General features: G+C 61.1%; 50 protein-coding genes and 1 pseudogene (2 of these 51 cut by a window edge). 28 read left to right on the top strand and 23 right to left on the bottom strand.

The genetic code is table 11. The annotated features are described in order from the left end of the window. The 3 genes from RLW41_RS22080 to RLW41_RS22070 all read right to left on the bottom strand — a co-directional run. On the bottom strand, positions 1-485 hold the 5' portion of the coding sequence (locus tag RLW41_RS22080; protein WP_414462891.1) for a cytochrome P460 family protein. 100 nt of this gene lie to the left of the window's left edge; only the first 485 of its 585 coding nucleotides appear in the window; its start codon is at positions 483-485; the stop codon falls past the left edge of the window. A 162-nt stretch (positions 486-647) separates the two neighbouring features. After that, positions 648-959: a YciI-like protein gene (locus RLW41_RS22075; RefSeq protein WP_414462890.1), complete on the bottom strand. Its 312-nt coding sequence runs from the start codon at positions 957-959 to the stop codon at positions 648-650. Positions 960-1,014: 55 nt separating this feature from the next. After that, positions 1,015-3,186 (bottom strand): S9 family peptidase, encoded by a 2,172-nt coding sequence (locus tag RLW41_RS22070; RefSeq protein ID WP_414462889.1) that lies wholly within the window; start codon positions 3,184-3,186, stop codon positions 1,015-1,017. Positions 3,187-3,535: 349 nt separating this feature from the next. Here RLW41_RS22070 and RLW41_RS22065 point away from each other — a divergent pair, with 349 nt between their 5' ends. The 3 genes from RLW41_RS22065 (at position 3,536) to RLW41_RS22055 (ending at position 5,512) form a co-directional block, all read left to right on the top strand. Beyond that, positions 3,536-3,943 (top strand): MucR family transcriptional regulator, encoded by a 408-nt coding sequence (locus RLW41_RS22065; RefSeq protein ID WP_024275924.1) that lies wholly within the window; start codon positions 3,536-3,538, stop codon positions 3,941-3,943. Between the two features lie 571 nt (positions 3,944-4,514). After that, complete coding sequence (locus tag RLW41_RS22060) at positions 4,515-4,952, top strand: helix-turn-helix domain-containing protein (RefSeq protein ID WP_414462888.1); 438 nt, start codon at positions 4,515-4,517, stop codon at positions 4,950-4,952. Continuing rightward, entirely contained in the window at positions 4,943-5,512 is a 570-nt protein-coding gene (locus RLW41_RS22055) for a DUF6456 domain-containing protein (RefSeq protein WP_414462887.1), read from the top strand. Before RLW41_RS22060 ends, RLW41_RS22055 begins: the two co-directional genes overlap by 10 nt. 239 nt (positions 5,513-5,751) lie before the next feature. On the opposite strand, the gene RLW41_RS22050 is transcribed toward RLW41_RS22055, so the two are convergent. Then, entirely contained in the window at positions 5,752-6,264 is a 513-nt protein-coding gene (locus RLW41_RS22050) for a YcgN family cysteine cluster protein (protein ID WP_409560136.1), read from the bottom strand. A gap of 215 nt (positions 6,265-6,479) precedes the next feature. On the opposite strand from RLW41_RS22050, the gene RLW41_RS22045 reads away from it, so the two are divergent. Genes RLW41_RS22045 through RLW41_RS22035 form a run of 3 tightly spaced genes read left to right on the top strand, consistent with a single transcriptional unit; the run spans position 6,480 to position 10,042 of the window. After that, on the top strand, positions 6,480-8,801 hold the full coding sequence (locus RLW41_RS22045; RefSeq protein ID WP_409560135.1) for a transglycosylase domain-containing protein: 2,322 nt from the start codon (positions 6,480-6,482) through the stop codon (positions 8,799-8,801). Between the two features lie 30 nt (positions 8,802-8,831). After that, positions 8,832-9,488 (top strand): DUF1214 domain-containing protein, encoded by a 657-nt coding sequence (locus tag RLW41_RS22040; protein ID WP_409560134.1) that lies wholly within the window; start codon positions 8,832-8,834, stop codon positions 9,486-9,488. Further along, the gene (locus RLW41_RS22035; RefSeq protein ID WP_414462886.1) at positions 9,485-10,042 is read left to right on the top strand and encodes a hypothetical protein; all 558 of its coding nucleotides are present in this window, start codon (positions 9,485-9,487) and stop codon (positions 10,040-10,042) included. Before RLW41_RS22040 ends, RLW41_RS22035 begins: the two co-directional genes overlap by 4 nt. Before the next feature lie 232 nt (positions 10,043-10,274). On the opposite strand, the gene RLW41_RS22030 is transcribed toward RLW41_RS22035, so the two are convergent. The 3 genes from RLW41_RS22030 to RLW41_RS22020 form a co-directional block, all read right to left on the bottom strand. Then, positions 10,275-10,481, bottom strand: a complete 207-nt coding sequence (locus RLW41_RS22030; RefSeq protein ID WP_409560132.1) for a hypothetical protein — start codon at positions 10,479-10,481, stop codon at positions 10,275-10,277. A gap of 214 nt (positions 10,482-10,695) precedes the next feature. Next, entirely contained in the window at positions 10,696-11,040 is a 345-nt protein-coding gene (locus RLW41_RS22025; protein WP_013948021.1) for a DUF1491 family protein, read from the bottom strand. A 33-nt stretch (positions 11,041-11,073) separates the two neighbouring features. Next, positions 11,074-11,805 (bottom strand): peptidoglycan-binding protein, encoded by a 732-nt coding sequence (locus tag RLW41_RS22020; protein WP_409560131.1) that lies wholly within the window; start codon positions 11,803-11,805, stop codon positions 11,074-11,076. A 257-nt stretch (positions 11,806-12,062) separates the two neighbouring features. Here RLW41_RS22020 and RLW41_RS22015 point away from each other — a divergent pair, with 257 nt between their 5' ends. From RLW41_RS22015 to RLW41_RS21915, 21 genes and pseudogenes are all read left to right on the top strand, one after another. Next, positions 12,063-12,455 carry a DUF5330 domain-containing protein gene (locus RLW41_RS22015; protein WP_414462885.1) on the top strand — a complete coding sequence of 131 codons (393 nt, stop codon included), beginning with the start codon at positions 12,063-12,065 and terminating at the stop codon, positions 12,453-12,455. A 120-nt stretch (positions 12,456-12,575) separates the two neighbouring features. Continuing rightward, positions 12,576-13,007: a SufE family protein gene (locus RLW41_RS22010; RefSeq protein ID WP_414462884.1), complete on the top strand. Its 432-nt coding sequence runs from the start codon at positions 12,576-12,578 to the stop codon at positions 13,005-13,007. A gap of 254 nt (positions 13,008-13,261) precedes the next feature. Next, a complete protein-coding gene (locus RLW41_RS22005; RefSeq protein WP_414462883.1) occupies positions 13,262-13,834 on the top strand; it encodes a hypothetical protein in 573 nt (190 codons plus the stop codon). Continuing rightward, the gene (locus tag RLW41_RS22000; RefSeq protein WP_414462882.1) at positions 13,752-15,182 is read left to right on the top strand and encodes a DNA-packaging protein; all 1,431 of its coding nucleotides are present in this window, start codon (positions 13,752-13,754) and stop codon (positions 15,180-15,182) included. The genes RLW41_RS22005 and RLW41_RS22000 overlap by 83 nt, the downstream gene beginning before the upstream one ends. 623 nt (positions 15,183-15,805) lie before the next feature. Further along, positions 15,806-19,042, top strand: a pseudogene (locus RLW41_RS21995) (baseplate multidomain protein megatron); the annotation flags it as partial. 153 nt (positions 19,043-19,195) lie between these two features. Then, positions 19,196-20,509 carry a TIGR02594 family protein gene (locus RLW41_RS21990; protein WP_414462881.1) on the top strand — a complete coding sequence of 438 codons (1,314 nt, stop codon included), beginning with the start codon at positions 19,196-19,198 and terminating at the stop codon, positions 20,507-20,509. A 90-nt stretch (positions 20,510-20,599) separates the two neighbouring features. Continuing rightward, the gene (locus RLW41_RS21985) at positions 20,600-20,890 is read left to right on the top strand and encodes a hypothetical protein (RefSeq protein WP_409560108.1); all 291 of its coding nucleotides are present in this window, start codon (positions 20,600-20,602) and stop codon (positions 20,888-20,890) included. Positions 20,891-20,971: 81 nt separating this feature from the next. Next, entirely contained in the window at positions 20,972-21,643 is a 672-nt protein-coding gene (locus RLW41_RS21980) for a response regulator transcription factor (RefSeq protein WP_013947991.1), read from the top strand. Beyond that, a complete protein-coding gene (locus RLW41_RS21975; RefSeq protein ID WP_414462880.1) occupies positions 21,633-23,012 on the top strand; it encodes a sensor histidine kinase in 1,380 nt (459 codons plus the stop codon). Before RLW41_RS21980 ends, RLW41_RS21975 begins: the two co-directional genes overlap by 11 nt. A gap of 160 nt (positions 23,013-23,172) precedes the next feature. Next, positions 23,173-23,664 (top strand): RT0821/Lpp0805 family surface protein, encoded by a 492-nt coding sequence (locus RLW41_RS21970; RefSeq protein ID WP_414462879.1) that lies wholly within the window; start codon positions 23,173-23,175, stop codon positions 23,662-23,664. Positions 23,665-23,801: 137 nt separating this feature from the next. After that, entirely contained in the window at positions 23,802-24,974 is a 1,173-nt protein-coding gene (ccmI, locus tag RLW41_RS21965; protein WP_414462878.1) for a c-type cytochrome biogenesis protein CcmI, read from the top strand. 29 nt (positions 24,975-25,003) lie between these two features. Continuing rightward, complete coding sequence (gene ccmE, locus RLW41_RS21960) at positions 25,004-25,474, top strand: cytochrome c maturation protein CcmE (RefSeq protein ID WP_013947987.1); 471 nt, start codon at positions 25,004-25,006, stop codon at positions 25,472-25,474. A gap of 12 nt (positions 25,475-25,486) precedes the next feature. Then, positions 25,487-27,466, top strand: coding sequence for a heme lyase CcmF/NrfE family subunit (locus tag RLW41_RS21955; RefSeq protein ID WP_414462877.1), 1,980 nt, complete (start codon positions 25,487-25,489; stop codon positions 27,464-27,466). Next, on the top strand, positions 27,466-27,945 hold the full coding sequence (locus RLW41_RS21950; protein WP_414462876.1) for a cytochrome c-type biogenesis protein: 480 nt from the start codon (positions 27,466-27,468) through the stop codon (positions 27,943-27,945). Before RLW41_RS21955 ends, RLW41_RS21950 begins: the two co-directional genes overlap by 1 nt. 129 nt (positions 27,946-28,074) lie before the next feature. Next, positions 28,075-29,661: a Do family serine endopeptidase gene (locus RLW41_RS21945; protein WP_409560102.1), complete on the top strand. Its 1,587-nt coding sequence runs from the start codon at positions 28,075-28,077 to the stop codon at positions 29,659-29,661. A 119-nt stretch (positions 29,662-29,780) separates the two neighbouring features. Continuing rightward, positions 29,781-30,461 carry a response regulator transcription factor gene (locus tag RLW41_RS21940; protein ID WP_414462875.1) on the top strand — a complete coding sequence of 227 codons (681 nt, stop codon included), beginning with the start codon at positions 29,781-29,783 and terminating at the stop codon, positions 30,459-30,461. Next, positions 30,445-31,890, top strand: coding sequence for an ATP-binding protein (locus RLW41_RS21935; protein ID WP_414462874.1), 1,446 nt, complete (start codon positions 30,445-30,447; stop codon positions 31,888-31,890). Before RLW41_RS21940 ends, RLW41_RS21935 begins: the two co-directional genes overlap by 17 nt. 4 nt (positions 31,891-31,894) lie before the next feature. Next, positions 31,895-34,852 carry a bifunctional [glutamine synthetase] adenylyltransferase/[glutamine synthetase]-adenylyl-L-tyrosine phosphorylase gene (locus RLW41_RS21930; protein ID WP_414462873.1) on the top strand — a complete coding sequence of 986 codons (2,958 nt, stop codon included), beginning with the start codon at positions 31,895-31,897 and terminating at the stop codon, positions 34,850-34,852. A gap of 135 nt (positions 34,853-34,987) precedes the next feature. Further along, positions 34,988-35,605, top strand: a complete 618-nt coding sequence (locus RLW41_RS21925) for a sigma-70 family RNA polymerase sigma factor (RefSeq protein WP_414462872.1) — start codon at positions 34,988-34,990, stop codon at positions 35,603-35,605. Between the two features lie 20 nt (positions 35,606-35,625). Beyond that, positions 35,626-36,138, top strand: a complete 513-nt coding sequence (locus RLW41_RS21920; protein WP_414462871.1) for a hypothetical protein — start codon at positions 35,626-35,628, stop codon at positions 36,136-36,138. Next, a complete protein-coding gene (locus RLW41_RS21915) occupies positions 36,135-36,650 on the top strand; it encodes a periplasmic heavy metal sensor (protein WP_409560097.1) in 516 nt (171 codons plus the stop codon). Before RLW41_RS21920 ends, RLW41_RS21915 begins: the two co-directional genes overlap by 4 nt. Positions 36,651-36,693: 43 nt before the next feature. Here RLW41_RS21915 and RLW41_RS21910 read toward each other — a convergent pair whose 3' ends face one another. The 6 genes from RLW41_RS21910 to RLW41_RS21885 form a co-directional block, all read right to left on the bottom strand. Next, entirely contained in the window at positions 36,694-37,740 is a 1,047-nt protein-coding gene (locus tag RLW41_RS21910; protein ID WP_414462870.1) for a sensor histidine kinase, read from the bottom strand. 204 nt (positions 37,741-37,944) lie between these two features. Beyond that, a complete protein-coding gene (gene pepN / locus RLW41_RS21905) occupies positions 37,945-40,602 on the bottom strand; it encodes an aminopeptidase N (protein ID WP_414462869.1) in 2,658 nt (885 codons plus the stop codon). A 76-nt stretch (positions 40,603-40,678) separates the two neighbouring features. Continuing rightward, positions 40,679-41,848, bottom strand: coding sequence for a carboxynorspermidine decarboxylase (gene nspC, locus RLW41_RS21900; RefSeq protein ID WP_414462868.1), 1,170 nt, complete (start codon positions 41,846-41,848; stop codon positions 40,679-40,681). Positions 41,849-41,881: 33 nt separating this feature from the next. Next, on the bottom strand, positions 41,882-42,319 hold the full coding sequence (locus RLW41_RS21895; protein WP_414462867.1) for a hypothetical protein: 438 nt from the start codon (positions 42,317-42,319) through the stop codon (positions 41,882-41,884). Further along, positions 42,319-43,533 (bottom strand): saccharopine dehydrogenase family protein, encoded by a 1,215-nt coding sequence (locus tag RLW41_RS21890; RefSeq protein WP_409560092.1) that lies wholly within the window; start codon positions 43,531-43,533, stop codon positions 42,319-42,321. Before RLW41_RS21890 ends, RLW41_RS21895 begins: the two co-directional genes overlap by 1 nt. A 235-nt stretch (positions 43,534-43,768) precedes the next feature. After that, positions 43,769-44,455: a class I SAM-dependent methyltransferase gene (locus RLW41_RS21885; protein WP_409560091.1), complete on the bottom strand. Its 687-nt coding sequence runs from the start codon at positions 44,453-44,455 to the stop codon at positions 43,769-43,771. 214 nt (positions 44,456-44,669) lie between these two features. Between RLW41_RS21885 and RLW41_RS21880 the strand changes: the two genes are divergently transcribed. Beyond that, a complete protein-coding gene (locus RLW41_RS21880) occupies positions 44,670-45,500 on the top strand; it encodes a hypothetical protein (RefSeq protein ID WP_414462866.1) in 831 nt (276 codons plus the stop codon). A gap of 9 nt (positions 45,501-45,509) precedes the next feature. Here the strand turns inward: RLW41_RS21880 and RLW41_RS21875 are convergent, their stop codons facing one another. The 10 genes from RLW41_RS21875 to RLW41_RS21830 all read right to left on the bottom strand — a co-directional run. Beyond that, complete coding sequence (locus RLW41_RS21875; RefSeq protein WP_409560089.1) at positions 45,510-46,058, bottom strand: c-type cytochrome; 549 nt, start codon at positions 46,056-46,058, stop codon at positions 45,510-45,512. Continuing rightward, the gene (gene soxC / locus RLW41_RS21870; protein WP_414462865.1) at positions 46,045-47,337 is read right to left on the bottom strand and encodes a sulfite dehydrogenase; all 1,293 of its coding nucleotides are present in this window, start codon (positions 47,335-47,337) and stop codon (positions 46,045-46,047) included. Before soxC ends, RLW41_RS21875 begins: the two co-directional genes overlap by 14 nt. A gap of 25 nt (positions 47,338-47,362) precedes the next feature. Further along, positions 47,363-48,184 (bottom strand): quinoprotein dehydrogenase-associated SoxYZ-like carrier, encoded by an 822-nt coding sequence (locus RLW41_RS21865; RefSeq protein WP_414462864.1) that lies wholly within the window; start codon positions 48,182-48,184, stop codon positions 47,363-47,365. Positions 48,185-48,365: 181 nt separating this feature from the next. Beyond that, on the bottom strand, positions 48,366-50,150 hold the full coding sequence (gene atzF / locus RLW41_RS21860; RefSeq protein ID WP_414462863.1) for an allophanate hydrolase: 1,785 nt from the start codon (positions 50,148-50,150) through the stop codon (positions 48,366-48,368). After that, on the bottom strand, positions 50,147-53,767 hold the full coding sequence (uca, locus tag RLW41_RS21855) for an urea carboxylase (RefSeq protein ID WP_414462862.1): 3,621 nt from the start codon (positions 53,765-53,767) through the stop codon (positions 50,147-50,149). Before uca ends, atzF begins: the two co-directional genes overlap by 4 nt. A gap of 5 nt (positions 53,768-53,772) precedes the next feature. Then, positions 53,773-54,420 carry an urea amidolyase associated protein UAAP2 gene (locus RLW41_RS21850; RefSeq protein ID WP_414462861.1) on the bottom strand — a complete coding sequence of 216 codons (648 nt, stop codon included), beginning with the start codon at positions 54,418-54,420 and terminating at the stop codon, positions 53,773-53,775. Further along, positions 54,420-55,151, bottom strand: a complete 732-nt coding sequence (locus RLW41_RS21845; RefSeq protein ID WP_414462860.1) for an urea amidolyase associated protein UAAP1 — start codon at positions 55,149-55,151, stop codon at positions 54,420-54,422. The genes RLW41_RS21850 and RLW41_RS21845 overlap by 1 nt, the downstream gene beginning before the upstream one ends. A 103-nt stretch (positions 55,152-55,254) precedes the next feature. Continuing rightward, positions 55,255-56,091, bottom strand: a complete 837-nt coding sequence (locus RLW41_RS21840; protein WP_414462859.1) for an ABC transporter ATP-binding protein — start codon at positions 56,089-56,091, stop codon at positions 55,255-55,257. Beyond that, entirely contained in the window at positions 56,088-56,906 is an 819-nt protein-coding gene (locus RLW41_RS21835; RefSeq protein ID WP_409560081.1) for an ABC transporter permease, read from the bottom strand. Before RLW41_RS21835 ends, RLW41_RS21840 begins: the two co-directional genes overlap by 4 nt. A gap of 45 nt (positions 56,907-56,951) precedes the next feature. Then, positions 56,952-57,671 carry the 3' portion of a putative urea ABC transporter substrate-binding protein gene (locus tag RLW41_RS21830; protein ID WP_409563271.1) on the bottom strand. The gene runs 291 nt beyond the window's last position, so the window shows 720 of its 1,011 coding nt (coding positions 292-1,011); its start codon lies beyond the right edge, outside the window — the gene reads right to left on this strand; its stop codon occupies positions 56,952-56,954.

Here is a 57,671-nt window from a genome sequence, read left to right as displayed (position 1 = left end):
GAAGCCGTCGCGGGCGAGAAAGTATCGGTGGCCGGATCGTAGTTGAACGCCGCGTAGCCCCAACCGCCGCTGTCGGCGAAGCGCTTACTGTCCTTCTCGATGAAGTCGACGTTTTGCAGTTTGCCCGGTACCGTCGCAGGACCAGGTGAGTCCTTGTTCGGCACCGGCTTCCAATGGATCTTCGCGATCTTCGAGCCTTCCGGGAACGGCTTGCCGTTTTCGGGAATACCTGACCGGTAGGCTTCGATCATCACCGGGTTGGCGAGGATGACCGCCATCGCGCTTTCCGTCTGGCTGACGGCCACGGTTTGCCAGTCTTCGTAGCCTTTGAAGTCGGCGAAGGCGAGGCCGCCGGGAACTTTCAGGCTGTACTTGTCAGGCGCAGCGCGGACATATCCGCCGGCGGCGGCAAGCAGCACCGCGATCATCGCGAACGCGCTAAGTAGCTTTGTCTTTGAGGAAATAGCCGTCGAAATACGCAACATGCACCAGCCTCCAGATCGGCCGGACGATGCTCCGGCCTGTACGCATGGAAGGAACGTCAATCTTAATTGCAGCAATATGATCAGCAAGCGGACCTTAGCGGCCCCCGCAATTTTGTCGAGAGACCCGTGCTGATGCCAACGTGAAAGTGCGAGGAACGAAAATCAGTCCGGTGTGACAGGCTCAACCGGCTGGGCTGCATCTTTCCCGACGACCGTCGTCCATTCCCGCACCCGCCATCGTGTGACGAGGCCTTTGGTGACGTACGGGTCGGCTTTGGCAAAATTCTCCGCTACGGCAGGCGAACTTCCCGAGAAGAGCAGCATACCGCCATCCGCAGGACCGGCAAACGCGCCGCCGAGAAGGAGTTCGCCCCGCTCGACAGCCGCTCTTGCCAGGACCAGATGCTCGTCGCGAAGGGCCCCGCGTCGTTCCAAGTAGTCCTGAACGTAATCGTAAAAAAGAACGTAGTGCATGATCGCCCCGTCTCGTTTCATCTCGTCGGGACGACGCAGCCCGCCGGCTCGTTCCTTACACTCCGAGCCCCGCCACCTCCAGCGCGAACGAGAAGTTGAAGGCCGTATCCTTCAAGCCGTCGAAGCGGCCCGACGCGCCGCCATGCCCTGCGCCCATGTTCGTCTTCAACAGCACTAGATTGGCGCTCGTGTTGAGCGCGCGCATCTTGGCGATCCACTTCGCCGGCTCCCAATACGTCACGCGCGGATCGGTTAGACCTGCGAGTGCGAGGATGTGTGGATAGTCCTTCGCTTCGACATTATCGTAAGGCGAATAACTGCGGATGTAGTCAAAGTCGTCCTTGCTCGTCAGTGGATTTCCCCACTCCGGCCATTCCGGCGGCGTCAGCGGCAAATCCTTGTCGAGCATCGTATTCAAGACATCGACGAACGGCACGTCCGCTATGATCGCACGGAAAAGGTCGGGCGCCATGTTGGCGATCGCGCCCATCAGCATGCCGCCAGCAGAGCCGCCGTTGGCGACGATCCGCCCGCGCGTCGTGAAGCCTTCCGACACGAGATGCTCGCCCGCCGCGATGAAGTCGGTGAACGTGTTCTTCTTCTTCTTGAGCTTGCCGTCGGTGTACCAGCGATAGCCTTTGTCCTTGCCGCCGCGGATATGCGCGATGGCGAAGATAAAACCACGATCCACGAGCGAAAGCCGCCCGGTTGAAAACGCCGCCGGCATCGCGATGCCATAGGCGCCGTAGCCGTAAAGGAACAGCGGTGCCGAACCATCGAGCGGCGTCGTCTTTTTGTAGAGCAGCGTGACCGGTACGAGCGCGCCGTCCTTCGCAGGCGCGAGCAGGCGGCGCGTTACGTAGTCGGCTGGATTATGTCCGCTCGGAATTTCCTGGCGCTTGCGCAGCGTGCGTTCGCGCGTGGCCATATCGTAGTCATAGGTTTCCGCAGGCGTCGTCAGCGACGAATAGGTGAAGCGGATGCGCGTGGTGTCGAATTCATACCCTGAACTCATGCCGAGCGCGTAAGCCTCTTCAGCGAACGCAATGCTGTGCTCGCCGCTGAGATCGAAGAAACCGTCGGCGCTGCCGCCCGCCTTAATCGGCGTCACGACGATACGCGGCAGGCTTTCCTCACGTTCGAGCCGCGTCACGAAATTCTGGAACACGCTGACGTCGAGGATCAATCGCCCCGGTTTGTGCGGGACGATCTCGCGCCAGTTGGCTTCTTCTGGCGCGGCAACCGGCGCAATCACCACGCGAAAATCTTCCGCATCGTTCGAGTTCGTCGCGATGATGAGGTTTTTGCCGTGATGCTCGACGCTGTACTGGTGCCCGACACGGCGCGGGGTCACCATCCTCGGACCGGCCGCGGGATTGTCGGCGTCGATCAGATGCACTTCGCTCGTATCGTGATCGTGAATGTCGATGAGGATGAATTTCTGCGACTGCGTTGACGACAGTCCGACGAAGAAGCCTGAATCCTTTTCCTCATAGACGAGCTTGTCTTCGGAAACCGGTGTGCCCAGTACGTGGCTGTAGACGAAAAGCGGTCGCTGATGCTCGTCGACCTTGATGTAGAAAAGCGTGCGCCCATCGCTCGACCATTCGAGGCTGCCGTGGGAATCCGGAATTTCGTCGGCGAGGTTTTGGCCCGTCGCCAGGTCGCGGATGCGGATCGTGTAGAGCTCCGAGCCCTTGTCGTCGGTCGCGTAGGCGAGCAGCTTGTGATCGTTCGTGTGCGCCGTTGCGCCGAGGTCCCAATAGCTCTTGCCTTCTGCTTCCGCATTGCCGTCGAGCAGGACCTGCGCATCGCCTTGCGAGCCGCCGCGCGGAATCCGGCAAAGCTGCGCATACTGGCCGCCTTTGACGAAACGCGGGAAGTATTCGAACGGCCCGTCCGGTTGCGGCACATGGCTGTCGTCTTCCTTGAGACGGGCCTTCATTTCTTTGAACAGCGTCTCCTGCAGCGGCTCGGTGTGCGCCATCATCGCCTTGGTGTAGGCGTTCTCGGCGTCGAGATGGTTGCGGATTTGCCCAGCCAACTCCTGCGGCTGCCGCATTACCTCCTGCCAGTTGTCGGCCCGGATCCACGCGTAATCGTCGGTAAGGGTAACGCCGTGATAGGTCGAGACGACGGGGAGGCGGCGCGCCACCGGCGGGGAGGGCGGCGCCGTCTCTTGGGCAAGGGCGGTCGTGTCGGAGCTGCCAGTCGTCGGACCAGTCATCGGGCTACAAACCTTTCGATGCTTGAGTGAGAGAAGATCGGGAGATGGTTCTCGGCCGCCCGCGCGCGCACGTCAACGCGGCTCCAGTCCCCGAGTAATGATCAAATGCAGATGCCCCCACATCAAGAATTAGTAATGTCGTAATCTAATTCTGCACCGCGATTGACAATGAATGCGACCTGTAGTCAAAGCTTTCGCAAGTGAATTCCAGTTGATCTCGTCGGCTGCATTCGCGTTACTGGGGTTTCCGGCGGACTTCGTCGATTAAATCGGAAAACGGCGGGGTGTCGACATGGACGGGCGGTCCGGGCAGGTTTTTCGACCGGCAGAGGAAGCGGAAGATGAGCACATGGACAGTTCTGCCCAGCCTGAGCTTGTGACGATCACGGCGACGATCGTCGCAGCGTACGTCAGCAACAATTCGATCGCCTCGACCGAGCTTCCGAACCTGATCGCCGAAACGCACGCCGCGTTGAGCCGCGCCGCCGGGCGGACGGTGCCGCAGGACCGCGAAGAGTCAAAACCGAAGATCGCCGTCAAGAAGTCCGTCATGCCGGACTTCATCATCTGTCTCGAAGACGGCAAGAAGTTCAAATCGCTGAAGCGGCATTTGCGGACGCACTACAACTTGTCGCCGGAAGAATACCGCGAGAAGTGGGGGCTGCCGCCCGACTATCCGATGGTCGCGCCGAATTACGCCAACGCCCGCTCGCAACTTGCGAAGAAAATGGGCCTCGGCACCCGTCGCGAAAGATAATCCGTCAACGGATCAAATTCGTCAGGCTGCACCGCTGAACTCACCGGTGACGGTGAATAAGCTTGGCGAGCGCGTCGCGTTCTTGCTTTAACAATCTGGCGAGGCGGGAGTGCCGCGTCAGATCGTAGGCGCGGTCTCCGGCAATGCCGCGACGGCGCTCTTTCCGCAATTCCCGTTCGATGATGGCGATAATTTTTCTCCGTCCTTGCTCCGTGCGATCGCCAATTTCCTTTGGCCAAACGGGCAAAAGTTGCAAAGCATCCGGCGCGTAGTTGGACTCTCGCTTGCGAAAGACAGACAGCCCCGCATCGCCGGATGTCGTCTTGTGTCGATTTGATACGCAGTTGTGCATGATTGGCGACTGTGAGGCCGCCGACGAACGCGGGGATAACTTTCCCCAGTGTCGTCGCCGATAAGGTGAACGTAAGCGCTCGAAAAAAACTTATCCCCGCTGTATCGGGCGCCCGTATTCTGCTCGGCGATGACACAACCGAGACGAATGGCCAGACATGTTCACTCATCCGCGACGGGCGTTAACGTCCGTACGACTGTCAGACCATGGGAAGAAGGGATGACACGGGCCTCGCTTTTGTCGGCCCTGAAGACGCGACAGCGTCTTGTGGCCGATCGCCAAACGGCGGACGACCTGCGCCACCGCCAGACGCGCGTTGCAATTGACTTGGCGATTTCCAACGTCTTCGGCGTTGATGCAGACCTCCTCTGGAGTGGAACACGCGGCGTTCGAGACATCGCCGAGGCGCGTCAGGTCGCGATGTACCTCGCGCATGTTTGCTGCCGCATGTCGCTGACGGAAGTCGGCACGATGTTCGGCCGCGATCGCACCACCGTCGCGCATGCCTGCCTTAAAGTCGAGTGCCGCCGCGACGATCCGAATTTCGATCGCGCGCTGGATGTTTTGGGCTGGGCGTTGCCGACGCTCGTCCAGCGCGACGTAACCCCCAATCGGATCAGTCCCCGCGAGGAGATCGAGGAACATCAATGGCTGTAGGAAACACGCGCCGCAACGCAGTCAACGCGCAAGAGGGAAGTGCTACGCCGACGCGCAACCTTGCCGAAAGTCCGCTGGCGTGGCTTGCTCGGCGCAAGGATAAGGACGGACAGCCGATGCTGACCGACGCCGAATTCGACGCTGGCGAAAAGCTCCGCGCGGACTTCTGGTTCGCTCAAATGACGCCGCGCACGACCGCCAACTGGTCGCTACTGCTTTCTGGCGGCGGTGGCGGCAAGGGTGCGCCGGACATCGGTCCCGACATCCGCGATGCCGTTGTTGCGTCGAAGGAGCGGGTGAAGCGCGCGTTGGCGGCCGTCGGTCCTGATCTTGCCGGTGTGCTGATCGACGTCTGCTGTCACTTGAAAGGTCTTGAAGCCAGCGAGAAGGCAAGCGGCTGGCCGCAACGCTCGGGCAAGATCATCCTGCAGATTGCACTTCGTCAGTTGGCGCGCCATTACGGAATGCTGCCGCCACCGACCACTGCCCACGCCGACCGTCCCGTCCGCGTCCGCCACTGGGGCGCGAGCGACTACCGCCCTGAGATCGATCCTCGGTGAACCTGCCTCCTCGGAACAAGCCCAAGGGCATCATGTCGATATCTTGCGCGCGCTCCCTCGCCATCGTCATGCCGACGGAGGTCGGCACCCAGGCAAGCATCATCGCAACGAATGTTTGGTGCCTGGCTGGATCCCGGCCTCCGCCGGGATGACGGTCGTTAGATGTCTCCATTTGCCATGCGGAGCCGACTAGCAAACTCTATCCTCCGGCCGAGCCCGAGGGATGACGTCGTGCTCGCTTACTTCGCGGATTTGCCCGCCTTCCGGCCTTTACCTGAGCGTGGCGGCTCCGCCGCTTCGTCCGGTAGATCGGGAATGATGTACTTCCAGTAATTTTCCTGCTTCACGCGCCGCTCGCTCATGGCGAAACTGCGGACCGAGATCCCCGCCTGATGCACCGTCTCGTCCGTGCCGGAGACCAGCGGATGCCACCACGGCAGGTCGCCGCCCTCACCGACGATTCGGTAAGCGCACGACTTCGGCAGCCACGACAGCTCGCGCGCACGCGGAATGTCGATGGCCAGGCAGTCCGGCATTTTCTCGAAGCGGTTGGGGTAGTCCTTGCAGCGGCAAGTGCGGACGTCGAGCATGCTGCAGGCGAGCCGCGTCAGATAAATCTGCGCCGTGTCTTCGTCTTCGAGCTTGACGAGACAACAGCGCCCGCAGCCGTCGCACAGCGCCTCCCACTCGTCGCGACTCATCTCTTCGAGCGTTTTTGTGCGCCAGAACGGTGGATCGTTGCCGTCCAACATCAGGTCTTGCTCTTCCCTTCTGGCTTGAGCCGGGATAACCACAATTTTGTCGACTTGCGACGTCTAACGTCGGCAAACTCGCTTTGCGGCGCGTCCGGCGGATGCGTCGCAATTGCTGTTGCAAATAAAATTCTTGCAGTAAAGGGCTTAAGCCCGCGTCTCGCGCGTGACAAGAGCGACTTGATACGATCGACGCCGGCAAGGGATGGCGCTTCTTGAACGACTGGTTTCACAAGCAGGGCGGACGGGATCGCTTTATCGATTGGCTCGCCATTGATTCGAAGCTCAATTCGTCGCTCGGGGATGCCTGGTCGCGCATCAAGGACTATTGGAACGCTGGCTCGAGCTTTTTCGCGCGCTTTCAGCTTGTCGGCTGGCGGCGGCTGCTGAACGAATTTGCGTCCGAAAGCCTGACGATGCTGTTTGGCGGCTTCGTCGTGCTTTATGGCTTGGCGCTGCCCGCCTTCCAGGAGTTCGACGAAAGCAAGTTTTCGACTGGGCGCTATGCCGTGACGTTCCTCGACGTCAATGGCAATGAGATCGGTCGCCGCGGCATCCTGCACAACGACTCCGTGCCGCTCAGCGAAATACCAGATGTGCTCATCAAGGCGACGCTCGCAACCGAAGACCGGCGCTTCTTTGAGCATTACGGTATCGACGTCTTGGGCACGCTGCGCGCGTTGGTCACCAACGTGCAGGCCAACGAGGTGGTGCAAGGCGGCTCGACCTTGACGCAGCAGCTCGCAAAAAACCTGTTCCTGTCGTCAGAACGATCCGTCCAACGCAAGATCAAAGAGCTGTTTTTGTCGTTCCTGCTCGAAAGCCGGTACTCGAAGAAGCAGATCCTGAAACTCTATTTCGACCGCGCCTATCTGGGCGGCGGCACCTTCGGTGTCGAAGCCGCCTCGCAGTACTATTTCGGCAAGTCCGTCCGCGACATCAACATGGCCGAAGCTGCGGTGCTGGCCGGCCTCTTCAAGGCGCCGACGAAATATTCGCCGTTGGTCGATCTGGCGGCGTCGCGGGCACGAACCAATCAGGTGCTCGATAATCTCGTCGAGGCTGGATACTACACCGCAGGGCAGGTGCACGCCGCGCGCATGAACCCGGCCAAAATCGTCGAGGCACGGGCGACGAGCAGTCCGGACTGGTTCCTCGATTGGGCTTATGAGGAAGTGCAACGCCTCGCCGAAGGCAAGAACCAATACGTACTGACGGCGCGGACGACGGTCGATCCCACGCTGCAACGTCAGGCACAGGAAGCGCTCAACGCGGCACTCCGCAAGGACGGCAAGGCCGACCGCTTTGACTCCGGCGCCATCGTCGTGATGGAAACCGACGGAAAGGTCCGCGCTCTCATCGGTGGCCCCGATTATGGTGAGAGCCAGTTCAACCGCGCGACCCACGCGAAACGTCAGCCGGGATCGTCGTTCAAGGTCTATGTCTACGCGACGGCCATGGAGAATGGTTTCACGCCGGATACGATTGTACGTGATGCCTCGCGGTCGTGCGGAAACTGGTCGCCGTCGAACTATGGCGGCGGTGGTGGATCGGGCGCACGCATCCCGCTGTGGAGTGCGCTGGCTCGCTCACTCAACACCGTTGCAACTGAGTTGTCGTTCGTCGTCGGCCGCGACAAGGTTGTCGAAATGACCAAGCGGCTCGGCATCGAAGGCGTCAAGAAGACCTGCTCGATGGCGCTGGGGGACGGTGGCCTGACCGTGCTTGAGCATACAGGCGGCTTTGCGACGTTCGCCAACGGCGGCAAGCTCGCCAAGCCCTATGGCATTCTCGACATCACGACATCGAAGGGTGATCTTCTCTATTCGCGCGAGCGCGACGAGCCTCCGGCGCCGCAGGTGATCTCGCGGCACGTTGCAGAAGAGATGAACGTCATGCTCAACCGCGTCGTGACCCAGGGCACGGGCGGCATGGCCAATCTTGATTTCACCAACGTCGCTGGCAAGACCGGCACGTCCACTGGACCGAAAGATGCGTGGTTCATGGGCTTCACCGGCAAGTACGTGGCTGGCGTATGGATCGGCAATGACGATAACCGGCCGATGCGCACTGGCGTCACCGGCGGACATCAGGCGGCGCCGCTCTGGCATGATGTCATGACGGTGGCGCACACCGACATGAACATTCCGACGATCCCCGGCCTCGCACCGCATCCGCGGCAGGTCGAAGAACAGCAACGGCTCGCCGAACTCAGAGCACAGCAGGTGGCCGCCGGATTGGAACCTGCACAGACCGACGCGTCCAAGCCGCAGAGCATAATGCCGCCAAAGACACGCGAGGTCTTGAAGGTCCTGACATCGGCGCTGCGCAAGGCAAACGACGAGGGACCGGCGCCCGCACCGGGCAGCGGCGGCGCTTCGCATTTGCCGCTTCCGGTCGATCCGAAAGACATGCCGCAGCCCGCGACCAAGCCGGATCGGCGCGCGACCTTGTTCGGTACCTCGCCGGATGGTCTGTCGCCACCAATTGCAGCTAGCGGCTCCGGCGCGAGGAACCCGGCCACAGCAGTGCCCTGACGGCGGATGCGATAGGAAAGCAAAACGAACGTGGCATCGATCGGACTTGAACCTGCGGCTGCCCCATCGAGACTGAGCGTCTTGCGCGCGATCGTCGGCATTATCGTACGTGCCGTGACGGTCGTGCTCGTTGTCATGCTCGCGATCGGCGCCGGTCTATGGTCAAGCCGCTATATGATTGCGCGGGGCTCACCGCTGTCTGTCGCGACGTATGGACCATGGCAGCAATGGCCGCGCATCGGCCGAGAAAGCGCCGATCCCTACACCAAGGCGCACATGATCTCGACCGGCAAGCTTCGGATCTCGTCCGACAGCGCAGGTGTGTTCGAAGCGCGAACGGATTCGGAAGGCGCGCGGCTGCACTCGTCGTGCAATTACGTCGTCACCGGCGCGAACATGCACGGACTGTGGTGGAGCATCGGCGTGTTCGATACGCGCGGCAATCTCATCGCCAACGATGCCGACCGCTACGAGTTCACCGCCGACACCATCGCCCCCAATCCGAACGGCTCCTTCGTCGTCACGCTCGGACGCGACGCGCGCCCCGGCAACTGGCTGCCGACAAGCGGCGCGGGCCGTCTCGTGCTGGTGTTCACGGTGCTCGATCCCGCGACCGGCCTGTCATCGGAAGAACGCGCCGAGCGCAACAAGGATCTGCCGATCATCAAGCGCGAGGGCTGCTCATGAGGTTGTTGCGCAGCTTCGATTGGCGATTGCTCATCATCTTCTTCCTCGTGGCCGGGATCGTGCATCTCGTCATGACGTTTCTCGCTGTCAACGACACGCGCGCCTCGGCCTATACGCGGCTCGCCCACACCTATCCCAAGAACAAGATGACGATCGCGGATGCCATCGCGCCGCGGCGGCAGCCGCTGCCGTTCCTGGCGCCGGACGCCCGCTATGCATTCTGTCCATTCGAAACGAAGAACGGCACGATGCGCGTGAAAGCCCTGCTGCCCGATCTCGGCTGGACGATCGGCGTCTATGCGCCCGACGGCACGAACCTCTACTTCGCCGCTGCATCTGCGGATCGCGAGACGACGATCGACCTGTCTATCATTTCGTCAGAGGATCGCTTTCAGGGATTACCGGTCACGAACCCTGCGAACATCGACCCGCAGCAGACGATTGCCGCCGCGAAGGGCCTCGTCGTCGTTCGTGCTCCCGACAAAGGTGAACCCTACCGCGCCGACGAACTCGCGGTGCTCGCCAAAGCCGCCTGCAAACTCGGCGGCGCATGAGTTTGTCATAGACGGCCACTCAGCGGCCGTGACAGTGGAGGGCGGGGGCGTACACGCCGCCCGTCATTCTCGGCGTCATGCCGGAGGATCGATTTCACTTCTAGCCTCTGCGCGATGAAACCGCGGACCGGCTTTACCCGCATCACGATCGCGCAGGAAGCCATCCACGAGAGCAATCCCCGCGCAAAAGCCGGGCGGGCGATGCGTCAACGCGCAAGAGAACGCGCGTGCATCAGCTTTCGAGTTCTGGCTCGTTGCGGTGACGCTGCGCTTTGCGTTGGTCGTCCGCATCCTCTTGGCCGGTCCGCTCGTAGATATCCCGCTCGTACCGGACACCGGGAAACAGAACGATTTCTGCAGATGCTGCCGCCCCGCACACTGACAGCATCGATGCTGCCGTGGGCCTCGGCGCGGACTTGAATTCCAGTATTGTCGCCATGGACAATCCCCCGAAGACGCGAGCATCGCTCGCATCGTGCGGCACTTCCCCGCCATGAAGGCTCCCGCCACGGGACTTAAATCGCGATACCAATGTGGCGAGTATGCGCTGCGGCCGCCAGAATCATCGCATCAGATGAATTACAGTCGTCGAGAAGTTAAGAGCTTGTAAACGGCGGAAATGTCCGTGCCATTCTGCGCGCGGCGCGCTGTGGCTATTTCATCAATTCATCGCCGAGGAAGTTGCGGCCCTCGCGGTCTTCGATCTCGACAACCCAGATGTCGCTGTCGAACCCGGCCTCGCGATTGAGCATGGCTTCGGCCTCGGCTTCGGGCACGAACTCGCTTTTGAAGCGTGGCACCCACCGGCGGTCGAAGTCGGCATCGTCGAGGCCCGCTGGCGCTGGCGAGAAGACGGCAGCGGAGCCGTCGGCCCGCACCACCTTGATGAAAATCGCCCCGGCGTCGTCGTCACCATGGCGCGCGATCACACCCATCGCGCCGTTGTACTGACAGCGACGCAAATAGGCTTTGACCCAGATTTCAGATTTAAGACGCATGCGGCCACGTTAGCAAAAGATCGCGGGCGGGCTCTAGCGGCTTGAAGCTTTGGCGATGGCGTCACGCCGCGCCTTGGGCTCGCTTTTCAGGCGGAGCAGGCGGCTTTCCATCGGCCCCGAAATGCGGCCCGTGATTTTCAGCTTCTGATCCGTCTCGAATTCGCGGATGGCGCGCGCGAGTTCCGGCGTCAGCGCCGGACCCGGCACGCCGGTCTGATAGCCGAGGCCCGCAAGCTGCTGCTTGACGGTCCGCACGAGGCTCTCGGCATCGGGCGTCATCGTCTTGCCGGGACGCGCCGAGCTTTGCGACAGCGATGACGACCCGAGGATCAACTGGCTCAGCAACTGATCGCTCGGCTCGCTCGTCAGGACGAGGCCGTTGTCATATTCGTAGGCGAAGATGGCGGCGCGGGTCACGAGACCCAGAATGCCGTCGGCCGGGCCTGGCTCGTAGTTGATGTTGTTCAGCTCGCGCTGCACGCCCTTCGTGATCTCGGCGCGAGCTGCGTCGTCGCTGGTGCTGAGCGGGGCGGGCGGCAGAACGCCGTCTGCAGACTGCGTCGGCGCGCCGGGGCCAGGGTCCGTCGGTCCTAGAATGATGCCGGGACCGTCGACCCACGCCGTACGGTCGGTGGTGATGCCGCCGGTTTCGATGCCGTTGTTCGTCTTGGCGCCGGTATTCTGGAAAACGAGCATATTCAGCGCTACGCTCGTAGTCGCCAGCAGCGACACGATGGCTGCAAGCTTTCGGTCCCTCTCGGTCATGTGCCTACGTTCCCTCGTTCCCCCGAGAACGATTATCGGGGCCAGCCGTTAAGACCTCCTTAACTGTCGCTTAAAGCGGTTTCAGACTCGTTAAAACCGCCGCCCGCATTCGAAGCAAATGCGGTTCAAATTGTGCGGCGCAGGCTAGCTTAACCTTGATGCGGAGCTGGTATCGATGAGGGTGAGGGGAAAAGCCCTCGTCCAATCCGCTTCCCGTGCCGGGCGTGTCCTGGCCGTCAGACGCGAAGGTTTGTGTTATGGGTTTGTTACGTCTAGCCACTGTCGCCGCAATCGGCATCGCGCTGCTTCCTTCCGACAAGGAACAGCAGCAACATCTGTATGAGCGCGCCGGAGCGACAGCTGAATGGGTCGTCACCTTCTGCGACCGCAACGCCACCGTATGCACCAAGAGCGCCGAGCTGTGGACCCAGTTCGTTGCCAAGGCGCAGTTCGGCGCTCAGCTTGCCTATGAGATGGCGAAAGAGCATTACGCCGGCGACGGCATGAACACGGCGAGCCTGAAGCTCGACGATACCAAGACCGGTGGCCGCCTCGCTCCGGCCGTCCTGGAAAGCGACAGCGGCACTCTGACGCCGCTCGACAAACAGCCCGACTGGCGCGGCAAATCCGCGAACCGCAACGGTATTTGACGGCTAAGCGGCGCACCGCGCCGCCTGAACTCCGGCTGTCGCCCTTGCCCTTTCCCTGTCCGGCCCCCTATGTGTAGGGAAACGGTCCGACGTGGTCGGGATCGAAGCCGGGATTTCTCCATGACGCTTGACGACATCCGCGCCGATTTCGCGCTCCTCGACGATTGGGAGGACCGTTATCGCTATGTCATCGAGCTTGGCAGGGCGCTGCAGCCTTTCCCGGAAGAGCTTCGGACCGAGGCGAACAAGGTGCGCGGCTGCGCTAGTCAGGTCTGGCTGGCGACGCGGCGGATCGGTGACGCGGGAAAGCCAAGCGCTGGCGATAAGCTCGAAATGCAGGGCATGAGCGACGCCCATATCGTGCAGGGGCTCGTCGCGCTGCTGTTCATCATCTACGGTGGCAAGACGCTCGATGAAATTCTGAAGACCGACGCCGAAGGCATTTTCGCGAGCTTGGGCCTCAAAGAACATTTGACGCCGCAACGCTCCAACGGCCTCGCTTCGATGGTGAAGCGCATCCGCGCCGACGCTGCCGAAATGCTCGCGGCTTAAAATTCGTTGCGTCTAACGCCTTATAAAAATTTCGCGAAACTTATCCCCGCTCTACCCGTGCGGATTATACTGTCCGGTTGATTTTGATTTCTGAATATTAGTATTTGTTTTCAACGTCTTATATGATTTTGTCGATTGACAGCGCGACGCTTCTCAGGCATCATTTCTGTATAACGCGGAAAGTGTGAGAGCAGGCTTCGGCCCTGCCACGTGCACATCGCGGTTCCCTGAAAATTCGAAAAGGTCTCCGGCGCATGGCAGCAAGCCCGCGCGCTGCGACCTCCGCGCGTCGAGCAGTCCGCTCGACCGCGGAGAGCCGCTCGGCGCAAAAAATTCCAGCTGCTCGGCGGACGGCTTCGAGCGACGTCGCGATGAAGAAGGCGGCCGTTGCCGATGCCGCGGAAACGAAACCGCTGAAGATCTCGAAACCCAAAAAGATGACCGAACGTCCCGCCACTCCGACGGAAGATGACACAGCCCCGCGCCTTGCGGCCGGCTCCCCGCAGGGGAGTCGCAAGGCGCCTACTAAGAAATCCCTCGTTCAGCGCGTCTACAACACGATCGACGGCGAGTTGACGAAACTCGAAAAGCAGAAGGGGCTGACGTCCCAGGATCGCGAGCGCGCATCGCGGGCTCTGTCGCAGATGGTCAACGCATTGGAGAAAGCCGTTGAGATGCAACGCGAGATGACGAAACGGAAAACGACGGGAGCAGGCGGAGCAAGGACCAAGGAGGCGCTCGCGCATGCGGAAGACCTACGCCGCGAAATTGCGGAACGTCTTGAGCGCCTCAATCGCAAGCGGGCGCCTGGCCGACGATCTGAATGAGCTGACGCGCGCCGAGCTTGAGTTCATCGCCCACGACTGGGAAATCTGGGCGCGCGACGATCAGCTTGCGCCCTCGTTGATGGCGCCCTGCGGCCGGCTCCCCGCAGGGAAGTCGCCGGGTGCAATCAAAAACTGGAGAGTATGGCTCCTTCTCGGCGGCCGCGGTTCCGGGAAGACGCGGGCAGGTGCCGAGTGGGTGCGTTCCTTAGCCCGTGGCGAAGATGCAAGCCCGTGCTCGGCGGCCGGCTCGCGGAACGCGAGTCGCCGAGCACAAACGAAAGACTCACCAAGAATCGCGCTGGTTGGAAAAACCTTGGCCGACGTCCGCAACGTGATGATCGAAGGCCAGTCCGGTCTGCTCGCGATCCACCCCGCGCATGAGCGGCCGGAGTTCGAACCGTCGAAGCGGCGTCTGACATGGCCGTCGGGCGCAATCGCCGAATTGTTCTCGGCCGACGAAGCCGAAGCGCTGCGCGGTCCGCAGTTCACGGCCGCGTGGTGCGATGAGCTTGCGAAGTGGCGCGGCGCGGAAAGGGCCTGGGACATGCTGCAGTTCGCACTCCGTCTCGGCGATGCGCCGCGCGTCTGTGTGACGACGACGCCGCGCAACACCAAGTTGCTCAAACAGATTATCGCTGACGAGACAACCGTGACTGTCAATCTAGCCACCGCCGACAATGCGACGAACCTCGCACCATCGTTCCTCGCGGAGATGACGCGGCGCTATGCGGGCTCGGCGATCGGTCGCCAGGAATTACTCGGAGAGATTGTCGAGGACGCGAGCGATGGTTTATGGCGGCGGCATTGGATCGAGGAAGCGCGCGTCGAGGCGGCACCAGAAATGCAGCGCATCGTCGTCGCGCTCGATCCGCCGGTCACCGCGACGGCGTCATCGGACGCGTGCGGAATTATCGTTGCGGGATTGGGCGTCGATAAGCGCGCTTACGTTCTCGCCGATCGCACGATCCAAGGCCGAACACCTGAGATCTGGGCGAACGCGGCGCTCGGCGCGTTCGATGATTACGAAGCCGATCGCATGGTGGCGGAAGTCAACCAGGGTGGCGATCTCGTGATCTCGGTCTTGCAGCGGTTTCGAGAGAATTTCCCCGTCGTGAAGGTTCGCGCCACGCGGGGAAAATGGGTTCGCGCCGAGCCGGTCGCGGCGCTCTACGCGGAAGGCCGCGTGGTGCACGTCGGACGCTTCGATGCGCTCGAAGATCAGATGTGTTCCTTCGGCGCCGACGGCACGATGCGCGGGCGCAGCCCCGACCGCGCCGACGCGCTCGTCTGGGCGATTACCGATTTGCTGTTGAGCGACACGATGAAGCCCTCAGTGCGGATGCTTTAGCACCACCACCGTCATGCCGACGAAGGTCGGCACCCAGTCAACGATCCACATCTGCTGTATCGCGGGATGGCTGGATCCCGGCCTCCGCCGGGATGACGGCAGTAGAGAACGCCACTGGCAGCGAGAGCGCATCGTTTCGTTCAGTTGTCATCCTCGGGCTCGCCCCGAGGATCCATTGGGCGATCGCGCAGGTGCGAAATGGATCCTCGGCATGAAGCCGAGGATGACATGCGTCGAATTCGAATTCCAAAGGACAGTTCATGTCGCTGATCACGGAGGCGCTGTCGCGCTGGCTGCCGGAGGCATTGTTGGCACGCGGCGACTCGCGTTCCGCAATCCGGCCGCCGCGTGCGATCGATGATGCGCGAGGGTCGTCCAACAAGGCCGTGCCCGGCGGCCGGCTCCCCGCAGGGGAGTCGCCTGGCACAATTAAAACTTCCGTGCCCGGCGGCCGGCTCGCGGAACGCGAGTCGCCGGGCACCATCAAAAGCTCAGCTCCAGACACGATCAACAAGGGTTCCTCCGTGGGTCCCCTCATCGCCTATCACACCCTCGGCGAGCCCGTGTGGGCGCCGCGCGACTACGCCGCCTTCGCTCGCGAAGGCTTCATGCAGAATGCCATCGTCTATGCGACCGAACCGGTGCGCCAGATATTCGACGATGGCGTTTCGCAGCCGGAAAACGTGCATCAGCTTTTGGGGGCAACCGATTGGCAGGTGGCGCTCGATCAACTCGAAACTCAGCTTCCGAATGCGAAATCCGTTTCGTTTGTCGTCAGCTGGTTCGGCACCGATCTGCGCGCAGGCGAATGCCGGATCAAGCCCGGCGTCGAGACGCGCCATAAATCGACCGCGCCCCTGAACTGGTCTGTCGCGGGAGTGATGCGCGACACGGCGTATTTGATTTCAACGCGTGATGGCAATGCCGCTTATGGCGGTACGCCATCCGATGAGACCGTCATCGCCGCAATCGCGGATATGAAAGCGCGCGGTCTCAATGTTACGCTGACGCCTTTTGTTCTGATGGATGTGCCTGCGGAAAACGCGTTGCCCAATCCCTACGGCGGAGCGAGCCAACCCGTCTATCCTTGGCGCGGACGCATCACGTGTCATCCCGCGCCGGGACAATCAGGTTCGCCCGACAAGACAGCCGCCGCCGCAACTCAGATTGCGTCATTCGTCGGCACGGCAGCCGTGTCGGATTTCTCTGTGTCGGGCACAACGGTGCATTATACCGGCCCCGCCGAATGGTCGTATCGGCGCATGGTTTTGCATCAGGCATATCTTGCCAAAGCCGCAGGTGGCGTCGAAGCGTTCGTTATCGGCACGGAATTGCGCGGCTTGACATGGGTGCGTTCGGCCGCCGGAACGTATCCTTTCGTGACGGCACTCGTCGCGCTTGCCGCGGATGTGAAGTCCATTCTCGGCTCGGGGACAAAAGTTCTCTACGCTGCCGATTGGACGGAATACTTCGGTCATCAGCCAGGCGACGGTTCGGGTGATGTTTATTTTCATCTCGATCCGCTCTGGTCGTCGCCCAACATCGACGCCATCGGCATCGATATCTATTGGCCGCTCGCGGATTGGCGCGACGGCCGCGATCATCTCGATGCGATTGCCGGCGCGACATCGATCTACGATCCGGCTTATCTGCGTGGCAATGTGCACGGCGGCGAGGGGTTCGATTGGTATTACGCCTCCGATGCCGACCGCGATGCCCAGGTGCGTAAGCCGATCACCGACGGCGACGGCAAGCCGTGGGTATTCCGCTACAAGGACATTCGCTCGTGGTGGAACAACCAGCACTTCAATCGACCCGGCGGCGTCGAAAGCGCGACGGCGACGGCATGGTCGCCGCAATCGAAACCATTCTGGTTCATGGAAATCGGCTGCCCAGCCGTCGATAAAGGTGCGAACCAGCCGAACGTCTTCGTCGATCCGAAAAGCTCGGAGTCGGCGTATCCCTATTATTCGCGTGGCTTTCGCGATGACCTGATGCAGGCACGCCATCGCCAGGTTTTGCGCGATGCCTTCGACTGGACGAAACCCGGGTACGTTGCTGGTCTCAATCCGGTCTCTTCGGTGACGGGCGCGCGGATGGTCGATCTCGACCATATCCACGTCTACTGCTGGGACGCGCGGCCGTTTCCCGCTTTTCCCGATGCCACCACCTATTGGGGCGATGGCGCGAATTGGGAGCACGGTCACTGGGTCAACGGCCGCCTCGGTGGCGCCGCGCTGAATGAAGTCGTATCCGCGATCCTGAAGGAGCAGGGCTTCGCCGAGTTCGACGCTTCCGGTTTGACAGGCACGGTGCCCGGCTACGTTATCGATCGGACGATGGCGGCGCGCGATGCGATCCAACCGCTGGAACTCGCGTATTTCTTCGATAGCGTGGAGAGCAGCGGCAGCATCGTATTCCGTCACCGCGGCCGCGCAGAACCCGCCATGTCGCTGGAACCTGACGACCTCGTCGAAGAAAACGTTGGAGACGCGCTCTACGAATTGACGCGTGCGCAGGAGACCGATCTCCCGGCCTCAGCCAAGGTCCGCTACATCACCGATGTCGACGATTATCCGCAAGCCGTTGCGGAAGCCCGGCGATTGACAGGCGCGAGCGGTCGCGTGGCGGAAGCCGATTTGCCGATCGTTCTTGACGATGGGCTCGCGACCTCAATAGCCGAAAGCTGGCTCTACGAAACCTGGGCGACGCGCGAATCCGCAACGTTTAAACTGCCACCGTCGACTCTCGCACTGGAACCGGGCGACATTGTTTCAGCCGACCTCGGCGGTCGAATCCGCCTGTTGCGATTGACCGATGTCTCCGAGCACGGCATCCGCGATATTCAGGCGCTGAGCATCGATCCGAGCATTTACGATCAGATCGACGTCCCGGCGCGCACGGCAACACCGCCGCCGCTTGTGCAGATCGGCTCGCCCGCGGTCGCGCTGATGGACTTGCCGCAGTGGAATGCGAGCTTCGATGCCTCGTCGGGATACGCAGCGACGATGCAGAAACCGTGGCCCGGCAGCGTGGCTTTGTTCGCGTCGCCACAGGAAACGGGCTACCAGTTGAAAGCGGTGGCGACGGCGGCCGCGACGCTCGGCTTGACGCTCGACAATGTTCCACCGGGGCCCGAGGGCCGCATCGATCGCAGCGCATCGTTTCGTGTCCGTCTGACGAACGGCGCGCTATCGTCCGTCGATCTCATCGCGATGCTCGCAGGCGCTAACCTTGGGGCACTTCGCAACGCCGACGGCGATTTGGAGATCATTCAATTCCAGATCGCGGAGTTGATCGATGCGCAAACCTATCGCTTGAGCGGTTTGCTGCGAGGGCAGTTCGGCACCGAAAGCGCGATGACGGAAACGCTCGCGAGCGGCGCGCAGTTCGTACTGCTCGACGGTGCGGTGGCGCGCGTTCCGCTGCAGGAAAGTGAGCGCAAGCTGACGCTCAATTGGCATTGCGGCCCCGGCAATCGCGACATCGGTGACGCGTCCTACGTCACCGTACCATTTATGTATCAAGGGTTGGGATTGCGGCCCTTGTCGCCCGTGCATGTCAAAGGTACGCGCGTTTCAGGCGACATTCGTTTGTCGTGGATCCGGCGCACACGGACGGGTGGCGACAACTGGGAACTGCCCGAAGTGCCGCTCGGCGAGGAGAGCGAAACCTACGAGATCGATATTATTGACGGCACCACAGTAAAACGCACACTGACGGCTTCAACGCCAAACGTCGTCTACACCGCATCCAATCAGATCACCGACTTCGGCAGCGTTCAATCAAGCGTTGTCGTCAAAATCTATCAGACCAACGTCCTCCTCGGTCGCGGGGCCCCACGCGCTGCGGTCGTTTAGGCGGAGCCGTAAATCATCAGATCGTCATCCCGGCGCAGGCCGGGATCCAGACAACCATCCACGAATGCTCTGCAGAGACTTGTCTAGGTGCCGACCTCCGTCGGCATGACGGAGATTCTGTAAGCGTCGTCGAGGAAATTTCGAGGAACGATAATGGACCAACCGGCGTGGCTCGCGGCTGCGTGGGCCGAACTTGGCGTGCGTGAAATCCCCGGCGATGCGAACGCACCGGAGATCCTGCGTTATTTCCGCGACGCTGGTGATGATGACGTCAAAACGGAAACGACGCCGTGGTGCGCGGCGTTCGCCGGTGCCATGCTGAAGCGCGCTGGCGTTTCCAACACGGGCTCACTGCTCGCGCGCTCATATCTTGAGTGGGGCACGGCGCTCGACGATGCGCGGCTCGGTGCCATCGCTGTTTTCTCGCGCGGCGATGACCCGACTGCCGGGCACATCGGCTTCGTCATCGGCGAGGCGGCGGGCAAGCTTTATCTGCTCGGGGGCAACCAGAGCGACGCTGTTTCGGTCGCAGCATTCGATGCGTCGCGCCTGCTCGGCCTCCGCTGGCCCAAGGACGAAACGCAGACGCCGAACGCGCCTGCTGACGACGGTTTCTTCACAAGAGCCCTCGGTCATATCCTGGAAATGGAAGGAGGATTTACAGATGATCCTTACGACCCCGGTGGGCCTACAAACCGCGGCATCACGCTCGAAGTCTATGCGAACTTCAAAGGCCAAACGCTCGACGGCTCATCGCGCGATCGTCTGATCGCAGAACTGAAATCCATTCCCGACGCAACCGTCGCCACCATTTATCGACGGCGTTATTTCGAGCCCGCCGATTGCAGCGCGTTCACCGCGCCGCTGGCGCTCATGCATTTCGATGCTGCGGTCAATCACGGCGTCGGCACCGCGATCCGCATGTTGCAGCAGTCCGTCGGCGTAACGGTCGACGGCGAGGTCGGTCCCGAGACGCTCGGCGCCATCGGCGCGCGCAACGTCGTCGATCTGATCGAAGTCTACGCCGACATCCGCCGCGCCCGCTATCGCGCTCTGCCGCACTTCTGGCGGTTCGGCCGCGGTTGGCTGAAACGCGTCGATGCAACGTTGACCCTCGGCAAATCGTGGGCAGCCACTGACGGCATCATCCGCGGACTGATGGAGCCCGCACAAAACGCAAAAGGAGAGACGACAATGAGCGACACATCGACCACGGTCACGACCGACGACAGCGCCAAATGGTGGGCGCAATCAAAGACCCTCTGGGGAACTGTGATCACGGCGGCGGCGACCGTGCTGCCGCTTCTGGCCCCCACAATCGGGGTCTCGCTGCCGGCCGATGTTATTCAGACTTTCGGCGACCAGGCCATAACGGCGGCCCAGGCCGTTACCGGTCTCATCGGCACTGCGCTCGCCATTTATGGCCGGTTTACGGCCTCTTCCATCCTCAGCATCCGCAAAAGTTAATTGCAAATTGGGAGGGGAGGACGGACTCCAGTATTCATCGGCCATTCAACAGGCTAATCTTAACTGGTCTGATTTTTCCGGAAGAGACGTATGGTCGGTTTGGGAAAAGCGGCGGCATTTGGGGCTGCGGCAGTCTTGCTGCCGTGGAGCACCGCCTGCGCTCTCGACTGCATGACCGACTGGGGTATGGCCGGACAAATCGTACGCCGGCAAAATCTGATAACGGTAGAGGAGGTTTCCCGGTCGCTGGCGGCCGACGGAGTGGGGGTACTCGTCAAGACGACGCTTTGCCGGTCAGATGACGGATATTTTTATCGTCTTGTCATCAGAAGTCCGACGGGACAGTTGAAGACGGCCGTTATGAATGCCAAGAGCCGCTAGCCGGTTCGCTGTTGCGGATGGAAGGCGCGGTCAGCGCTCTCTATAATCCGCGGCATTCCGTAGGAGGGGAGGGATACGCCCGTGCGTGCACTTGTAGTCGAGGACGACAAAGATCTGAACCGTCAGCTTTCCTCAGCGCTATCGGACGCCGGCTTCGCCGTAGACACCGCCGCTGACGGCGAAGAGGGCTATTTCCTCGGCGACACCGAACCTTACGATATTGTTATTCTCGACATCGGCCTGCCGAAGATCGACGGCATTTCCGTGCTGGAGCAGTGGCGCCGCAGCGACCGCAAGATGCCGGTCATCATCCTGACCGCACGCGACCGCTGGAGCGACAAGGTGGCCGGCATGGACGCCGGCGCCGACGATTACCTCGCAAAACCCTTCCATATGGAAGAGCTTCTGGCTCGCGTCCGTGCTCAGGTGCGCCGTGCTTCCGGTCATGCCAAATCCGAGATCGAGTGCGGTCCGATCCGGCTCGACACCAAGTCGGCGCGCGTGACCTGCGAAGGCAACCCGGTCAAGTTGACGTCGCACGAATTCCGCTTATTGGCTTATCTGATGCACCATAACGGCCGCGTCGTCTCGCGCACCGAGCTGGTGGAGCATCTCTACGATCAGGATTTTGATCGCGATTCGAACACGATCGAAGTATTTATCGGCCGTTTGCGGAAGAAGATTCCAGGCGATGTTATCCAGACGGTCCGCGGTCTTGGATACCGCATGAGCCAAGGACCGGATGAGGCTTAATTCACTTGCGCTGCGCCTCTTTGCGACCTCGGCAGCGTGGACACTTCTGGCGCTGCCGCTGGCCGGCTACATCATTTACGCGCTGTACCGCGAAGATGTGCAGCTGAGCTTTGACGCTCAGCTGAAAAAGCTTCTGACGCAGATCACCATCGACAGCATGAGCACGATGGGTGACCAGCCCGTCATTCCGCCGAACCTCTACGAGCCGCTGTTCGAAGTCACGCAATCGGGCTGGTATTGGCAGATCAGGCCAATCGACGGCGCGCCGGGACGAACGCTCGTATCGCCCTCGCTTGCGACTGCCGTGCTGCCGTCTCCCTATGATCGCAAATTCCCCACCGACGATACCGGCACGCGCTGGATGAACGTACCCGGCCCGACCGGCACGACGATCCGCATTCTAGAATTCATCGACTCTCCCGGTCACGATCCCGATAAGACGAAGTATTCGATCATCGTTGCGGGTCCGATGGACTGGTTCGAGGCGACCGTCGCCAAGTTTCGAACGCGTCTGACGAGCGCGCTGGCGCTTGTCGGATTGGGCCTGTTGGCCGCGACGGTTTTTCAGGTCCGCTTCGGCCTGTTGCCGCTGCGCCGTGTCGAGAAAAGTCTGGCAAGTATTCGCTCAGGTCAAGCCGAGCGTCTCGAAGGCAACCTTCCTGCCGAGATCGAACCGCTGCAGGCCGAGCTCAACGCGCTGATCGAATCCAACCAGGACATCATCGATCGCGCGCGCACCCAGGTCGGCAATCTGGCACACGCGCTTAAGACGCCACTCGCGGTTATCACCAACGAAGCGCATGAAGACGACAGCCAGTTTGGCAGCAAGGTCGCCGAGCAGGCGCGCTTGATGCGCGATCAGATCAGCCATTATCTCGACCGCGCGCGCATCGCTGCGCGAACGAACACCATCGGCCGCGTCACGCCGGTCGACACAACCGCCGGTCCGTTGATCCGCGCCCTCGAACGGATTCACCAGGACAAAGGCATATCGATCGACTTTGCAGTTCAGCCAGGCGCCAAATTCCAGGGCGAGAAGCAAGACCTGGAAGAGATGCTGGGCAATCTGCTGGATAATGCGTGCAAGTGGGGAAAGACGCGCGTCTACCTTGCCGCGACCGTCAATAGCCAAGACACCACGATGCGCCGGAAACTTCGAATCACGGTCGAAGACGATGGACCGGGATTATCTGCAGAACAGCGCGCGAAAATCGGCAAACGCGGTTTACGTCTCGATGAGACGAAGCCCGGCTCGGGCCTTGGATTGTCCATCGTCAGCGATCTGGCCTCATCATATCGCGGAAAACTGCGCCTCGACGCATCCGAGCACGGCGGTTTAAAAGCCGTTCTCGATCTCCCTGCCGCCTAAAGTTCAATTGGCGCTCATGTGGCGGCGCAGCATCGAACTGCGGTGGGGATTTGCCCGAATTGTGGTGGATTTCCGCCTTGTCGAAGGCACAATATCGGTCTAGCCAAGTCTAGGGACTATGCGCCGGTGGGGAAAAGCGGCGCGAGGGGATGAACCGATAATGGGGTTTACCATGCGCATCGCGCGCTTTTCGCTGCCGCTGCTGGCGACGATCGCCATGCTGGGGGGCTGCAGCAACGGCAACGGCGGGGTCGATAATACAAATACCGGTCTCGTCATAGGCAGCATCACTGGCGGCCTTCTCGGCAATGCCGTAGGCAAGGGCGACGGTAAGGTCGCGACCACGATCGCTGGTGCGGTCGTCGGCGGCATCGTCGGCAGCCAGATCGGCAAAAGCATGGACGAGCGCGATAGGCGCTATGCCCAGGAAGCCGAATACGACGCGCTTGAGCGTGGCCAATCGGGCGTATCGCGCGAATGGCGTGATCCCGACACCGGTAACTATGGCGAAATCGTGCCGAGCCGCCCCTACAAACGTGGTGTTGCTGACTGCCGCGATTACACCCATACGGTCTACATCGACGGCAAGCCGAAGCAGATGCGGGGAACCGCCTGCCGGAGTGCTGACGGTCAGTGGCAGTCTGTGGGCTGACGCACTGCAACAAAACACGGGAAACATTTCCATAATTTAACCGGTCCGCGACAGATGGGCTGCCGCGAGCTTTGACTGCTTGCCTGGACCGGCGCGCGATCCTATTCCCTCCACAAAAGCTCGAGGATCGCGCGGCGATGGTTTTTTGGATTTTAGTGGCTGTACTCGTGGCGGGCGTCACGCTGGCCATCGTAAGGCCGCTGATGCGCCCTGCCGAGCCGGCCGGCGCTGCCACTGACGCCGATGTTGCGGTCTACAAGGATCAGCTGAAAGAAATCACGGCCGACGAGGCGCGCGGCACCCTCGGCGCCGCCGAAGCTGAAAGCGCCCGCGCCGAGATCGCACGCCGCCTGTTGCGCGTGACGCAGGACAATCCCAAATCCACGACGGCCGCTGAGGCGGCTATGCGCAATCGATTTATCGTTCCCGTCTCGATTCTGACGTGCATCGCCTTGCCGGTCGTCAGCCTCGCGCTTTATCTCGACTATGGCAAACCGGGCATGCCGGCTCAACCGCTCAGCGAACGGTTGGCCGAAGCCAATGCGACCAGTACCCCGAACGATCTGATCGCCAAGGTGGAGCAGCGTCTTCGCGAGCATCCCGAAGACGGCAGGGGCTGGGATGTCATTGCCCCCGTTTACTATGCGATGGGCCGTTATTCTGACGCCGCTGATGCCTATCAGAAAGCCATCCGATTGATCGGCGAAGACCCGAAGCGCTTGCAAGGGTTTGCGAACGCTCGGATCCGGATGGAAAATGGCATCGTGCCCGACGATGCGCGCAAAGCGCTGCAGCGCATTCTCGTGCTCAATCCGAACGCCATAGAACCGAAGATCTGGCTGGCGCTTGCGAAGGAGCAGGACGGTCATCTGACCGAAGCCGCGGTTGACTATAAAGATCTGATCTCGAAAGCACCTGCCGATGCTCCGTGGCGTCCGGTTCTGGTGGAGCGTCTGGCGAAGCTCGATCCGCAGAGCGCTGCCGCTTTCGCAAACGATAAGAGCGCCGTGAAAGCGCCCGCGGCGGCGTCCGGCATGCCGTCCGGTCCCGAAGCCGGCGCCGTTATGAATATGAAGCCCGAGGACCGCCAGGCCTTCATCACGCAAATGGTCGATAATCTCGCGGCACGACTTAAGACGGATGGCAGCGACGCAAACGGATGGGTCAAGCTCATCCGCGCGTATCAGGTTCTCGGGCGTCATGACGACGCCGTGAAAGCGCTAAACGATGCCCGCGTTTCTCTAAAGGGCAATCAAGGAGGACTGGCCCAGGTCGAAGATCTGGCCCGTCAGCTAGGCCTCGGAAGTTGATGGCAACGTAAGATCCGCTCAGGGTTCTCATGACACGCAAGCAAAAGCGCGGAGTATTGATCGGAGGCGGCGTCGCGACACTCGCGATTGCGCTGATCCTCGTGCTCTTCGCGCTGAAAGACAGCATCGTCTTTTTTCATACGCCGAGCGATATCGTCGAAAAGCACGTTCCGCCCGGACAGCGCATTCGCCTTGGCGGCCTCGTCGAGAAGGGCTCCGTCATTCGCGGCCAGGGCACGACGATCAAATTCAAGGTCACTGATACGCTGAAGGATATCCCGGTGACGTTCACGGGCGTCCTGCCGGACCTGTTCCGGGAAGGACAGGGTGTCGTGACTGAAGGCGTCCTCGACGGCCACGGCGGCTTCAAGGCCGACACGGTGCTGGCCAAGCATGATGAAAATTACATGCCACGCGATGTCGCGAAGGCGCTAGAAGCAAAAGGCGTGAAGCTCGGCGCCAGCGCTCACCCCGATCAGATGAAGGCAGAGATGCCTTAGAAGGATAATGCCGTGATCGTCGAACTCGGACATTTCGCTCTCATTCTCGCACTGCTGGTTGCCGTCGTGCAGGTTGTCATTCCGGCCTTCGGCGCGGCAATCAAAGACGAGCGCATGATGCGCGTTGCCGAACCCGCCGCCATATCGCAGCTCTTGCTGATCGCGGTCGCGTTCTTCGCTCTGATGCACGCTTACGTGACGTCCGACTTTTCCGTGCTGAACGTTGCCGAGAATTCGCATTCGACGAAGCCGCTGATCTATAAAATGGCGGGCGTCTGGGGCAATCACGAAGGTTCGATGCTGCTCTGGGTGCTGATCCTGGCGCTGTTCGGCGCGGCCGTCGCGCTGTTCGGCAACAATCTGCCGCCGACATTGAAGGCCCGCGTTCTGTCCGTGCAGGCGTCGATCGCCGTAGCGTTCCTGCTCTTCTCGCTGCTGACGTCGAACCCGTTCGTTCGTCTCGATCCGGCGCCTTCGGACGGCAACGGCCTGAACCCGATCCTGCAGGACCCGGCGCTCGCGTTCCACCCGCCGTTTCTCTACACGGGTTACGTCGGCTTCTCGATCGCATTCTCGTTTGCAATCGCCGCTCTGATTGAGGGCCGCATCGACGCTGCCTGGGCGCGCTGGGTGCGTCCGTGGACGCTCGCCGCCTGGATGTTCCTTACGATCGGCATCTCAATGGGGTCCTGGTGGGCCTATTATGAACTCGGCTGGGGCGGCTGGTGGTTCTGGGACCCTGTCGAAAACGCTTCCTTCATGCCGTGGCTCGCCGGAACGGCGCTGCTCCATTCCGCGCTCGTGATGGAAAAGCGCGAAGCGCTCAAGATCTGGACGGTGCTGCTTGCGATCCTGACGTTCTCGCTGTCGCTGATGGGCACCTTCATCGTCCGTTCCGGCGTGCTGACGTCCGTGCATTCGTTCGCCGTTGATCCGGCGCGCGGCGTCTTCATCCTCGCCATTCTGGTGTTCTTCACCGGCGGCGGCCTTGCGCTCTTCGCCTTGCGTGCAAAGGATATGCAGGCTGGCGGTCTTTTCCAGCCGATCAGCCGCGAAGGCTCGCTCGTTCTGAACAATCTGCTGCTCGTCACGGCGACGGCGACGGTGCTCGTCGGTACGCTGTATCCGATGGCGCTCGAAGGCCTGACGGGCGAGAAGATCTCGGTTGGGCCGCCGTTCTTCAACATGACGTTCGGCCCGCTGATGATCCCGCTGCTGATCGCGCTGCCGTTCGGACCGATGCTCGCCTGGAAGCGCGGCGATCTGCTCGGCGCCATGCAGCGCTTGGCCCTTGCCTTCCTCGCGGCGCTCGTCACGGTTGTCGCCGTCTTCGCCGTCGAGCATCGCGGGCCTTGGCTGGCGCCGTTCGGCATTGCGCTGGGTGTCTACGTGATGGTCGGCGCCATCGTCGAATGGGCAAACCGCGTGAAGCTCGGTTCCGCCGGGCGCGATGAAGTCATGCGTCGCGCATCAAACCTGCCGCGCTCGGCCTACGGCACGCTGTTCGCGCACTTCGGCATCGGCATGCTGATGGTCGGCATCGTCGCGACCAGCGCCTACCGCGAAGAGCACATCCTGGCGATGAAGCCGGGCGACAAGGTCATGGTCGATGGATATGAGGTGACATTCACCAAGGTCGAACGCGGCCGCGGCCCGAACTACACCGAGGACATCGCCGACTTTAACGTCAAGCGTAACGGCGAGACCATCGCGACGCTCCAGCCGGCGAAGCGCCTCTACGATGCGCCGCCGCAGCCAACGACGGAAGCCGGCATTCATGCGGCGTGGCGTGGCGACCTTTACGTCGTCATCGGTGATGGCCAGCCGGGCGGCGGTTACGCCGTGCGCGCCTACTTCAACCCGCTCGTCCGGTTCATCTGGCTCGGTGCGCTGTTCATGTTCCTGGGCGGCGGCATCTCGCTGTCCGACCGGCGACTGCGTGTCGGCGCTCCGTCGCGTCCGCGCCCCATCGTTGCGGTTCCGGCGGAGTGATGAGCGTGCGGCGGCCCTTGGCAATTCTGGCGCTGGCAATTTGGGCGGCACTTGCTGCAGCTCCCGCGGCGTTCGCCGTTCAGCCGGGCGAAATGCTCTCTGATCCGGCGCTGGAAAAGCGCGCGCGCAACATCTCGGCCGAACTGCGCTGTCTCGTCTGTCAGAACCAGTCCATCGACGACAGCGACGCGCCGTTGGCAGGAGACCTACGCCGCCTCGTGCGCGAGCGGATCATGGCGCATGACAGCGATCAGCAAGTGCTCGACTATATCGTCGCGCGTTACGGCGAATTCGTCCTGCTGAAACCCCGGTTCGAGCTATCGACCCTGCTTCTATGGCTAACGCCGATCTTCGTCCTCCTTGCCGGCATCGTGTTGATGATCCGCGCCACCCGGCCGGCCGCTCCGACCACCGGCACGCCGTTGACGGAACAGGAAAAAGCCAAGCTTAATAAGATCCTTGCGGCCAAGGATCCGTAAGCCGTTTTGCGCCCCGGCGAGGCGTTAGATTACCAACAGTTAACGTCCCTGACATGCTGCCGTAACCCCGGTTCCGCTAGGCGTCATAGTAAGGCTCGCGAAGCCTGCCTTTCAGCTGGAGACCCTGGGATGCGATTTCCGCACCGCTTGTCGACGACGTTTTCTTCAAAATTGACTTCAAAGTTTGCCCCGGCATCGGTCGCGATGCTGGCTGTTACAGCGGTGGGATTTGGACTGGCGGTGCCGTCTCACCCTGTGCGCGCCGAGTCCGGCGCCCAGACAATTCAAACGCCATTCGGCCGCGCGCCGCTCTCCTTTGCCGACATCGTCGACAAGGTGAAGCCGGCGGTCGTTTCCGTTTCCGTCATCAACGACGGCGGCGCCTCGAAGCTTGCTTCGAACGAGAAGGGCGATAAGGACAAGAAGAATTTTTCGCTTCCCGATCTGCCGCCCGATCATCCGCTGCACGACTTCTTCAAGAACCTGCCGAAGGAATTCGGCCAGGAAGCTCGCCCGAAGATCGTCCAGGGCCAGGGCTCCGGCTTCGTCATCACGCCGGATGGTTACGTCGTCACGAACAATCACGTCATCGACGGCGCCACCAAGATCCAGGTGAGCTTCGACAACGACGAGACGAAGTATGATGCGAAGCTGATCGGCACCGACCCGCGCACCGACATCGCGCTCATCAAGATCGAAAGCAAGAAGACCTTCCCGACGATAAAGCTTTCCACCAAACCGCCGCGCGTCGGCGATTGGGCGTTGGCTGTCGGCAATCCGTTCGGTCTGGGCGGCACGGTCACCGCAGGTATCGTGTCGGCGCTCGCACGCGATATCGGCTCCGGCCCCTATGATTACCTGCAGATCGACGCCGCTGTGAACCGCGGTAACTCGGGCGGCCCGACCGTCAACCTCGATGGCGACGTTATCGGTGTTAACACAGCGATCTTCTCTCCCTCGGGCGGCAACGTCGGCATCGCCTTCGCTGTTCCTGCGAACACGGTCGCCGAAGTCGTCAAGCAGTTGAAGGCCGACGGCTCGGTGAGCCGCGGCTGGCTCGGCGTCAAGATCCAGAACGTCGACGAAGACACTGCCGCCAGCATCGGACTTTCCGAGGCGCACGGCGCGTTCGTCAGCGAAGTGACGCCGAACGGCCCGGCTTCGAAATCCGGCATCAAAACTCAGGACGCGATCCTGCAGGTTAACGGCGAGAAGATCGCCGACAGCCGCGACCTTGCTCGCAAGATCGCCGAACTGGCGCCGAACTCGAACGTCGACGTTAAGGTGTGGCGCAACAATGCCGAAGAGACGATCAAGGTGAAGCTCGGCCTGTTCCCGAAGAACGCCGAAGCGGCGATGAATGGCGACAACAATGACGACAACAACGGCAACAGCAACGACGACGACGCTAAGTCGGTCGACCTGAGCCAGCTCGGCATCACGTTGATGCCGGCACGTACCGGCAAGGATGCTCAAGGCAAGGATACGCAGGGCGTTGCCATTGCTGAAGTCGATCCGACGTCGGATGCGGCGGAGAAAGGCCTGAAGCCGGGCGATGTCATTCTTGAGGTCTCTGGCCAGGCTGTGTCCTCTCCCGACGACGTCATCTCCGGCATCAAGAAGGCGCAGGACCTGAAGCGCACCGCGGTTCTCCTGCACGTCAAATCGGCCGACCAAAAGCGCTTTGTCGCTGTTCAGTTGACCAAAAAAGGTTGAGGTAGCGCGCTATGACGAACTCGAGCAGCTCCGTCAACCAAACGGCGGGGCTGCCTCGACGTTTGGGGGACATCCGGTTAAACAGTGAGCGGAGAGAAGACGAAGGTCGGACACAAACCATGCGCGTGCTGGTAATAGAAGACGATAAAGAAACCGCGCTTTTCCTGCAGAAATCCCTGAAAGAGAACGGTCATACGGCTGATCTGGCTCATGATGGCGAAGCGGGCCTATCGATGGCGACCGACGGCGCCTATGACGTATTGATCGTTGACCGGATGTTGCCGCTGCTCGACGGCCTTTCACTGATCAAGTCCCTTCGAACGGACGGCAATCGAACCCCCGTGCTTATTCTGTCGGCGCTTGGCGAGGTCGATGACCGGGTTAAGGGCCTGCGTGCGGGCGGTGACGACTATCTGACGAAGCCCTACGCTTATTCCGAGCTTCTGGCCCGCGTCGAGATTCTCGGGCGTCGGACGGCGCCGGAAGAGCAGCAAACCCGCTATTCCGTCGGTGACCTCGTGCTCGACCGGCTTTCCCATCGCGTAACGCGCGGCGGCGAACACATCCTGCTGCAGCCGCGCGAGTACCGCCTGCTTGAATATCTCATGCAGCACGCCGGGCAGGTCGTAACCCGCACCATGCTCCTGGAGCACGTCTGGGACTATCACTTCGATCCGCAAACCAACGTGATCGATGTCCATGTTTCGCGGCTTCGGGCGAAGATCGACAAGAACTTCGACAAGCCGCTGCTGCACACGGTCAGGGGCGCAGGATACACCATTCGTGACGGCCCGGTTTGATCGCGTCGCAAAAGCGGCATCGACGACAACCTTCGGATTGAGCGCGTTGGCCGTAGCGTTCTTTTTGTTCGCTGCGGCAATCGTTGTCGGCTTCCTGTTCTGGCAGACGAACAAGCTCTTTACCGATCAGGTCCTCGCGACCCTGTCGGCTGAATCCCGCATTCTGTCATCCGAGTTGAAGGTTGGCGGCCAGATGAAACTGGTCGAGACCGTCACGGCGTTGTCGCGGCCGCAAGGAACGGGGCTCTATTATCTCGCTGACAGCACTGGGGCGAAGATCGCCGGCAATCTCAATCGCATTCCGCCGGAGCTGGAAGCCGACAGTCCTGGCGGTGTCTTCAATTACCAGCCGACGGACGACGAAGGGCCGTCGCATCTCGCCGTCGCCATTCCTGTCGATCTCGGCCCTAATCTCCACCTCATCATCGGCCGCGATGTCGAAGATCAGCGCGCGTTCGCCAATTCGATCCGCTTTGTCTTTCTGCTCGGCTTCGGCGCCCTTTCGATCATCGGACTTCTGGGCGGACTGGCTGTCAGTCGCCTCATCGTCAACCGCATGGATCAGATCACGGCCGCAAGCCGCCAGATCATGGAAGGCGATCTCTCGCGGCGCATTCCGACGACGGGCCGGGGAGGCGAACTCGACGCGCTTGCAAACAATCTCAACGAGATGCTGGAACGCATCGAGGGCCTGATGAATGGTCTGCGCGAAGTCTCAGACAACATCGCCCACGATCTCAAAACGCCGCTTAATCGCATGCGCAACGCCGCCGAAGCCGCTCTTCGCGATCCGCGTGGCGAAGAGGCCTATCGCGAGGGCCTTGAACGCACGATCGAAAAGGCTGATGACCTCATCAAGACCTTCAACGCGCTGTTGTTGATCGCACGGCTGGAAGCCGGTCCGCTCGAAGACAGCACCGAAACGTTCGATCTGGGACATTTCGTTGCCGACGTCAGTGAACTTTACGCTCCCGCCGCCGAAGAGGCAGGCTTCAATCTGACGATCGACGTCGAGCAGAATGTGTTCGTCCGCGGTAACCGGCAACTGATCGGCCAGGCCATCGCCAATCTCATCGACAACGCCATCAAGTATTCCCGTGGCGGCGAGCCTGGAAGCGCCATCACCGTGCGCGCCTATCGCCTTGAGGGCCGGCCCGTGATCTCGGTCGGCGATCATGGCCCCGGCATCGACGAAATCGACCGCGAGCGCGTGCTGAAACGCTTCGTTCGGCTGGAAGCGAGCCGCACCAAGCCGGGCACGGGCTTAGGGCTTAGCCTCGTTGCGGCGGTCGCCCGCCTCCATCATGGCGAAATCCGGCTTGAGGATAACCAACCGGGCCTGAAGGTCGTCCTTCTCCTGTCGCAAAGGTGCCTCGTTGCAGTGCCCGATCAGGAGGGTGACGCGGCACCCGGGCTTGCGGCACAATGAGGGGATGGATCAGACTCTTCCCCCAAGCTTCGCCGAACGTATATCCGAATGGCCGAAGAGCCCCGCTGACGGTCGCGGCGCGGATCGCTTCCAATCTCTGAAAGCGGAAGCCGCAGCAGCCTGCCCTCAACTCGCGGAACTGCTTTTCAATTCCGATGTCGAAAATCTGCTTACGGGCGTCTTCGAAGGTTCGCCGTATCTGACGACGCTCGCGAACCGCGATCTGGCACGCCTCGCACGTATTTTGTCCGAGCCTCCGGCCGCACGCTTTCAAAGCCTTACCGACGAACTCGTCGCGGCAATGCAGGCGGCCTCGGACCTAGGCTCCGCCAAACGCGCGCTTCGCATCTACAAGTCAGAGGTCGCGCTGCTGACGGCACTGGCCGATCTCGCAGGCGTCTGGCCGGTGATGACGGTCACCCGGACGCTGTCGGACTGCGCCGACACCGCTGTCGGGACAGCTGTCCGCTTTCTGTTTCGCTTGGCGTCGGCGCGCGGGCAGTGGCAGCCGCTCGAAGCGGAAAGTCCCGAACGCGACTCCGGCTATTTCGTGCTGGCCATGGGCAAGCTCGGTGCCTTCGAACTCAACTACTCAAGCGACGTCGATCTGACGGTCTTCTTCGATCGCGACAAGGCGCGGCTCGTGGGCGACGGCGACGTGCAATCGTTCTTCGTCCGGTTGACGCGCGATCTCGTGCTGCTGCTCGATGAGCGCACACCGGACGGATATGTCTTCCGCACGGATCTGCGCCTTCGGCCCGACGCCGGGGCGACGCAAATCGCACTCTCGACCGTTGCGGCCCATGGCTACTACGAAACCGTCGGCCAGAATTGGGAGCGCGCCGCGATGATCAAGGCCCGGCCGATTGCCGGAGACCTCGAAGCCGGTGCCGAATTCCTCTCCGAGCTGTCGCCCTTCGTCTGGCGCAAGTATCTCGATTTCGCGGCGATCGCCGATATCCACGCCATGAAGCGCCAGATCCACGCGCATAAGGCGATCGGACCGATCTCGGTCGCCGGACAGAACTTGAAGCTCGGCCGCGGCGGCATTCGCGAAATCGAATTTTTTGCGCAAACACAGCAATTGATCGCAGGGGGGCGTCAGCCCGATTTGCGCGTCAGCAGCACGCTGGACGGACTGGCAGCGCTTGAACGGCGCGGCTGGGTGATGGCTGACGTTCGCGCCGATCTTGATGATGCCTATCGCTATCTCCGCCGCCTGGAGCACCGCGTGCAGATGGTCGCCGATGAGCAAAGCCATGAAGTGCCGGTAGAGCCAGCAGCGCTTGAGTCTTTTGCGCATTTCGCGGGATATGCCGATGTGGCGGAGCTTTCCGCTGCTTTGCTGCCAGTGCTGGAAACCGTCGAGAAGCACTACGACGGTCTGTTTGAGGAACCGCCGCAGCCGTCATCGCCTGCCGGTGCCAATCTCGTCTTCGCTGGAGCCAAGGACGATCCGCGCACGGTGGAAGAGTTGAAGCGCCTTGGATATTCGCAGCCGACACAGGTTCTGGCCATCGTGCGTGGCTGGCACCACGGCCGCGCGCCGGTCGTCAGGTCGCCACGTGCACGCGAACGCCTGACGGAAGTCCAGCCGCTGCTGATCGAAGCGCTTGCCGATACGGTCGATCCAGATGGCGCGATTGCGAGCTTCGACCGTTTTCTCGCCGAACTTCCCTCTGGCGTGCAGCTTTTCTCGTTGCTGAAGGCTCAGCCAGGGTTGATCCGGCTGTTCGCCGACATCATGGGCTCCGCGCCGCGCTTGGCTCACATCCTGTCGCATCGCCGGCGGCTACTGGATGCCGTGCTCGATCCGCAAGTTCTGGGCGGCGATTTCAATGGCGCCGCCATCGACGACGTCGTTGTGAAGGCCTTCGCCGCCGCCCGCGCGACAAGCGACGGCGATCCAATGCAGGAGATCCTCGATACCGCCCGGCGGATCGGCAGCGAGCAGGCCTTTCTAGTCGGCGTCAGAATTCTGACCGGCAGCATATCGGCGACCGAAGCAGGCATCGCTTACGCAACGATCGCGGAGCGCCTGATCGCGGCCCTCCTGGGTGAGGTCACGCGCGAGATGGAGCAGGACCACGGCCGTGTGCCGGGCGGGGCTGCTGCCGTCATCGCCATGGGCAAGTTGGGTGGCCGCGAAATGACGGCGGCGTCCGACGTTGATCTTATCCTCATCTACGATTTCGATCCGGCCGCAGAACAATCGGACGGGGCAAAGCCGCTCGCGCCGCCGCATTATTATACGCGCTTGACGCAGCGGCTCATCACCGCCATCTCGGCGCGAACGGCGGAAGGGGCGCTCTACGAGGTCGATATGCGTCTGCGCCCCTCGGGTCAGAAAGGGCCTGTCGCGACGCGGCTGTCGAGCTTCACAAACTATCAGGCCAGCGAAGCCTGGACGTGGGAGCATATGGCCATGACGCGGGCCCGCATCATCGCCGGCTCACGCGAGTTGTCCGGACGTGTCGAAGCCGAGATTCGCAAGGTCCTGACGGCCAAACGCGACCGCGCCAAGATCGCCGCGGACGTCCTCGACATGCGCCGCCGCGTCGAAGCCGAGAAAGCGACCTCGGATATCTGGGATCTGAAGCAGGTTCGCGGGGGACTCGTCGATCTGGAGTTCATCGTTCAGTATTTACAACTGGTGCATGCCGCCGAGCATCCGGCAATCCTCAATCAGACGACGCTCGCGGCCCTGGCTGCGGCCGCATCCGAGGGTGTTATCCATAACGATGACTACCTGCTGCTGGCACATGCCGGTCAATTGCTGCACGATCTGACGCAGGTGCTCCGATTGACCATCGAGGGGCCTTTCGACCCCACATCGGCGCCCAAAGGCCTGAAATTGCTCCTGGCCCGATCAGGAGATACAACCTCTTTTGAAGACTTGGAAATAAAGTTGAAACAAACGCTTGCAGACGTAGCGGAGGCCTTCAATCGGCTGATCGTCTAGGGTTTTAACGGCCCGGCGACGGATTGTGGCAGGCTGAGACGTTCTTGCGATAACCGACACGGAAAGCCGTCTTTCGGGCGGCAGCATCCGAGGCGTTGGAGCGCAAGGCAGGCGAATAGGATGTCGAGGGGATTAGTGGCGGCAACGAGGACGGATGGCACTCCGGCCGCACCGCGACCGGCAGCCGAAAGCCGAGCCGATGAGGCGATGCTCGTTGCCGCGGTGGGTCGCGGCGACGGCGACGCCTTTCGCCTGCTGATGGCCCGCCATCTCGGAAGCATCGTTTCCGTGGCGCGCCGAATGCTGCGGGACGATGCGGAGGCGGAAGACTTGGCGCAGGAAGCTTTCTTGCGACTGTGGCGTTCGAGCGGAACGCTGGAAATTGGCCCGGTCGGCATTAGGCCGTGGCTGCGTCGCGTGGTCTCGAATTTGTGCCTCGACAGGGTGCGCGGTCAGGGGCGCGTGTCGGTGGTTGAAGAATTACCCGAGGTTCCCGAGCCCGCAAAACAGCTCGCCGGCCTCGAAAGTCAGGATACGCAGCGCCGGGTTGAAGCGGCGATGCAGAAACTGCCGGACCGGCAGCGCCTTGCGCTCACGCTCTTTCATTTCGAGGGGCTGAGCCAGATCGAGATCGGTCAGGTCATGGGAGTGTCGGACGAAGCTATCGAATCTCTGCTCAGTCGGGCGAGACGGCAACTGAAGACGGAACTGAAATCGGAATGGGAGTCGCTGCGAAATGATAGCGAACTCTGAAGTGCGGGAGACTGCAGACAATGTCACGCAATAGTTTAGGCCCTGTGGGGCTCGATAAACTGGAGGCGGCGCTCGATACGTACGGAGCAGACCGTACGCGGTGGCCTGCACCCTTGCGTCTTACGTTATCGGGCTTGATTGCCGGCAATCCGGACGCCCACAAAATGCTGAAGGATGCCGAGGCTTTCGATCGGCTGCTGGACAAGGCTCCGCAATATGATGCGACGCGCCTCTCTAAGTTGAGCGACCGCATCGCGGCTGCAGCGGAACGTCAGCCGCGGCTCGTCACGAGCCAGGAGCGTTCGCCAGCAGCAGCTGTTCGGCCGGCGTGGCCCACGCTTCGCCGTCACCATGGCTTGGCCGCGACGGCTCTAGCTGCATCCCTCGTGCTCGGTGTATTCGCCGGTCAAATGAAGGTCTTCACCTCGACCGCCGATGCGCTTCTCGGTGAAGATGGCTCTTCGTCAACCATCAGCCGGCAGATTGCCTTTACGGACGATGGTGACAGTTTTGTAGACGGGGATCTGCTGTGACGGTCAACGTCGATCAATCGCGACCGGCAGCGGATCGGCCGCGCTGGCTTTATCCGGGCTTTATTGCGTCGTTGGCCTTGAACCTGCTGTTCATCGGCTTGTTTGCGACCGCCGTTTGGCATCATCACGAAGAGGAGCGAAAGAGAGACGAAGGGTTCCTTGGTTTCGTCAAACAGTTGCCTGCCGATAAGCAAACCATGATCCGGCAAAAGGTGATCGAGGCGCGCGCGTCCATGAAAGGTTTGCGCGACAACGTGCGCAAGACATGGACCGATGCCAACGCCATGCTGACGGCCGAGCCATTCGACAAAGATAAATTTTTGGCAGCACTCATGCAGCTTCGGACGGCCGAGAATGCTTTCAAAGGCGCGATCTATACGAGCGTCGCGAGTACCGCAGCCGAGTTGACGCCAGACGAGCGCAAGCTTCTGCAGGAATGGCGAGCGAAGCGTCACGCATCGATGCTGAAACCGCCTGGACCGCCACGGCCAGACGACGACAGGGCAAAATAACAATAACGGCGGCGACCATGTGGACGCCGCCGTTATGCTTTCTTCAGGCCGCCATGGCGAAAAGGTCAGGCTGAACCGCGCGCTGAAGGCGCACGCTTGTTGTCCACTCGCCATTTTCCGCAACTGAACTCGTCAGCTCGGCGCCTGACAGCTCGCAGAATGTGCGCGCCAGGATAATTCCGAAGCCGTCTTCCGGCTGCACGTCGATGCCGCCGATCAGCGTCAGTGAGAGATATACAGCTTCGCTGGCGACCTTCGTTTCAATCCGCAACTCAGAGCCCGGAGCCGCACGACGGGTGGCTTCTGCAATGAGGTTGATGAGCATCTGGCGCGTCGCCTGATGGTCGCCGACGATCTCGGCATCGCCTTTGACGTCAATCGCGATGGCAATAGATTGTGCCGCAAGATCGGGGGCGGCAAAGGCGCAAGCGTCGTCGACGATCGCTCGGATCTTGCTCGTCTCGCGAGCCCGCTTGCGCTCAGGAGCCGTCAGCAGCGCCGTGATCGCCAGCGCGTCTTCCGCCGACTTCAGCAGGATGCGACCACTCGTATGAATATCGCGGGCGTAGCCGCTGTAGCTCGACCCGAGAGGCCCGAAAACTTCGTTCGTCATCAGCTCCGAAAAGCCGAGCACGGCGTTAAGCGGCGTCCTGAGCTCATGGCTCATATGGGCCGTCAGCTTGGCCCAGGCCGCGCGATCCAGGCCCGGTTGCGCCGCGGGCGTGCCTAGAAGCTCCGGGAAGCGCATCTGGCGTCCGGTATCGGTGTTGAAGGCTGAGCGGTGGTCCAGCTCGCTGCGCTTCTGCGTGGCGCCAGCGCCATCCCGCGCAAGCGGCTGCCACGGCAGCATCACGACCAGGGCGGCAAGCCCTGCGCCAGCCACGAAGAATACGGTCGAAAGCATATCGGGGCTGAGCTGGGGAATGATGGCGCCGGCTGCCGTCAGCACGGCGGCGAGAACCAGAAAGAGACCGCGGTTTGGAAAAGTCCGGCTTGCGGCGGCTGCGTAGAGTGCGCCGGTGTGATGTGATCCAAAGCCGCCGAACGCGGCAATACTTCCCCGTTGAGGAACGGACCAAGTCCGAGCCATCCTCAAATTCCCCTGCTGAATTTTGATCTAAGTGCCCCGCCCCACAAGGCCGAAGACGGTCATGTCTCCGAGCATGATTTGAGCTTCGCCGATTTGCGACTCACCGTCGAGGGAGAAAAAATCGCGAGAGAATCAATTTTGTCGCTCTTTCGACGGCCCGAGCAAAAGGATCGCGGGCTGTGGCCGAAATGCTCCAGAAACCGTTTAGTCGTCGAGCATCCGCGTGACCATTTCCAAGCAATCGCGCGACAGCCGCGGCGCCGAGCCCACCCTTTTCAGCGCCGCCTTGGCGAGGTTCTTTCGCTTGGTCTCAAGCGCCCGATAGCTGCGGAACGCAGCCAGCATGCGTGCGGCGACCTGCGGATTGAGCGGGTCGATTTCGAGCACCTTGTCCGCCAGGAATTCGTAGCCCGCGCCATCGGGACGGTTGAACTGCAGCGGATTGCTTGAAGCGAACGTCCCGATGAGCGCGCGCACCTTATTCGGCGTCGTGATCTTGAAGAGCGGATGCTGGCAGAGCGCCTTCACTTCATCGAGCGTTTGCTCTCGCGGCGACTGCGCCTGAGCGGCAAACCACATGTCGATGACGAGATGATCGTCTTTCCAGCGCTCGAAGAAATTGTTGAGGACGCTTTCGCGTCCAGGTGCATTCACGCCCGCGATGAGAAACATCGCATGGCATGCATCCGTCATGTTCGTGGCTTTGCGATAGTGCGCTTCGAGCCGCGCGAAGTCTTCCTCGGTCTCGCGCGTTGTCAGCAGCGTCAGGGCGGCATTACGCAGGGCGCGCCGGCCGGCGTTCTTGGCATCGGGTGAGAATTTCTTCTCGCGCGATGCGCCTGCGTAGATCGTTTCGAGATCGCTCGCCAGCCTCTCGCCGATCGTGCGGGCGAATGCACGGTGCTCGCCGAAGATCGCCGCGTGGTCGACCTTCGTCGCCTTCTCACGCGCAACGTCGGCAACCGACGGCAACTTCAGAAGCTCGGCCTTGTACGCATCGTCGAGACCGGAGTCGCGCAGCGCATAGCCCAATGCGTCGGTAAGTTTCGCGGCCTTCGATGCGGCGAGCGATTTCGGCCGTTTCGCGTCGAGCAGAGCCAGGATGCTCCGCGTCGCGTAGGCGTTGCTCGCCTGCCAGCGATTGAAGAGGTCGCTGTCATGATGCATCAGGAACGCCAGGTCCTGATCGGTGAGCGGCATGTTGATTACGACGGGGGCAGAGAAGCCCCTAAGCAGCGACGGCACCGGCCGCGAACCGACGCCCTTGAACGTGAACGTCGTCGCGCGTTCGGTGACGGCCATGACGCCGTCGCGGATCTTGACGCCGCCCTCGACGTCGAGATCCATCTCTTTGCCGTTCTCGCCAAGCAGCGCCATGCTGATCGGAATGAAGTAGGGCTGCTTCTTGGCTTTGCCGGGCGACGGCTTCAAAACCTGATGAACCGTCAGCTCCGCCGACTTCTTCCGCTTGTCGTAGGTCAGGTTGCAGACCAGTTCCGGTGTGCCTGCCTGCGAATACCAGCGATGGAACTGCGAGAAATCCTGCCCGCTCACGTCCGCGAAGCAGGCGATGAAATCCTCGATGGTGACGGCCTGGCCGTCGTGACGCTCGAAATAGAGATCCATCCCGGCGCGAAATTTCTCAGGCCCGAGCGTCGTCTCGATCATGCGGACGACTTCCGCGCCTTTCTCGTAAACGGTCGGCGTATAGAAATTGTTGATCTCGACGTAGCTTTCAGGGCGCACCGGATGGGCGAGGGGGCCTTGGTCTTCCGGAAACTGCAGCGCCTTCAGTTGCCGCACGTCGGCGATGCGCTGCACGGTAGCACTGCGCTGATCGGCTGAGAATTCCTGGTCGCGGAAGACTGTCAGGCCTTCTTTCAGGCAAAGCTGAAACCAGTCGCGGCAGGTGATGCGGTTTCCGGTCCAGTTATGGAAATATTCGTGCGCAACGACGCTCTCGATCGATTCATAGTTCGCGTCGGTCGCCGTCTCGGGCGACGCCAGAATGAGCCGGTCGTTGAAGATGTTGAGGCCTTTGTTCTCCATCGCCCCCATATTGAAGTCGGAGACGGCGACGATGTTGAACACGTCGAGATCGTATTCGCGACCAAAGCGTTTTTCGTCCCACCGCATGGCGCGCTTCAACGATTCCATCGCCCAGTGTGCCCGCTCTTCCTTCCCATGCTCGACATAAATGCGAAGGTCGACCTCGCGGCCGGACTGGGTCTTGAACGTTGACGCTATGGACGACAGATCGCCGCCGACGACGGCAAAAAGATAGGACGGCTTGGGATGCGGATCGTCCCAGACGGCATAGTGGCGCTCCCCGCCGAGCAGCGTGCCGCGCTCAACCGGATTGCCGTTGGCGAGCAGAACCGGCGCCGTCGCCACATCGGCTTCGAGCCGTACGGTGTATTTGGAGAGCACATCCGGTCGGTCGAGAAAATATGTGATGCGTCGGAAGCCCTGAGCCTCGCACTGCGAGCAGTAGACGCCGCGCGAGAGATAGATACCCTGCAGCGCCGTGTTGGCCTTGGGATTGATCGTCGTCACGATTTCGAGCGTGAAGCGCACTTTCGGCGGCGAGAGGACCGTCAGGCTGGCGTCACCGACGCGATAGGAGGACGGCTTCAGCTTCTTGCCGTCCAACGTGATGCTCTCGAGCGTCAACAGTTCGCCGTCGAGCTTCAGGGGCACCTTGCCGGTCGTCGCCGAAGCAGGATTACGCCGGATCTCGAGCTTCGAGGCGACGCGCGTTTTCGTCGGCGCGAGCGCTATGTCAAGATGGACGGTGTCGATCAGAAATTCCGGAGGGCGGTAATCCGCGAGAAGGACTGGTTTGGGATTTTCTGCTTTCATGGCACCCCGCTGCGAACGTCATAGGCGCTTTCGGGGAAAGTTCCAACCGTTCCGCCGACCGACAACCGCAAAGCTTCTATCCTAATCGGTGCCGGAAATCATCGTAACCAAACGACCGCAGAACATGAATTGTTCCGTCCTCGTTGAGAACTGCGAGATCGGGCAATGGCACGCCGTTGAACGTGTTATTCTTCACGAAGGAATATTGCATCATATCGGTAAAGATGATGCGATCACCCACTTTCAACGGCGCGTCGAATGAGTACTCGCCGATGATGTCTCCGGTCATGCATGTCTTGCCGCCCAGGATATAACCGTGCGGTTTTCGGCCGGGTTCCGCCGCGCCAATAACATGTGGCGTATAAGGCACCTCTAGAACATCCGGCATATGCGTCGAGGCAGAAGCATCCAGAATAGCGATGTCCTTGCCATTGTGGTGTAGCCCCAGAACGGAGCCGACAAGGTATCCCGTATCAACGACGAGACCGGCGCCAGGCTCCAGAACAACGTCCACGTTGAACTCTGTTTTGAATGCCTTGATTGCGGCGATCAGCTTCGAAATGTCGTAGCCGGGCTTGTTGATGAAGTGGCCGCCGCCAAAGTTCACGACCTTCACGCGCCGGACATAGTCGCCAAACGCCCGCGCGACGTGCTCGATGAGCCCGACCGATCCCTCGTGGCTCGACTCGCACAGCGAATGCGTATGGAGGATGTCGACGTCGTCCCACGACACGCTGTCGAGCATGTCGCGCGTCGCACCGAACCGCGAGAAGGGCGCGCACGGATCGTAAAGCGCACCGCCAAGCGTGGCGTTCGAATAGCCCGGATTGATGCGGATGCCGATTTTGAGACCCGGCACCTCGCGGATCACGGCGAGATTGTCGATGATCTGCTGCGGCGAGTTGAAATAGATGTGCTGGGCGAGCTTCGTCAGGCGCGCAACCTCGCCTGGCGCGTAGGCCGGGGAGTAGACGTGCACTTCCTTGCCGAACTCGTCGTGACCAAGGCGCGCCTCGTACTCGCCACTTGCTGTCGTGCCATCCAGCATCTCGCGCATGATCGGAAAAGCGGCCGGCAGCGCAAACGCTTTCGTCGCCAGCAGGATCTTGCAGCCCGCCTCACGCTTGACCTCTGCGGCCCGCGCCAGATTGCGCTTCAACGCCGCCACGTCGAGCACATAGGACGGCGTCGCGATGGACTGCGCCCAGTCGAAAGACTGCAGGTTCAATTTGGAAAGGTCGGACACGTCGAGCCACCGATCAAACAGAAAAAGGGCGCTTTACGGCGCCACGCGAACAGGTCCGGCGGTCGTGCCGGGCCACTTGTAGATGAAGGTAAGATACGCAAGCGACACGTATATGGCCCCGAATGCCACGCCGCCAAGAAGGACTGCAGCTTCGTAGAGCGTCAGGCCATGCAGCCAAGGCGGCTGAGCATTACCGAACCCGGTGATCTCGCTGGCATGTGTCGCGAGCTTCGACCACGCGCGTTCGGTGCCGACCAGAAGGTCGTTCAAGCCCCACGTCAGCGCGCCCATGAATGCCAAGCCGAACGTGAGCATCGTGAACGCCAGAAGCCGCAGCGAAATGGGCGCCTCGCGAAGAAAGAGCCACAACCCGGCGATGTAAGCCGAGATCATTCCGAAACTCACCGAAAAGACCGACACGACAATGCCGGTCAATTCGTTTCTGATCGAAAGGATCTCGGCTTCGCTCATCAGGTCTCGACCGCGAACAGCTTCTTCTGGTCGGATTTGTCGATTTCCTTGGCGTGCCAGGGCAGGCCCTGCTCGGCGAGTTCATCAAGGAACGGTTCGGGCGGCAGCTGTTCGACGTTGAATACGCCTTGGCCTTTCCAGATGCCCTTAAACATCATGATCGCGCCGGTGACGGCCGGCACGCCGGTCGTGTAGGACACGGCCTGTGCGCCGACTTCTTTGTTCGTCTCGGCATGATCGCAGACGTTCCAGATCATGTAGCGCTTCTTCTTGCCCTTCTTCTCGCCTTTGAGGACGACGCCGATCGACGTCTTGCCGGTATAATTTTCGGCCAGCGAGGAAGGGGCCGGCAGCACCGACTTCAGAAACTCCATCGGGACGACGGGCGTGCCTTTGTAGTCGACAGGATCGATGCGCGTCATGCCGACGTTCTGGAGCACTTCGAGGTGCTTGATGTAATTATCCGAGAACGTCATCCAGAACCGGATTTGCTTCAGGCCCTTGATGTTCTCCACCAGGCTTTCTTCCTCCTCGTGATAGATGAGGTAGGATTTGACCGGCCCGACTTCCGGATAATCGATCATGGTCGAGATCGACAGCGGATCGATTTCGATCCACTCGCCGTCTTTCCAATACTTGCCGCGCTGCGTCACTTCCCGAAGATTGATCTCAGGGTTGAAGTTCGTCGCGAACGCTTTGCCGTGGCTGCCAGCGTTGCAGTCGATGATGTCGATCGTGTGAATCTCGTCGAACAGGTTCTCCTGCGCATAGGCGCAGAAAACGTTCGTGACGCCGGGATCGAAGCCGCAGCCGAGCACGGCCATCAGGCCCTTCTCTTTGAACTTTTCATGATACGGCCACTGGTATTTGTACGTGAACTTGGCTTCCTCACGCGGCTCGTAGTTGGCCGTGTCCATGTAATTGACGCCTGCTTCGAGGCAGGCGTCCATGATCGCCAGATCCTGGTAGGGCAGCGCCATGTTGATGACGAGATCGGGCTTGATCTCGTTCAGGAGCTTGACCGTATCCGCGACGATGTCCGCGTCGAGCTGATAGATCTCGATCGGCGTCTTGCACTCGGCCTGGACCTTCTTGCAGCTTTCGAGACGGCGAGACGCGAGATGGATCTTCTTGAAGACGTCGCGGTTCATCGCGCATTTCTTCGCGACGACCGAGCCCGCAGCGCCTGCCCCGATGATGAGTACGTTGTCCAACGACCGCTCCCAAAGTTGAAAGGCCGGTCATACCGGCTTGCGTAGCGCGTAAAGTCGCGCTGGGGGCCGGAAATAGGGCAGGCGCACAATTAATTCAATACGTTCCGTCGTTTGCCGCCGACAACGACGTCGAAGTCGATACAATTCCTCCAAAAAGAGAATTATGACAGTTTCTTGCTAAGCCGTTTACCGCAGTCCGGATCGCGGGCCACCACTGGCTGTGGAAGCCCGTTCCTTAATCCGGAAGCCGCCCAAGCTCGTAGATGGGGCAGACCGAACGCTGTTCCTCCGGCGGCCACCCGTACTGTCCAAGATTGAGGTCGGCCGCCTCGAAGCGGCGCAGGATCACAAGCCGGGCCGGAGCAAGATCCTCCTCCTTGAGCCAATTGGCATGCGAAATGAAAAGTTTGGCGGCTGGCGCCAGGCACCGCCCGATGTTGGCGAAGAACAAGCTCCGCTGCGCTTCGTTGCAATGATTGAGCACCGAGAACGCGATAGCGTGGTCGAACATCCGGTCGATGCCCTTCAGCTCGAAATTCGCCAGCGCGACGACCGTCGGCCGCTTTTCTTCAAGCCCGTGCTCGGCAATCAGGCGGCGGGCGGCCTCGACGAACGACAGATTGTAATCGAAGCCGTAGTAATGCCCGGCATTGAGATAGCGAATGAAATGGACGCCGGCGCGCAGCGGACCACAGCCAATGTCGAGCAGATTGGAAGACGTCTGCAAGCCACCCGCCCGAAGTAGCTCAAGCTGGAAGCGCCCGCGCGCATCCCATCCTTCGCTTCCCCCGCCGAGATGCTGTTTGTATTCGCCCCGTGCGATGGCGTTCCCATCAAGCACGAGGTCCGTATACTTGCCGGCTGCAGCACCCTTGACCTTCGACAGGCTTTTCAAGGCGCCGCGAAGCGTAATTACCCCCATCGGGTCATCCTGCTCCACTGACATACCGTGTTGGATTGGCTTACGGCATGCGAGTGCAGCGAACAGCTATCCGTGAGGCATAGGCTATCTTGCTGATCTCGGAAGCGAAATTGGTATTCTGTCGCGGTGGGCGGGACCGCGCGTCGCCTGATGATCGCCTCGTTTCTGACATTTCGATCAAGTCTCTGACGGGCAGCAAATCATCGGAGGACTGATGGTCGCGTGGAGCAATCCGCTCATCGCATGGGGATTGATGTACTTTGGCGCAATGCGGTTCCATACATCGTGTGAAGCACGCCTTCAGCCGTTGAGTTTTCGTGTGAAGAAGAAGGATGTGGCGGCATTTACTGGGAAAGGCGCTCTCGACGCCCGCCTTGATCGGATCGACGAACATCGCCCGATAGATCGTGTCTTCGTAATGGGGTGCGGCCGCTCCGGTACCTGGTTGTTAACGGGGCTCATGTCGACGTTCAAGGACACTTGCGTCGTTGCCAAGGAAGTTCCGGTCGAACTCTTCGCACAGCTGACGACGACCGGACGGACGCTCGTTCTGAAGCGCAACAACGTCTCGTTTGAACGCCTATCGCAGATCCCTGCGCGCATCAAAATTGCCTACGCAATCCGGCATCCCTTCGATGTTCTGACGAGCCACAATCCAACGAGCACGCACGTTTATCATATCGACGTCGCACGATGGCTCGGCGAGATGTCGGCGCTGCGGGCAGCAGTCGACGATGACAGACAAAACTTCTGCGTCGTCCGTTACGAAGACTTGGCGACCGACGCAGCGGGTGTTCAGAAAAAGCTTGCCGATGAACTCGGACTCGAAGTCGGAACGCCAGCCAGCGAGCTTGCCTCAGTCTTCAAGCCATCCGGCAAGGCTGAATCCGCGATGCACGGATTGCGCGGCATCGATACCAGATCACTGAACAAATACAGAAGTGATCCCAACCGCATCGCCTATCTGAAATCGATCAGGCCGCAGCTCGGCGAAACGCTCGACTGGGTCGCTACCCGTTTCAGCTACGACACGGCGTTGCCGTGATCGCCATGCTCATTTCTTTTTCTTGACGTCGATCCAGATGAAGCCGTTTCGGTTCGGCATTTCGACTTTCGGAAGCGTCTCCGCATTGATCACTTGGCTTTCGCCGATGACCTTGTTTGCTGCCAGCAGATAAGCGGTGATCGCATACGTTTCGTCGGCGGAGAGGGAACCCGGCGCTGCTGGCGGCATGCTGCGCGAAATGAAATCGAAGATCGTCGTCGCGAACGGCCAATAAGCGCCGATGGTTTTGTTTGGATCATCGCGCGTCGGTGGCGTCGGATCGCCGATAAGATCCTCGGCGGTCGCGCCTTCGCCGTGCGCGCCATGGCATCGCGCGCACTTTTCGGCATAAAGCACCCGGCCTTCCTTGGCCGTTCCATGCCCCGGTGGAAGTCCACGTCCGTCGGGGAAAATCGTCCGATTCCACGCGGCGGCTTCGGCGGCCGTCATGGTCTTGCCGAGATGCGGCGCTGCAACTTTACTGGCGTCCGCCGCGCCCACCGCATTGAACGGCGCTGCGGCGGCGAGCACGATGACGATATGTCTAAGCATAGACATGCGTGATCTCGCCATCCTCGTCGACAGCCCAGCTGACGATCGCATTGTAGTGAAAATATCCTTCTCGCCCGCGCTCCTTTACCAGGACATCGCGCTCCGGCTGAACGTAGCCCGTCTCATCCGTTGCGCGGCTCTTGAGGATCGAGGGCTTGCCGTCCCACGCCCAGGGAGCGCGAAAGCGCGTGAAGCAACGCGCCATGACCGGCTCTTGCAGATGCGCCTCAGCCCACGTCTTGCCGCCGTCGGCGGAAACCTCGACTTTCGCTATTCTGCCGCGACCGCTCCAGGCTAACCCTCGAATTTCATAAATGTTCGGGCCATACATCTTCTGCCCCGGCGATGGTGACGTGATGAGCGACTTCGCGTCCATGACGAACGTAAACATCCGCGCTTTGCCGGATGGCAGCAGTTCCGTGTATTTCGCCGTTTCATTGCGCGTCATTGCCGGTTGATCCGTGACGTGCAACCGCCGCAGCCATTTAACGTTCGTAATGCCTTCCCAACCCGGCACGATCAGGCGTAGCGGATAACCGTTCTCCGGGCGCAGCCGCTCGCCGTTCTGGTAAAGGCCGAGCATGGCATCGGCGGCAAGCTTCGACAGCGGCAGGCTGACATTCAACAATCCGGCGTCCGCGCCTTCCGCGATCACCCATGAGGCGGTCGCGTCGACGCCCGCTTCATCAAGTAAGATCGACAATGGCACGCCGGTCCATTCCGAGCATGAAACGAGGCCGTGAAATGCACCCACCGGGCGCTGGATCGGTTCCGAGTGCCAACCGGCGTTGCTGTTGCCGCCGCATTCGATGAAGAGAAAGCGCGACTGCATCGGATAGCGCAGGAGATCCTCGACCGTGAATTCCAGCGGCTTACCGACAAGGCCGTGAATGACGAGCCGATGCAGCGCCGGGTCGATATCTGGAACGCCGTCATGGTGGCGTTCGAAATGCAGCCCGCTCGGCGTCACGATGCCTGCGAGATCCTCCAGCGGCGTCCACGAAACGCCATCGCCCGAAGGCGTTCGATTGCCGCCGATATTGCGGATGACATACTTTTCGTATCTCGAAGGCAGGCCATACGTTGTGAACGGTCCGCCGGTATGGTGCAACCATGGCGGATCGGCAGGATCGAGCGGCGCTGCATTCTTCGTCTCGGCGGCCGACAGTGAACCCGCTGCTTGCGCCGAAGCCAGAACCATGCCGCCCTTGAGCAAAAGGCGGCGATCTAGAAGACCACCGCCCGCAACAGGCTTCAAATCAGTTTCTGTGAGCTTTCCGGCCACGCGGCCGTCTCGCGGGTCGTGAGCGTCAGGACTGGCTGGGCGTCGAATGACCGCTGAACTGCGTGCCTTCCGAATCCTCGGCTTTGACGTCCATCTTGTCCGCCGGGTTGCCTTGGTATGTGAAGCGGAAGTTCGGATCTTCGCTGATAGAGATGCCGCCTTCCATCGAAAAGATCAGCTTGCCGCCCGTCGTCACCGACAGCTTGTCGATGAAGCGCGCCGGCGGATACGCATGCGTGATCTGATCCATTGCCATGCCGGACGTATTGGGATGCTTGAGCATCACCTGCGCGACCTCGCTGCCGTCCTCTTTGCCGGCCGCCGTCTTGACGCGCATCTTACCCATCTCCTTGGCGGCCTCTTCTGGGTCCTTGCTCGCGGGTGCCGAGCAGCCGCCTGATGCCTTCACGAAGACGGTCGTCATATAGAGTTTGTTGTCGGTCGTTTCCGCGATAGCGCGAACGTCCGAGTATTGGTCGATGCGCACACGCGTCGCGAGCATACGCTCACCTGTTCCCGCCGCGTCGCCATAGTTGAACGTCGCAACGACCGGAGACGGATTCTGATCGATGACTAGGGTCAGCGACTTTACGTCAGCGGCGAACGGCGCCGGCATGCGTACGGTAATGGGGACGGTCGCCGCATCCTCGGCGCGCTTGGGAGCCTCAAGCGTAATTTTTCCTGCACCATCCAGAATTTCGCGCGAGCCGAAAGCATCCTTGCGAATGTCTGTCCATGCGCCTGGGTTGTTAACAGTGGGGCTTCCATCATCGGCGGCGAGAGCGCTGACGCTCATCGCGGCGATCAAAATAGCGGATCCCAAAAGTCCGCTTGCAGTTTTCCGCATCGTTTCCTCGCTTGCCGCCTTTTGGCGGTCTTTCATGCGCACTGAATGCCGAATTCGGAATGAAATACTACATCAACCCGGAAGACCGGGCCATCTTTTTCGCGAAAGTACGGCGCATCCTCTATTAAGAATACGCCTAACTGCCTCCATTCGTTACTAATTAGATCGAGAGGAGGCCGCGTCAAGCCACGGCCGTCCGGTTAAGCCATGCGCGCCAGCCGCCGAAATTCGTAATGTCCTCGGCGCCGACAGTGGCGTGGCTTTCGCACAGGAAGCCTTTGACGCGCCGCCCGTCTTCGAGCACCAGCGTTCCGATGCCGAGCGGCGCCGGGATCAACGCCACAAACGATCCGAAGGCGGCGTCATCCATTTCCCAGATCTCGACCTCGATCGCGCCCGGCCCGGTGCCTTCATAAACGAGTCCCGGCTTAGGCGGTGTTGTCCCCGGCAAGGAATAGAGCCGATAACCGGCAGCAGTTCGCGATGTCTCGCGGAAGATGGCGTCGCGCTCTGTCAGCTGGCTGTTGAGCGGCTGCCCACTGAGATGCGCGCCGACGACGGCGACCTGCACGGTCTTTTTCTTGGCCGGACGAACCGCGACCCGCATCGTATCGCCCAATGCTGCGTCGGTGGCGCCGAGCTTGGCATCGAGCAGTGCCCGGTGCACGGCATCGCCGATCGTCGCGAGCTTGCCGTCGGCAAACGCCCGGCCGATGAGGGTCACGCCGAACGGAATGCCGTCCTCGCGGAATCCGGCCGGAACCGCGAGCGCCGAAAGATCAAGAAGATTGACGAAGTTCGTATAGGCCCCGAGGTTCGAATTGAGCCGGACCGGATCGGCCAGCATGTCGGCGATCTTGTACGTCGTGCCGGCCGTCGGCAGGACCATGACGTCCATGCGCTTCCATTCGGCGTCCGCAGCGCGACGAAGCTCGGCGAGGCGATACATGCTCTCGAAGGTTTGCAGCGCGGTCTTGGCTTTGCCGCCGCGAACAATATCGGCGACCACCGGATTAAGGTCGTGTTCGGCCAGATCTTCGGTGGCGAACAAACGTTCCGCGACCCACGGTCCGTCATAGAGCATCGCCGCCGTGTCGCGAAATGGCGTGTAGTTGAAGGGCGTGATTTCGACGCCCAGGCCCGCGAGACGATCGATCGTATGGAGATAGAGCCGGCGGTATTCGCTGTCCTCGAAGAACGAAAGGGGCGAATTCGGTACGCCGACCTTCAAAGGGCGCCCGACACTCTCGACCGTGAACGGCGGCGCATCGGCGCGCGAGAAGCAATCGTCCTTGTCGAACCCAATGGCGGTCTCGGCAACCCTGGCAGCGTCCGCAACTGTCAGGGCGAAGATCGAAACCACGTCCTGGCTTTTGCAGGCTGGCACGACGCCACGCGTCGAGATCAGGCCTTTCGTCGGCTTCAGTCCGACAATGTTGTTGAAGGCAGCCGGCACACGTCCCGATCCGGCCGTGTCCGTGCCGAGCGAGAACGACACGAGACCGCCCGCAACGACGACAGCCGAACCTGAACTCGATCCTCCGGAAATATACTCCGGGTCAAACACGCTCGCCGGGATGCCATAGGGCGAGCGCGTTCCGTTGAGGCCCGTCGCGAACTGATCGAGATTGGTCTTACCGATCAAAATCGCACCGGCGGCTTCGAGCCTCTGGACGACGGTCGCCGATCGCTCCGGTGTGTACGCAAAGGCAGGGCAGGCGCACGTTGTCGGAAGTCCGGCGACGTCGATGTTGTCCTTGACGGCGAACGGGATGCCGTAGAGCGGTCCTTGCGTGATGCGCCGCGCTCGATCCTTTGCCGCTTCCTTGTCGACCAGCGTGATCCAGTCGGGCTGCACGCCTTTGGCCTGAATACGCGCGTAAATCTCGTCGATGACGGCTTCCGGCGTAATCTTCTTCGCTTCATAGAGCGCGGTCAGATGGCCGATATCGAGCGATAAAGTCACGCCGTCGCCTCCGCCTGCAATTCTTTCAAGATGACGAGTGTCTGTCCGAGCGAAACCGGCCGACCTTCGGCACATCGAACCTCATGAACGACGCCGCTGGTCGGCGCAGGAACGGCCATTTCCATCTTCATCGACTCGACGATAATCAATGTCTCGCCTTCGGAAACCGCGGTACCCGGTTCGACAAGGACTTTCCAGACACTCCCCGGCACAGGACTTTCTACCGCAGTCGCCCCCGGCGGCAACGCGGCATCGGCGTCATGGTCCTCGAAGGTGTCGGCCGAGCTAGCCGCCCCTTCCTGGTCGCTCTGTTGCCAACGCGCCCGCTCCGCTTCGAAAGCCGCCTGCTGCCGCGCTTTAAAAGCCGCAATCGTCTCGGCGTTTTCGGCGGCGAACGCCTGATAGTCCTTCAGACTGAACGTCGAAGGTTCAATTTTGACGTCCACTTGACCTTCGAGAAACCCGTCGCGGAAGGCCAGAAGCTCTTCACCGGAAACTGGATAGAACCGAATCTGGTCGAAGAAGCGCAACAGCCACGGCGAACCGGCCTCGAAAGCATTCGTCGTCCGGTAGGTATTCCAGACTTGGCACGTCCGCCCGAAGAGCTGATAGCCGCCCGGTCCCTCCATGCCGTAGATGCACATGTACGCGCCGCCGATGCCGACGACGTTGTCCGGCGTCCACGTCCGGGCCGGATTGTACTTCGTGGTCACGAGGCGATGGCGCGGATCGAACGGCGTCGCCACCGGCGCGCCAAGATAGACGTCGCCAAGGCCGAGCACGACATACGTCGCGTCGAAGACGATGCGAAGAACATCTTCGATGGAATCGAGGCCGTTGATCCGCCGGATGAACTCGATGTTCGACGGGCACCACGGCGCATCCGGCCGAACGCCCTGCATGTACTTATCAATTGTCTTCTGCACCGCCGGGTCATTCCAAGACAGCGGCAGATGAACGATGCGCGACGGCACCTCGACATCGCTCAGATCGCCAAGCGTGTCTTCGATGGCCGAGAGCTCCGCCAGCAAATCTTCCAGCGGCAACGTCGTACCGTCGTAATGGATCTGCAGCGAACGGATGCCGGGAGTCAGATCGAGAATGCCGGCAAGCTTGCGCCGTTCGAGCGCCGTCATCAGAGCGTGTGCGCGGAACCGCAGCGTGAAGTCGAGAATGATCGGCCCGTATTCGACGAGCATGTAGGCGTCGCCGGCACGGCGATAGACGACGCGCGGGTTGTCGCCCGACGCTTCACGGCTACCGATCACGCAATCATCGGCGCCCCACTTGCCGTTCGGAAACGAGGGTGCGGCGATGGACTTCAGCGACGCGACTTCCGCCGCTTGCTTTGCCAGTCGAGCCGCAGCGGCTGCGGGCGTCAACCGCACGAAGCGAACTTTATCGCCAGGGCGCAATTGCCCCATCTTCCAAAGTTCCGCCTGCACGATCGTCACTGGACAGACGAAACCGCCGAGTGACGGACCGTCGGGGCCGAGGATCACCGGCATGTCGCCCGTAAAGTCGACCGCACCGATGGCGTAGGCATTGTCGTGAATGTTGCTTGGATGCAGTCCCGCTTCGCCGCCGTCGGTCCGCGCCCACACGGGCTTCGGTCCGATCAGGCGAATGCCGGTCGGGTTCGAATTGTAATGGACTTCCCAATCTGCCGAGAAAAACGTGTCGATGTACTCCGGCGCGAAGAAGTCCGGCGCGCCGTGCGGCCCATAGAGAACGCCGATCTCCCAGGTATGCGTCAGCGTTGGCATGAGGTCGGCAGAAAGGCCGGGCACCGGCGGTTGGCTCGCCTCCGTGCCGACATGCAGCACGTCCCCGGTCATCAGCACGCGGCCGCCGTGGCCACCGAATTTGCCGAGCGTGAATGTCGATTTGCTGCCGAGATAGTTCGGAACATCGATGCCGCCGCGAACGCCGATATACGCGCGCACGCCAGGACCTTTAACGCCGCCGACTTTCAGAACTTGCCCAGCCTTGACGGCGAATGGTTGCCAATAAGCCACCGGCTCGCCATCGAGCGTTGCGGCAAGCTCGGCGCCGCCAAGGCAAACGGTCGTGTCGGTATTGAAACGCAGCGTCGGGCCGGAAAGCGTGGTCTCGATCGTCGCCGCGTTCTCATCGTTGCCGAGCAGGCGATTGATGAGACGATGCGACAGCGGATCCATCGGCCCCGAAGGCGGTACGCCAACGGCCCAATAGCCGACGCGTCCCGGCCAATCCTGGATCGTCGTCTGAGTGCCGGGGGAGAGAACCTCGATTGTCTCCGCTTTGTAGACGAATGTCTGCAGCGTGCGCGTCAGCATCTGACCGGTGCCGAATACCTCCGAGCGCGACAGCTGACGCAGATAATCGAGGTTGGTTTCAAGCCCGCCGATGCGCGTCGCATCGAGCGAAGTCTGCAATCGAGATAGCGCTTCTTCACGCGATGCGCCCTTGACGATGATCTTGGCGATCATCGGATCGTAAAACGGAGAGACTTCTGATCCGCTCTGTACCCACGTTTCGATGCGTGTCTCAGGCGGCCAGGTGACCTCCGTGAGACGTCCCGAACTCGGCCGGAAATCGCGGCCAGGATCTTCGGCATAAAGGCGAACCTGAATCGACGCACCCTTTGGAGAAAGCGTCGCTTGGGCAGGAAGCTGCAACTCGTTCGCCGCTTGCCGCACCATCCACTCGACGAGATCGACGCCGAAGACTTCTTCCGTCACGCCATGCTCGACCTGAAGCCGCGTGTTGACTTCTAGAAAATAGAATTCGTTTGTCTCAGCGTCGTAGAGATATTCGACCGTTCCTGCGCTTTCGTAATTCACCGACTGGCACAGACGCCGCGCCGTGTCCCAAAGCGCCGTGCGCGTTGCCTCCGGCAGGTCGGGAGCAGGCGTCTCTTCGATGACTTTCTGATTGCGCCGTTGTGCCGAGCAATCGCGCTCGCCGAGCGAGACGACGTTGCCCTTGCCATCGCCGAAGATCTGCACTTCGATGTGCCGCCCGCGCGCCACATACTTCTCCAGGAAGATGCCAGCGTCCTTGAAGTTGTTACGAGCGAGACGCTCGACACGCTCAAACATCGGCGCAATCTCGTCGGCGGACGAGACGAGCTGCAAGCCGATGCCACCGCCGCCCGCCGTGCTCTTGATCATCACCGGATAGCCGATGCGCTGGGCTTCGCTTTTCGCATGCTCGACATCGCGAATAAGCCCTGAGCCCGGCGCCAGCGGTACGTTAGCTTCGAGTGCCAGCTCGCGCGCTTTGTGCTTCAGGCCGAAGGCGCGCATGTGCCGCGCCTTAGGGCCGATGAATGCGATGCCGACTTTTTCGCAGGCTTCCGCAAAATCGGGATTTTCCGACAAGAAGCCGTAACCCGGATGGATGGCCTCGGCGCCCGTCTTCTTCGCAGCATCAAGAATGACGTCATACTTCAGATAGCTTTCGGCCGCAGGCGAGGGGCCGATGGCGACGGCCTCTCCCGCTTGCATGACGTGCATAGAATGACGATCCGCTTCCGAATAGACGGCGACACTCGCGATGCCCATCCGGTCGAGCGTCCGGATGATCCGGCAGGCAATCGCGCCGCGATTGGCGATCAGAACTTTGCGAAACATCTGCGTTACGCCCCCTTCGCCCAGACGAGCACTTCAATCGGCGTCGGATTGTAGGCGTTGCACGGATTGTTGAGCTGCGGGCAGTTCGAGATCAGCACGATGACGTTCATGTGCGCCGTCATCTCGACATACTTGCCGGGCGCCGACAGCCCGTCCTCGAACGTCAGGCCGCCGTCGGGCGTCACGGGAACGTTCATGAAGAAGTTGATGTTGTGGCCGATGTCGCGCTTCGAAAGTCCGTACTGCTCGTTCTCCGCAATCGCCAGCATGTAGCTGTCGCGGCAAGCATGCATCGATTTCTTTTCGAGCGCATAGCGGACCGTGTTGCTCTCGGTCGCGCACGCTCCGCCGAGTGTATCGTGGCGGCCGACGGTATCGGCCGTGATCGTCAGCATCGGCCGGCAGAGGTCCGACAGCAGAACCGTTCCCGCCGTCAGATAAATGTTGCCCTGCTCGCGGATCGTATCGGATGCCGAATAACGCTCGCCGGGATTATCGGCGTTGAAAAACAGCGTATCGGCGGCCTGGTTGCCTTCGAGATCGAGAATGCGAAACGTCTCACCCTCACGGACGACGTGCATCCAGTAGTCGCCAGCCGGAACGACACGCCGATAGATCGCATCGGCATCGCGGAAGGTGCTTTCTTTGATCATCAGTGTGCCTCCTCGCAGCAGCTGGCGAGAAAGATCCGGTTGTTTTCGAAGCCGCGGCCATTCTCGGGGCGCGAGAGGCGCGCTGGGTCGTCATCGGCAGCTGGCGGCCCTTCGAAAATTTCGAATCCCACGGCTTTGCGCGGATAGCTGTTGGCAGGATTGAACGGATGTGGGCAGGTGTGGAACAGCACCAGCGTTTCCATCTCGAAACGCAGCTCGACCTGCGAACCGGCCTTCGCCGCAGCGGAATCGAGCGACATCGCACCACTATCCGCGACGACGACTTTGCTGAACCAGTTGACGTTCGCCGCGAGATCGCGCCGCGTCAGGCCGTATTTCGCACCTTCGACGAGGAAACTGTCGTGGCCATTCTGCTGCCAGTCGTTGCGCGCGGCCTGATAGCTCTTCTCACCCCACTTGCGCGTGACGGTGGCCTTCGTCGTGTTGCCCGAGACAGTGTCGTGCCAGCCAAACGTGTCACCGACGATCGAGCAAAAGATGCGCCCCATGTCGGAGTAGAGGCAATGACCCGTCGTCAGCTTGAACGTGTGCTGACATTTGAGCGTATCGGGCGCGTTGTAGCGCTCCAGAAGGTTTTGCGGATTGTAGAACAGCATGCCGATATTGGCGCCGCCTTCGACGTCCGTCAGCCGCAGTCGCATATTGCGCCGCATAAGCAACGACCAGTGCTTACCGCCCGGTAGCGTATCGGTATAGATCAGGTTTCCCATCGTCGACTCCCAACGCAAGAGCACTCCACTCTTTGCGTGCCGGTCCGGGCCGTCCCGGGTTGGTCATAGCCGCCAGGGTCGTCCCTGGCGGAGGCATGTCGTCTTACGAACGCGACTCCGAATGCCCGCCATCCGCCGGAATGGCGGGCGACCCCGCGATTTTCGGCGGCCAAATATCGATGTCCTTGGTGATGGTCGCGCCCTGGGGCAACACGACGCCGTTCATGCCCGGCGTGATGTCGGCCGACAGGCGCGCGCCATAGCGCTCGGCTTCTTCGGGACGATCACGCGTACGTTCGAAGGCGATGATGCGCGTGCCGAGCGCGAAGGCCTCGCGCAAATCGTGCGTGACCATCACGACGGTCAGTTCCGATTCATTCCAGATGCGGCGCATCAGAACGTGGATGTCGGCGCGAATGCCGGGGTCGAGCGCTCCGAACGGCTCGTCGAGCAGCAGGATCTTCGGCCGCCGCATCAGCGCCTGCGCGAGCGCCAAGCGTTGCTGCATGCCGCCCGATAACGCCGACGGATATTTCTTCTCGTTTCCCGAAAGCCCGACCGCCTTGAGCAACTCGCGAGCCTCTTCCTCAGCCTGTCTGCGCTTCGGACCGAACAGTCGGCCGAGGCCGCCGCTTTTCTCAAATTCCCGCCCGATGACGACATTGCCGAGCACTGTCAGGTGCGGGAACACCGAATAGCGCTGAAACACGACACCACGATCTGCGTCAGGCTCGGGCTTCAGAGGTTGACCGGCGACCGTGATTTTTCCGCGCGTCGGCTTCTCTTCTCCGAGCAGCATGCGCAGAAACGTGGTCTTGCCGCAGCCCGACGGACCGACGAGCGCCACGAAGGCACGCGGCGCAATTCTGAGATCGATCTGTTCCAGAACGACGTGATCGCCGTATTCCTTCCAGACCTTATCGAAGACAATTGCGCTCATTGAGCCCTCGCTTGAGCAAACCACGGGAAAGCCTTCCGTTGCAGGATGCGCAAACCAAGATCCATCAGGAAGGCGAGGAAGGTGATCCACGCGACATACGGCAGGATCACATCCATCGAGAGATAGCGGCGCACGAGGAAGATGCGATAACCAAGGCCGGCATCTGCCGCGATGGCTTCGGCCGCGATCAGGAACAACCACGCTGGTCCGATCTCGAAGCGCACGGAGTCGAGGAGACGCGGCAGTGTCTGCGGCAGGATCACACGCAGCGCGATCTGCATGCTCGATGCGCCGAGCGTCTGCGCTTTGATCAGCTGCTCGCGTGGAATGTCTTCGACGCGCAAAGCGATGTCGCGGATCAGCTTCAGCGACGTGCCGACGACAATAAGTGTAATCTTTGAAGCTTCGCCGAGGCCCATGATGATAAAAAGAATAGGTAACAAGGCGAGCGGCGGCACCATAGATAAGACGGCAATGACCGGCCCGAACGTTGCGCCTGCGACCGGCAGTAAGCCGAGCACGATGCCGAGAACCAGCGCTATGATCGTTGAGATCGCAAGACCCGTAACGAGCCGCGTCAAACTCGCGGTCGTGTCTTCCCATAAAAGATAGTCGCCGGTGCGCGCGTCGGGCTTCAGTGCATAGTCGTCGATGGCCTGGCCCATTTTCGAGAAGCTCGGCAGCAGCTTGTCGTTCGGGTTTTCCGCCAGTCGGATGCCTGACCCGATCATGTAGGCCAGAATTAGAAGTGCGAATGGCAGGAGGGCAAGCGCAAGCCGCCACGTTCTGTCAGGACGATAGTTTATGGCGCGCATGCATCCGCCTTCCTGCGATTATTGTGGGATGAGACGTGTGCGAGCCTAGAGCTTGCCGTCTTCCGCTTCTTTCATGAACGACGCGTCGTAGCGGAACTTCACGTTCCCCTTGTCGCCGAAGACGGTCTTGTCGGGAAATTCGACGCCGATCGCGCCGGCCGACTTCGCGTCCTTGCCGAGCAGCGCCTTCTCGAACAGGAAGTTCGAGACGAGTTCCGTCGTCTTCTTGAGTTGCTCGCCCGTCGTGAAGGCCACGGCGTCCTTCGGCGCGGAGAAGAGCATCGTCGTCGCAAGCTGCTCATCGAAGCCCTTGAGATCGGTGCCAGAAGCTTTTGCCATCGCTTCCTTCGCCGTGGTTCCGTCCTTCATCGCTGCCAGCGTCTCGTACCAGATGCCGACGAGCGCCTTCGCGAATTTCGGATTGTCCTTCAGGACGTTTGTGTTCACGACCATCAGGTCGATGATCTCGCCGGGGATCTGCGAGCTGTCGAACACCTTGTGCGCGTCAGGCGATTCCAGGATCGTCGAGACGATCGGCTTCCAGGTCACGACCGCTGTCACGTCGGGCGTCTTGTAAGCTGCTGCCATATCGGCGTCGGACGTGTTGACGACCTTCAGATCCTTTTCGGCGAGCCCGACGGTCGGCAGTGCTCGGGCCAGCAGATAATGCGAAACCGAGAACTCCACGAGATTGACGTTCTGTCCCTTGATGTCGGCGAGCTTGTCCTTGTTCTTCAGGATGATCGCGTCGTTGCCGTTCGAGAA

The organism is Hyphomicrobium sp. DY-1, from assembly GCF_047497105.1.
GTDB lineage: Bacteria > Pseudomonadota > Alphaproteobacteria > Rhizobiales > Hyphomicrobiaceae > Hyphomicrobium_B.
This window is presented reverse-complemented; position numbering and strand designations above follow the sequence as displayed.

Bases quoted from the DNA above. Each gene is read 5' to 3' on its own strand.
- ccmI (WP_414462878.1), top strand. From the start codon at position 23,802: ATGGTTTTTTGGATTTTAGTGGCTGTACTCGTGGCGGGCGTCACGCTG.
- RLW41_RS21840 (WP_414462859.1), bottom strand. From the start codon at position 56,091: ATGAGCGCAATTGTCTTCGATAAGGTCTGGAAGGAATACGGCGATCAC.
- RLW41_RS21975 (WP_414462880.1), top strand. From the start codon at position 21,633: ATGAGGCTTAATTCACTTGCGCTGCGCCTCTTTGCGACCTCGGCAGCG.
- ccmE (WP_013947987.1), top strand. From the start codon at position 25,004: ATGACACGCAAGCAAAAGCGCGGAGTATTGATCGGAGGCGGCGTCGCG.
- RLW41_RS21990 (WP_414462881.1), top strand. From the start codon at position 19,196: ATGGACCAACCGGCGTGGCTCGCGGCTGCGTGGGCCGAACTTGGCGTG.
- RLW41_RS21895 (WP_414462867.1), bottom strand. From the start codon at position 42,319: ATGAGCGAAGCCGAGATCCTTTCGATCAGAAACGAATTGACCGGCATT.
- RLW41_RS22060 (WP_414462888.1), top strand. From the start codon at position 4,515: ATGACACGGGCCTCGCTTTTGTCGGCCCTGAAGACGCGACAGCGTCTT.
- RLW41_RS22020 (WP_409560131.1), bottom strand. From the start codon at position 11,805: ATGACCGAGAGGGACCGAAAGCTTGCAGCCATCGTGTCGCTGCTGGCG.
- RLW41_RS22015 (WP_414462885.1), top strand. From the start codon at position 12,063: ATGGGTTTGTTACGTCTAGCCACTGTCGCCGCAATCGGCATCGCGCTG.
- RLW41_RS21910 (WP_414462870.1), bottom strand. From the start codon at position 37,740: ATGGCTCGGACTTGGTCCGTTCCTCAACGGGGAAGTATTGCCGCGTTC.
- RLW41_RS21835 (WP_409560081.1), bottom strand. From the start codon at position 56,906: ATGCGCGCCATAAACTATCGTCCTGACAGAACGTGGCGGCTTGCGCTT.
- RLW41_RS22075 (WP_414462890.1), bottom strand. From the start codon at position 959: ATGCACTACGTTCTTTTTTACGATTACGTTCAGGACTACTTGGAACGA.
- RLW41_RS21920 (WP_414462871.1), top strand. From the start codon at position 35,626: ATGTCACGCAATAGTTTAGGCCCTGTGGGGCTCGATAAACTGGAGGCG.
- RLW41_RS22000 (WP_414462882.1), top strand. From the start codon at position 13,752: ATGCGGAAGACCTACGCCGCGAAATTGCGGAACGTCTTGAGCGCCTCA.
- RLW41_RS21970 (WP_414462879.1), top strand. From the start codon at position 23,173: ATGGGGTTTACCATGCGCATCGCGCGCTTTTCGCTGCCGCTGCTGGCG.
- RLW41_RS21950 (WP_414462876.1), top strand. From the start codon at position 27,466: ATGAGCGTGCGGCGGCCCTTGGCAATTCTGGCGCTGGCAATTTGGGCG.
- RLW41_RS21985 (WP_409560108.1), top strand. From the start codon at position 20,600: ATGGTCGGTTTGGGAAAAGCGGCGGCATTTGGGGCTGCGGCAGTCTTG.
- RLW41_RS21880 (WP_414462866.1), top strand. From the start codon at position 44,670: ATGGTCGCGTGGAGCAATCCGCTCATCGCATGGGGATTGATGTACTTT.
- RLW41_RS22025 (WP_013948021.1), bottom strand. From the start codon at position 11,040: ATGCGTCTTAAATCTGAAATCTGGGTCAAAGCCTATTTGCGTCGCTGT.
- RLW41_RS21930 (WP_414462873.1), top strand. From the start codon at position 31,895: ATGGATCAGACTCTTCCCCCAAGCTTCGCCGAACGTATATCCGAATGG.
- RLW41_RS21875 (WP_409560089.1), bottom strand. From the start codon at position 46,058: ATGTCTATGCTTAGACATATCGTCATCGTGCTCGCCGCCGCAGCGCCG.
- RLW41_RS22050 (WP_409560136.1), bottom strand. From the start codon at position 6,264: ATGTTGGACGGCAACGATCCACCGTTCTGGCGCACAAAAACGCTCGAA.
- RLW41_RS21845 (WP_414462860.1), bottom strand. From the start codon at position 55,151: ATGGGAAACCTGATCTATACCGATACGCTACCGGGCGGTAAGCACTGG.
- RLW41_RS22030 (WP_409560132.1), bottom strand. From the start codon at position 10,481: ATGGCGACAATACTGGAATTCAAGTCCGCGCCGAGGCCCACGGCAGCA.
- RLW41_RS21945 (WP_409560102.1), top strand. From the start codon at position 28,075: ATGCGATTTCCGCACCGCTTGTCGACGACGTTTTCTTCAAAATTGACT.
- uca (WP_414462862.1), bottom strand. From the start codon at position 53,767: ATGTTTCGCAAAGTTCTGATCGCCAATCGCGGCGCGATTGCCTGCCGG.
- RLW41_RS22005 (WP_414462883.1), top strand. From the start codon at position 13,262: ATGGCAGCAAGCCCGCGCGCTGCGACCTCCGCGCGTCGAGCAGTCCGC.
- RLW41_RS21850 (WP_414462861.1), bottom strand. From the start codon at position 54,420: ATGATCAAAGAAAGCACCTTCCGCGATGCCGATGCGATCTATCGGCGT.
- RLW41_RS22035 (WP_414462886.1), top strand. From the start codon at position 9,485: ATGAGGTTGTTGCGCAGCTTCGATTGGCGATTGCTCATCATCTTCTTC.
- pepN (WP_414462869.1), bottom strand. From the start codon at position 40,602: ATGAAAGCAGAAAATCCCAAACCAGTCCTTCTCGCGGATTACCGCCCT.
- RLW41_RS21940 (WP_414462875.1), top strand. From the start codon at position 29,781: ATGCGCGTGCTGGTAATAGAAGACGATAAAGAAACCGCGCTTTTCCTG.
- RLW41_RS22055 (WP_414462887.1), top strand. From the start codon at position 4,943: ATGGCTGTAGGAAACACGCGCCGCAACGCAGTCAACGCGCAAGAGGGA.
- RLW41_RS21865 (WP_414462864.1), bottom strand. From the start codon at position 48,184: ATGCGGAAAACTGCAAGCGGACTTTTGGGATCCGCTATTTTGATCGCC.
- RLW41_RS22065 (WP_024275924.1), top strand. From the start codon at position 3,536: ATGGACAGTTCTGCCCAGCCTGAGCTTGTGACGATCACGGCGACGATC.
- RLW41_RS21885 (WP_409560091.1), bottom strand. From the start codon at position 44,455: ATGGGGGTAATTACGCTTCGCGGCGCCTTGAAAAGCCTGTCGAAGGTC.
- RLW41_RS22010 (WP_414462884.1), top strand. From the start codon at position 12,576: ATGACGCTTGACGACATCCGCGCCGATTTCGCGCTCCTCGACGATTGG.
- RLW41_RS22070 (WP_414462889.1), bottom strand. From the start codon at position 3,186: ATGACTGGTCCGACGACTGGCAGCTCCGACACGACCGCCCTTGCCCAA.